The sequence below is a fragment of the Variovorax sp. P4_B11 genome (assembly GCF_056402355.1).
Map to the genome: position 1 here is coordinate 1 of NZ_JBFUHO010000038.1, position 56,020 is coordinate 56,020.

Consider the following 56,020-nt stretch of genomic DNA (forward strand, 5'->3'; position numbering starts at 1 on the left):
CCTGATGGCCGAACGCCTGATCGCCGACAAGCCAGTCGGCGGTAAAAAAAACTTCATCGAACGCCAAGTGCCTGCGTTTCCCGCGAATTACATCCCCCGCGGCAGTCCTGCGCGCGCAGCGCCACGTGGACCATTCGATCACGACACTGCGACTCAGCCTGAGCTATCTACTCATCGCTCGCCTCGGGCAGTGCCCTTGCTGCGGCAAGGCAAGCGCAAAGCTACTCTTGTGACACAGTAAGACTAGTGGTGAGGGCGCCGCGTAAATGCGTCCCTGATGCTCGCCGACAATCTTCCCGCATACGGCGACACGTGCGCAAGCATCATTGTGGTTGTCGGTATTCGGGCGCAGGCTACGGGCATAGACCTCATCGAACCATCGCCCGAGACGCGGTGCATCGGCGCCGGATGGGGCGTCCATGAAGTTGACGACCGCGTGCGTACCATCGATGCGGGCCAGCACCTGCAGCGTGCTCCCCCTGGTCATGACGTTGCGCGCCAACTCCACGAGCTGCGCAAAGACCTCCTGCATCCTCGGTCGATTGAGAAGCACGGGCAGTGAATTGGCTGGAAGCTCCAACTCCAGCGCCATGCCGGCGGCCTGAAGGCGCGCATCCAGGGACTCCGACTCCTGACGCAAGAACTCACGGATGTCGATGATGTGACCGAGAGGGAGTGGGGCGTCAACGGCGGAGTGGATGGAAACGCGCTTCCAGGCGCCGGAAGTTGCGGTTCGATCCTTCAAGAGGTGCAATACCAGCGCAGCGAGAAGGGACGCAATGGAGATCACAAAGGTTGTGACGATGACCACGAAGAGTGCCTCAATGCCTGTGAAGCCGATTTCGAATGAATTCATATGGAGACGGGGAGACGGGGAGACTGGGGAAGCCAGGCGCCAGACTTTGCGCACATTGCTGCGAGACGCGTTTGGCAATCGCCTGAACTGCAGTCTCGAAGTGCTGAGGCATTTCGTCGATTCTGTCGATCAAGGCGCTGAAATCGGGAAAGCGGTGATCTCGGTCGGCCGGGATACTGCAATCGGTGTCTCCACTGGAGTCGGCACCATAGTAAATGTGGTTGCTTGTCAACCAACTGGAAGCGTTCGGATGGGCCAGGAGACAGGCTTGGATGTTCATTCGCGGCGCATAGTCGCTCGACCAGCCCGATGAAGCCATGCCTACGCCGGTGAATGTGACATGCAGAACCGCGTTTGGAGCAGGCAGCGCCTTGCAGTCAACCGTGTCGAGGCCGCTCGGTGCGGATTTCATACTCTCGATCGACGAGATCCAAAATCCCGTTGCCTTCAGTTCGCCGTCAAGTGCAGTCGTCATTTTCGGACCCAGAGAATCGCGAAGGCAGCGCATCTTCTGACTGGCCGCGCTCCACTTCCTGCGATCGTTCATTGAGAGGTAGCCAAGCGTCGGCATGAACGGCTCTGTAAAGGCTCTGTCCTCGGTGTGGAACTCGACGGGTGACGCAACTGGCACCAACGAGATTCTGTGGATCTCTGGGTTCATGGCCGCTTGAGTGGGATCGACCCGTTCAGAACGCACGAGCCTCAATTGACGCGTCATGAAGCTTGAAAACGACTGAAATCCCGTTCTCATTTCGCTATCCTGGCGTGCCGTGTTGCGGACTGACTCATCGCTTGCCATCGACGGATTGGACGACACACTCAGGTGCGACCTTGTCCAGTGTCAATGCCAGTTGTTCGACCAGACGGTCGCTGTAAGTCTTGTTGGGATGAACGAAATCCAGCAGGTCTGAAGGGCCGCCGAATTGAACACCCCCCCAGTCGGCGAACGCGACGTCTAGTTCGGTGGCGTAGTTCTTGACCGCGGCGTCGTATGAGTCTCGCCGTGAAATGTCCTCAGCCTTCAAGACGCCACCGATGGATTGACGAGAAAATCCTGTCAGCACAGGCACCCGGCCTTCTGAGCGAACTCGCTCGATCATCGCTCCGTATGTGTTCAGAATTCGCTGCACGGATGCCCCCCGCCAAGCGTCGATCACGCCGTTCTCGATCACCACAAAGCGTGCGGTGCGCGGGGATGCGGCGAATTCTGGATACAGCATGGCGAGCATGGTGCCGGCCGCCGAGTGGTCGGCCACCACCTGCAAGCCGGGCCGCAGACGTTGCAGTGTCATGGAAGGCGTTTCGGCTGTTCCGTTCCCGGCCATGATCGAATCGCCATAGACTTCGACGGTGCAACCAAAGACCGGTTCAATCGCGCCCTCCTGCTTGGCTTCGGGCGCGGACTTCAACGCTTCTGAAGCGTATGCTTTGCTGCCATCCCAGGCTTCTCCGCCTCCGCCGCATGCAGTCAGCAAGGCAGCGGCAAGCACGCAAGCAGCGATGCGGCAAGTTCGGTACTTCATCTGAAGAAAAATCAAACTTTCGATCCAAGAAGAAATGCAACGCCAAGTCCGCAAACTGCGTATGTGACGTCGTGGATTGAGACGCGACCACTCCGTTTGCGAATGGAATCCAATTCATAGAAGAGCAATCACCCTCGCGCCAACTGGAGGGGCACGCCAAGATTCCTTGCCTGCGATCGTGCGAGAACACGGGCGGTGTTCACGCACGGACGTTGCAAAGTACTTCGCGTTTCCAATGACACTCGGGGAACGCGAATGGACGTTTCGGCGCGTGTCGTCAATTTTCCAGGGCAACGCGGTCCGGGCAACGTGAGGCCATTCGGAAACGAACCCAAGAAATTTCCGAAATACCCCTGGACACGATTGGCGCAACAAGCCCGCGTGAGCGTGCAAGCAAGTGATCGCGCCTGTCGCTCACAACAGAAGCTGCCGCTGATTGGAGGTCTGCGGATCTGCCATCAACCAGCGTCGTCGCCTTTTGGGCCTCGCTGGGGGTGACGTCTCCCCCATTTCCGGTCAGTTTTGAACTGGAGTTGGGCGGTTTTCGGCTTGTTGATCTGACCTCTTTTTGACGAACTCACTGGGGGTCAGGTGGCCCAGTGATCCGTGTGGGCGGTGATGGTTGTAGTCATGCTGCCAAGCCTTCAACTTTTCCCGCGCATCTTGTGCGGTCGCATTTCGGTGCGTGTTTGGTCAGACATGCGCACACCGAATCCGGACCGAAGTCAGACGATTCATCCACGACTTCGCAAGAGGCACGGCCTACGCTTCTGGCATCGGCTCCACCCGCGCGAATCCGGCGCCGTAACCCTTCCACCTTCCACGTCATTCAGGACAAAAGATATGAGAAACACATTCACAGGCGCGCTGGCGGCACTCGTCCTCGTGACAGGCGCAGCAAGCGCCCAGGCGCAGGTTGCAGGCTCCACGCTGCTCAGCGTCGGCGTCATGGAAGTGCGCGAAATCGCCAACGGATTGAGCGCCAAGAAGCAGATCCTCGGCCAAGAGGTCGTCAACGAGAACGGCGAAACCGTGGGCCGCATCACCGACGTCATCGTCGCGCCGAACGCGTCCGTCTCCTACGCCATCGTGGGCGCCGGCGGTTTCCTGGGCGTGCGCAGGCACGACGTAGCGATCCCGGTGGGGCTGTTCAACGTTTCAGAGGACCGCCCGGTGCTGCGTGGCGCCACGCGCGAGGCGATCAAGGCCATGCCGGCCTTCGAGTACACGCGCTGACGACGGCGCCGCCGCTCAAGATTGGAGGCTTCACCATGCGTCGGGAACTCTCTTCTTCCTTCGGCGGGGCTGCCGCAGCCCTGTCGCAAGCCGAGCCGGCATTCTTCGTCCTGCTGTTCCGGCCCCTGTTCCAAAGTGGTCAGGCGTTCGCGTTCGCCTGCGACCCGGACGGGCGCGTGGACATGGATGGCATGAGCGAGCGAACGCGCAACAACTACCTGTACGCGCGAGCGATGATCGGTCGCGAGCTGGACCTTCCGAGCGTGCACGCGCACGTCGAGCGGGACGGGATCACGTGTAGCGGCCCCGGCCCCACCTAGAGTCCGGCGCGGATTGCCTCGAGCTCCCTGCGGCAGGCCTCGCCGAAAACCTTCAGCGGGTCGGGGTCCTCCGAATGCGCAATGCGGCCCACGTCTTTCGTCGTCAGATTGGCGGCGAAGTACTGGTCCGCGATGCGCCGCAACAGGCGCTCGGCCTCGGCGAGCACCTCGGCCGAGGCGGTGAGCCGGATGCGATTGAGCAGCGCGTACGCCGGCAGGAGCGTCTCCGGCTGCTCGAGCGAATGCGTCAACGCATCCACAAGGAGCTTGCCGCACTCGGCGATGAATTCACCGTAGAGGGCTTCGTGCTTGCGAATCTCCATCCCGATCAGTTCGCGCCGGCCGTGCGTCTTCTGGGTGATCCACGCGATCGCGATCGTGGCCGAGCTGCCGGCCACCGACCCCAGCACGCCTGCGAGGGCACCGACGCTGATGTCCATCATGGGGTCGCCCGTGACCGCTGCTCAAGCACGCCGCCAGTCCGCCGCGAGGTCTGGGAAACGCTTGCGCAGGCGCTCGACCACGTACGATTCGATCGCGGCGGTCGGGATCTGGCCCCGGACCTCGGCCGATTTCTCGCGCACCGCGAAGTGCAGGACCAGCATGTCGTGCAGCTTGCCGAACGCGATCGGATTGTCGGTCCCGCATACCGACGCATCGCGCTTCAGGACGCGCTCGATCACGCCCGACTGGAGCAGCTTGGCCCGGCACAGCAGCGCCATCCGCGCGATTTCGCGATCGATGTCCTCGAGATTCGCAGCGACGCGATAGTCATCCAGCCTCATGTTCATGGTCTTGCCTCCGTCAAAAGGGGGTTGCGTCCGCCGATGTGAGAAACGCCTTCGCGCAGCACGTCGAGGGCGTGGAAAGCCGCGACCCATTCCTCGTTGGTGGGCTCCACCGCCACGCGCACCCGGCCGCGCCCGCTGGAGATCGTGGCTGCGTGGGCGCGGTTGGCGCCCTCCTCCAGCTCCACCCCCAACCAGTGAAGCCCCCGGCAGATGCGCTCGCGCAGCACCGCGCTGTGCTCGCCGACGCCGGCGGTGAACGCGAGCAGGTCGAGCCCGCCGAGCACCGCTGTCAGGGCGCCGATCTCGCGCACGATGCGCCGAACGTAGAGGTCCAGCGCCATTCGCGCCCGGGGATTCGTGTCCTCGGCCGCCAGCAGGACCTGCGGGCTCGGCGAAAGCCCCGAGACACCGAGCAGTCCGGACTCGCGGTACAGCAGTTGTTCGAGCTCGTGCACACCCATCTTGTCGACTTGAAGCAGGTGCAGCAGCACGCCGGGGTCCATCGCCCCGCAGCGCGTGCCCATCATCAATCCATCCAGCGCGGAAAAGCCCATGGTGGTGGCGACGCTGCTCAGCCCCTCCATCGCGCAGAGGCTGGCGCCGCTGCCGAGATGCGCCACGATCGTGCGCCCGCGCGCCGCGGGTCCATGGCGTTCGGCCAGGGCGATGGCCAGGTACTCGTAGGACAGGCCGTGGAAGCCGTAGCGGCGCACCCCGCGTTCCCACAAGGCATGGGGCAGCGGCAGCATCTGCTCCACTTGCGGCAGCGTCCGGTGGAAGGCCGTGTCGAAGCAGGCCACCTGCGGCAGATGTGGCGCCTCGCCCAGCAGCACCTCGATCGCCTCCAGGGCATAGGGCTGATGCAGTGGCGCGAGGGGGATGAAGCTACGCAGTTCTTCCAGCACCACGCGGTCCAGGCGCACCGGGGCCGTGTACTTGCTGCCGCCGTGGACGACCCGGTGAACCACGGCGGCCGGCGGGCGGCCACCCGTGCGCCGTTCGATGCAGGCACGGACGTGCTGCAGGGCGGCGTGGTAGGGCCGCTGGGGGTCGAGCTCCAGGGGCACGGACGCGCCGTCTGCGTCGATCAGGTGCGCCTGCGTGCCGCCGATGCCTTCGACTCGGCCGGCCCAGAGCGGGCGTCGCGGCAGCGGCGTGGCGCCGGTGTCGAAAAGAGCGAACTTGATGCTCGAAGAGCCGCAGTTCAGGACCAGGATGGGATCGCCCGTCAACGCGGCGCCGGGCATCGGTTCGAGAGCTTCCCGGACGAGACGGCCGGCGGCGCCTTCCCGCGCAGCGGGCTGCAGCATGGCGGCGCTCACGGCTGCGGCTCCAGGTTGGCTGCGGCAGCGGCGGGCGCCACCGCCCGGGCGGCCGCCGACTGGGGAGGCTGCCGCGCGACGCCCGCACCTTGCGCAGCACCGCGCGCGGCGACGAGGGCCACGGCGCAGGATGCGATGCGGGACTCGCGCGGGTCGGCCCGACTGGTGAGCACAATCGGGACGCGCGCGCCGAGCACGATGCCGGCGCTGGCCGCGCCGCCGAATTGCTCCAGCTGCTTGGCGAGCATGTTGCCGCTTTCCAGATCCGGGACGACCAGGATGTCGGCGGCGCCCGCGACCTCGGACACGATGCCCTTGACGCGCGCGGCGGCAGCCGACACGGCGTTGTCGAAGGCCAAAGGCCCGTCCACCATAGCGCCCTCGATCTGGCCCCGGTCGGCCATCTTGCACAGCGCCGCGGCGTCCAGTGTGGCGGGCATGTTGGGATTGACCGTCTCGACGGCGGCGAGGACGGCGACGCGCGGCCGTGCGACCCCGAAGGCATGCGCGAGGTCCACCGCGTTGCGCACGATGTCGAGCTTGTCCAGAAGCGTCGGCGCGATGTTGATCGCGGCGTCCGTGATGATGAACGGGCGCGGGTAGGCGGGCGTCTGCATGACAAAGCAATGGCTCATGCGGCGACCGGTGCGCAGCTTGCTGGCCACCACGGCGGACATCAGAACGTCGGTGTGCAGGCTGCCCTTCATGAGAGCGTCCACCTGGCCATCGAGCGCCATCTCGACGGCGCGCGCGGCCGCGACATGGCTGTCCGCGACGTCCTCGACGGGCAGGTCCCCGATCTCAAGGCCGGCCTGTCGGGCAACGGCCTCCAGGCGCTCGCGCGGCGCGACCAGCACCGGGTCGATGAGGCCGGCGCCATGGGCATCGAGCGCGGCGGAGAGGCTCACCGCATCGCAGGGGTACACCACCGCCATTCGGAGCCGCCCCAACGGCCGCACGCGCTCGATCAGCCGCGTCAGTTCATCTTCGTGCGATGACGCAATGCCCACCTGCGGCAGGCTGCCGCGCGGGCGCTCGAAGCGTTCCGTCGGCGCGCTCACCGTCGCGACGCCGGTGATCACCTGCTGGCCGTGCTGGTTGACGCAAGCGCAGTCGAGGACCACGCTGTGGTTCGTCTCGTCTCGCGCGCTGATCGTCACCGTGACGGACAGGGTGTCGCCCACCCGCACCGGAGCCCGAAATTCGAGCGTCTGGGCGCGGTAGACCGTTCCCGGCCCGGGCAGACAGGTGCCTATCAGCGTCGAGATCAGGGATGCACCCCACATACCGTGGGCGATGACGCCCTGGTACGGCGTAGAGGCGGCGAACTCGGCGTCGGTGTGCTGCGGGTTGATGTCGCCCGTGATCGCCGCATACAGCTGGATGTCGGCAGCACTCAACGTGTGCTCGATGGTGGCGCGATCGCCCACGGCGATTTCGTCAAAGGTTCGGTTGCGCAGCATCGTCAGTTCATGGGAATGGGAAGTAGAGGACACGATTCTTTCGCCTTGGGGTCGTTGGTCATGCAAGGATGTGGAAGCCGCCGTCCACGTAATGGACGTCGCCGGTGATCGCCTGAGCCGCACCGCTCACGAGGAACGCGCACAGCGAACCCACGTCGTCGATCTCGACCTCGCGCGGCAGGGGCGCCCGGCAGCGTGCGTCTTCGATCAGGTCGTCGAAGCCGGGGATGCCGGAGGCCGCGCGCGTGCGGATCGGCCCCGGCGACACCGCGTTGACGCGGATGCCGCGCGGGCCCATCTCGGTGGCGAGGTAGCGGACCGAAGCTTCGAGCGCGGCCTTCACCGGCCCCATCACGCCATAGTGCGGCACGACTTCGGCCGCACCCAGGTAGCTCATGGTCAGCAGCGCGCCTCCCTCGTGCATCAGCGGTTCGGCCAGGCGCGCCATCCGCACGAACGAGTGGCACGAGATGTCCATCGCGCGGGCGAAGCCCTCGGGGGAGCTGTCGGCCACCCGCCCGTGCAAGTCGGCGGAGGGGGCGAAGGCGATCGAGTGCAGCACGAAGTCGAGGCGCCCCCAGCGCTGCCGGACGGCATCGAAGACGGCTTCCATCGCACCCGCTTGCTCCACGTCCAGCGGCATGGAAATGGCGGCGGAGAGTTCCTGCGCCAGCGGCTCGACGTGCGGGCGGGCCTTGTCGTTCAGCCAGGTCACGGCGAGTTCGGCGCCGCATGCGCGGAACACGCGCGCGCAGCCGTAGGCAATGCTGTGCTCGTTGGCGATGCCAACCACGAGGCCCTTGCGGCCGGCGAGCAGCGATTGGGATTGGACGTCCATGTCAGGCTCTCCTGGCTGCCGCGGTCCGGCGCCGCACACGCGTCGACGGTGCAGAAGGCGTCGCGGGCGCGGCGATCGCCGGCACGACCGGGACCAGCAGGCTGCGGATGCGCGCGAGCATCGACGTCTGCTCGGCCGAAGGCACGATACGCTGTACCCGCCGGTCCGCCAGCACGCGCTCCAGCAGCGTCAGCAGGCGCTTGCGGTCCTGCGGGCGCGCCAGCAAGACGGGCAGCGTGGCCAGCGCCTGCTGTGGTTCGTAGCGGGCGATGATTTCCTGCTCGCCGCCGATGCGGCGTATTTCCTCGAGCGGCAGCTGGGGCAGCAGGTCGCCGTAGTCCTCGATCAGTTCGTGGGCGAGGTGCAGCCGCGACAGCGGCAGCGGCGTGTCCTCATGCGCCATCAGGAAAGTGACACGCGCCAGCGCCTCGGCATACCCGCCCTGGTCGATGGCGGCGAGCGCCTGCTTCACGAAGGGCAGATCGCGCGGGTTCAACGGCTGCGCCTGCGGCTCGTCGCCGAAGCCCTGATCGCCGCCGTAAAGGGCAAACATGTTGCCGTAGACCTGGAAGAAGGCAGCTTCCCCCATCGCGTCGCGCAGGGCGCGCCAGCCGTCGAGCGAGGCACTGATGAGTTCCGAACTGGTCGACTCGAGCTGCCGCAGGGGATGGTCCGGCGCGACCGCCTGGCGCGCGGCCTTCACCTGCTGTGCCGCCGGCGCCAGCCACCAGGTGAACGGGTTCAGGTCGGACAGCGCCCAGCGCTGGAAGCGCAGCGGGTGGAACGCGCGCCCCAGGGCCGCACCGGCCTCGCTGGACAGCGCCTGTGCCACCGGGCGGCCGAACAGCTCGTAGGCGCGCTGGTTGAATTCCGAGACAGCCTTCATGGCATGGAACGGCTTCTCGTCCTCGCGGCGGTAGTGGTTCAGTCGCGCAACGACGTCTTCGAGCCGGATTTCGACGAAGCTCACGTCATAGAGGGTCTTGCCGGCGTCATCCGTCTGCTCCGCGATCTCCATCCCGTACAGGCCCGGCGGCAACGTCTCGATGGACTGCAGGGCCGACACGATCTGGGCGTGCTCCTTCTTTGCCACCCGCCCGGACACGAAGATGCCCAGGTGGCCGATGTCCTGGTGCATCAGGCCGACGATCACCTGGCCGCGCGCCTTGATCTCCTCGGTGCTGCCGTACACGTCGGCGACCCAGTTGAAGGCCTGCTGCGGCGGCGTGATGTTGTCGCCCAGCGAGGCGAACAGCACGATCGGCACCTTGACGTCGCGCAGGTCGAATCCCATGCCGGCGCCGGAGTGCTCGCCCGCCCAGAGCCTGTTGCCGACGAACAGGTTTTGCGTGATCCACTCGATCTCCTCGCGGTTCAGCAGGAAGTAGCCGCCCCACCAGCGTTCGAACTCGAGAAAGCGCTCGGGCTCCGTGTCCGCGTTGGCGAAGACGTGGTAGTACTTGTCCCAGAAGGTGTTGGCCGGGTTCAGGTTCTCGAAGTTCTGCACCAGCCAGGCGCCGTCGAACTTTCCCGCGCCGAGGTCGGAGGTGAGCGAGGCGAGCCAGGTGCCGCCGAGCAGCCCGCCCGCATAGCGCATCGGGTTGTCGCCCGCGCCTTCGCTCCAGGCGCCGCCCCAGTAGGACATCGGTGCGCCCACGACGACGAGCGGGCCGGTGTCGTCGGGATTGGCCGCGGCCAGCATCATCGCGGCCCAGCCGCCCTGGCAGTTGCCGACGATCGCGGGCTTCGGCGCATCGGAATGGAGCGCGTGCACGCACCGCACGAACTCGCGTTCGGCGTTGCACACGTCCACCAGCGTCTGGCCGGGCTCGGGATCGCGGAAGAAGATGACGAAGTACACCGGGTGGCCGGCGGCCAGGGCGACGCCCACTTCCGAGTCCTCCTTGAAGCCGCCGATGCCAGGACCGTGGCCGCCCCGCGGATCGATGATCAGGTAGGGACGGCGGCGCGCATCCACCTTCACGCCATCCGGCGGCACGATGCGCAGCAGCGCGTAATTGACCGGACGCTCCATCGTGCGCCCGTCCATGACCATCTCGTGCGCGAAGTGCAGCATCGGCGGCAGGCCTTGCCGCTCGTGCTCGATGAAGTTGTTGCCGCGCTGGCGCAGCCCGTCCCAGAGCAGCACCGCGCGCTGGGCGAAGTCGACGCCGTATTGCGCGGCGTCCACCCCGGCCTGCCAGGGCAGCAGCGGTTTCTTCACCAAGGCCGCCAGCTGCCGATCGCCTGCTTGCCGCACGCGTTCGGCCAAGTGCTTCGCGGCCACCGTGGTCCGGTGTTCGAACGCCTTGGCCACCTCTTTGGAGATTTCCCGGCTCTGGGCAAGCTGTGTCGTCGGATTCTTCATAGGATCGTTCCTTCGTTGGAGGTCAGTTCGTTTTGGGAGTCGATGTGGAAGACCCGGCGGGTCTTCGTCGGTGAGAAGGAGGCGCCGCGCCATGGCCGTGACCGTCAGGAAGCCAGCGCCACATGGCTCGGGCCCGGCGTCGGGTCGGTGCTGCCGGCCGGCGCGCGGCGGACCTTGAACCACGCCGCGTACAGGGCGGGCACGAAGAAGATGGTCAGCACCGTGGCGATGGTCAGGCCGCCCATGATCGCGAGAGCCATCGGGCCCCAGAACACGCTGCGCGTGAGCGGGAGCATCGCGAGCACGGTGGCGGCGGCGGTCAGCACCACCGGGCGCGTCCGGTGCAGGGCGGCATCGACGATGGCATTCCAGGCGTCGCGGCCTTCCTCCATCTCGATGCGCACCTGGTCGATCAGGATCACCGAGTTGCGCATGATCATGCCGCCGAGCGCGATGATGCCCAGGATCGCCACGAAGCCGAGCGGGGCGCGGAACGCCAGCAGGGCTGCGACCACGCCGATCAGGCCGAGCGGGGCGGTGAGGAACACCATCGCCATCTTCGAGAAGTCCTGCAGCTGGAGCATGAGGATCAGCAGGATGGTGAGCACCATCACCGGCGCCACGGCGGCGAGAGCCTTGTTGGCCTTTTCGCTTTCTTCCACGGCGCCGCCGGTGTCGACGCGGTAGCCGGCGGGCAGCTTCGCCTCGATGTCCTTGAGCAGCGGCTCGATTTCCTTCGTCACGGACACGGGCTGCTCGCCGTCCTTGACGTCGGCACGCACGGTAATGGCCATGTCGCGGTTGCGCCGCCACAGCACGGGCTCTTCGAGCTCGTACTTCACCTTCGCCACTTCGGACAGCGGCACGACGGTGCCGGCGCGCGTGTAGATGTTCACGTCCTTCAGCGTGTCCAGGTCCAGGCGCTCCTTCGGCACGGCACGCGCGACGATGTCCACCAGGTTCTCGTGCTCGCGCAGCTGCGACAGGGTCGCGCCGTTCATCACGCTCTGGGTGACGAGATTCACGTCGGAGGGCGTAAGACCCAGCGCACGGGCCTTGTCCTGGTCGAGGTCGACCTTGAGCGTGCGGACCGGGTCGTTCCAGTCGAACTGCACATCACGCAGCTTCGGGCTCGAGGACATGACCTGTTCGACCTGGCGGGCGATCTCTCGCACCTTCTGCGTGTCGGGGCCGACCACGCGGAACTGCACCGGATAGCCCACCGAAGGACCCATCTCGAGGCGGGTGACGCGCACCCAGGCCTGCGGGAAGTCCTTGTCGGCCGTGGCCATCAGCCGCAAACGCACACGTTCGCGCGCTTGCATGTCCTTCGTCATCACGATGAACTGGGCGTAGCCGGGGTTGGGCAGCTCGGGCGACAGCGCGAGGTAGAAGCGCGGCGCGCCCGCGCCTGTGTAGGCGGTGAAAAAGCGCACTTCCTCGTCCTTCTTCAGCACCGCTTCCATGCGCTTGACCTGTTCGGTCGCTGCCTGGAACGACGAGCCTTCCTTCAAGCGCAGGTCGAGGATCAGTTCGGGGCGCTCGCTGTTCGGGAAGAACTGCTGCGGGACGAACTTCATGCCGGCCAGCGCGAGCACCAGGGCGCCCCCCGTCACGGCGATGATCAGCCAGCGCTTGTCCAGCGCGAAGTCGATCCAGCCGCGCAGCTTGCGGTAGAAGGGCGTGTCGTAGGGGTCGCCGTGGTGGTTCTTGCCGAAGTCCTTCGGCAGCATCTTCACCGCGAGGTAGGGCACGATCATGCCCGAGCAGAGCCACGAGAACACCACGGCAATGCCCACGATCCAGAAGATGCCGCCCGCATATTCGGCGGTGGTGGAGTGCGCGAAGCCGATCGGCATGAAGCCCGCGACCGTGATGAGGGCGCCCGAAAGGCGGGGCATGGCGGTCGCGGAATAGGAGAAGGCGGCCGCCTTCGCGCGGTCCCACCCTCCTTCCATCTTCACCACCATCATCTCGATCGCGATGATCGCGTCGTCCACCAGCAGACCGAGCGCGATGATGAGCGAGCCGAGCGATATGCGCTCCAGGTTCCAGCCCATCGCGAGCATCACCATGGCGACCACGCCGAGCACCAGCGGCACCGAGATGGCGACGATGAGGCCGGTGCGGAAGCCCAGGCTCAGCAGGCTCACCGCCATCACGATCACGAGCGCTTCCATCAGCGAGCGCTCGAATTCCCACACGGAATCCTTCACGGTGGTGGGCTGGTCGGCGACGCGCTCCAGCTCCACGCCGTGCGGCAGTTCGGCTTGCACCTTCGCGACCGCGTCTTCCACGGCCTTGCCGAGCTCGACGACGTTGCCGTCGTCGGTCATCACGATGCCGACCATCAGCACGTCCTGGCCGTTGTGGCGGATGGTGTAGGTCGGCGGGTCCTGGAAGCCGCGCGTCACTGTCGCGATGTCGCCGAGCTTGATCGTCCGGCCTCCCGCGGAGACCGGCACGCTGCGGATGTCATCCAGATTCGTGAACTGGCCGCTCACGCGCACGAACACGCGGTCGTCCTTCGTGTCGATGGAGCCGCCGGGCATCATGGCGTTCTGGCTCTTCAGGCTCTCGGCGATCGCGAGCGGCGTGATGCCGAGCGTGGCCAGGCGCTGGTTGGAGAACTCCACGTACACCTTCTGGTCCTGCTTGCCCAGGAGGTCGACCTTTTTCACGTAGGGCGCCTTGAGCAGGCGGCGCTTGATGTCCTCGGAGATGTCCGACAGCTCCGCGTGCCCGATGCCGTCACCCTTGACGGCGTAGAGCAGGGAGTAGACGTCGCCGAACTCGTCGTTGAAGATCGGGCCAACGACGCCGTCGGGCAGTTCGAGCTTGAGGTCGGAGAACTTCTTGCGCGCCTGGTACCAGGCTTCCTGCTGGTCCTTGTGCGAGGTGCCGCCCTTCACGGTGATCGTCATGCCGCCGTAGCCCTGGCGCGCAAAGGTGACGACCTTCTCGAAGTGGTCGAGCTGCTCGAACTTCTTCTCGATGCGGTTCAGCAGTTCGTCCTGGATCTGCTGTGCGCTCGCGCCGGGCCAGATCACGGTCGCCGTCATCGACGGCACGGAGAACTTGGGGTCCTCAAGCTGGCCGAGCTTCGAGAAGCTGAAGACGCCCGCGATCGAGACCACGATGATCAGGAAGAGCACCACGGCGCGATGCCCGAGCGCCCATTCGGTGAGGTTGAAGCTTTTCATCGGGCGGCCTGCTGCGTCGTGTCGAGCTGCGTGAGCTTGGCTTCAGCCAGCGCCGCGCCGGGCAGCGCGACCTTCAATCCGGGCGCCATCTTCTGCACCCCCGCGGTGACGACCTGCTCGCCGGCCGGCGGGCCGGACACCAGCACCTCGTCGTTGCGGTAGCCGTGCACCGTCACGCGCAAGAGTTCGACGCTGCCCACCGCCTCCTTGGCGGCGTGCTTGACCACCCACACCGCAGGCTGGCCGCTGACTTGCGTGAGCGCGCTGGCCGGGAGGGACGCCAGCGGCGTCTCCGACATCGCCCGGTCGGTCACCAGCGTGGCCGTCGCGCCCAGCGGCAGGGGCCGAGCGCCAGCCGGCTTCAACCGGGCGCGATAGGTGCGTGTCTGCGCGGCGGCCTGCGGCGACATCTCGCGCAGCGAGACCTCGAAGAAGTCGGCCGGTGCGCTCGCCAGCGAGGCCTTGAAGCGCGCCGCCTTGAACGTCGCCAGCTGGTCCTCGGGCACGTCGATGACGATTTCCGGCGTGCCGGGGTCGGCGATCGCGACCATCGGCAGTCCTTCGGCGACCACCTGGCCCGCTTCGAAGCGCACCGCGGTGACCACCCCGCTGCGCGAGGCGCGCAGCGTGGTGTACTTCAGGCGGTTGCGCGCGAGCTCGAGCTGGCGCGCCTGCGCCTCTTGGGCCGCCTGCGCCGTCTCCGAGCCGCTGTGGGCATGCTCGTCGTCGGCCACGCTGACCGAGCCGTCGGCCTTCAGCGAACCCAGGCGCTTGCGATCCGATTCGGCCTGGCGGGCCTGCGTGACGGCAGCCGACCATTGCTGCCGCGCGGCCTCCTCGGCCAGTCGGTAGTCGCTGTCGTCCAGCACCGCGAGGATGTCGCCTTCGTGCACGAACTGGCCGACATCGACCTTGCGCTGGGCGACCTTTCCGCCCACGCGGAAGGCCTGGTCGACTTCGTAGCGGGATTGCACGGTGCCTGCGTAGCGGTTGGCTTCGCGGGCGGCGTCGTAGCGAATGTCGGAGATGCGCACCGGCCGAGGCGCCTCGATGGGCGGCTTGTCCGGGCTGCATGCGGAGAGCATCGCGGCGATCGGCAAAGCGATGACCGCGGCAAGAGAGTTCTTCAAGACAGTACCTCGTTGAAGGCGACGGGTTTCAGGAATGCGACGCCTGGGTGGCGCCGGCGGCGGAGGAGGTGGTTTGCGCTGCGGGCTGGGCAGCAGGCTCGAACACCTGCCAGCCCCCGCCCAGCGCCTTGTAGAGCTGCACGCTGTCGAGCAGCAGCTGGGTGTCGCTGTCGTTGGCGCTCAGCCGCACCGCCAGGCGCGAGCGCTGCGCATCCAGCAACGGCAGCAGGTCGATCTGGCCGCGGTCGTAGAGCGACTGGGCGCGGGCGAGGGCCGCTTCCGCGGAAGCGGCGGCGCTCTGCAGCGACTTCGAACGCTGCTGCTCCGAGGAGCTGGCGACCAGGGCGTTCTCGACGTCCTCCAGCGCGCGCACCATGCCGTCCTCGGCGCGCAGCAGCGCTTCGCGCTGGCCGCTCTCGGCGATGTCGTTGATGGCCTGCGTTCGGCCGGCGTTGAAGATCGGCATCGCGAGCAGGGCCGCCACGTTGGTGTAGCGGGCGGAGCCCAGGCCGATGCCGTTCAGCGCCATGTTCTGGCGGCCGAACGACGCGTCGAGAAACAGCCGCGGAAACCATTCGGCGGCGGCCTGCTGGCGGCGCGCGTTGGCCGCATCCAGTTGCGCCAACAGGGCGAGCACGTCCGGGCGGCGTTGCAGCAGCGCGGCTGGTTGTCCCGGCTGGGGCTTGGGTACGACCACGTCGCCGCGCCAGGGCTCGACGCGGGCTGCATCGAAGGCCTGCTCGCCGATCAGCACCGCAATGCGATGTCGCGAAACCGCCGCGATGGTCTCCAGCGGCGGGATCTCTGCGCGCGCCGTTTCCGCCTCGGTCTGCGCGCGCTCCACGTCGAACGGTGTCGCCAGGCCGGCGCTTTGGCGCGCCTTCACAAGGCGCAGGGTCTCGTCCCTGGCAGCCGTGATCGCGCGCAGGGTGTCGAGCTGGCGCATCGCGCCCACGAGCTTGAAGTAGTTGCTGGCGACGTCGGTCATGACCAGCAGGCGCACGCCGCGCATGCCGTCTTCCACCGCCAGCGCTTCCGCCGCGGCCGCGGCCGCGCCCGCGCGCAGGCGGCCACTCAAGTCGATCTCCCACGAGACGTCGAGGCCAGCGCTGCCGCTCTTGGTGTCGGGCTGCAACTTCTTCACGGCGTCGCCGTAGCCGCTGCTGCGATCGCTCCCCGAGCCGACGGCGCTGACGCTGGGCATCAGGAAGGACCGGCTGACCGTCACGCCGGAACGCGCCGCTCGCAGGCGCTCGGCGGCGATCTTGACGTCGCGGTTCTCGCGCGCGGCGCGGCGCACCAGGTCGGTCAATACCGGGTCGTGGAAACTTTCCCACCAGGCGGCCTCGGGCTCGACTTCGGAGGGCGCGCTCGCGGCGAACTTGGCCGGCACGTCGACCGTCGGATGGGCGGCCGGCGTGGAACAGCCGGTGAACATCAGGGTGGTCGATGCGGCCAGCGCCGCCACGACGAAGAGACCGGCCAGCTGATCGGCCCGCTTGGGGGGCTTCTGCCTGGCCTGGTGGGACGGCGAAAGTGCGGAGGGAGATGACATCGGAGTGGACTCGTCTTGGATTCGAGGGGGTTAGCGTAGGGCGCGATGCGCACGAAGTCGTCAGCGTTGCGTCGACGTTCGGTCGCCATGCGGGCGGTCACCGCACGGCCGAGCGCGTTCATGCGGCCGGGTCGTCCTCCGGGCGCTCGGCGGCCCCGGCCGCCAGGTCGCTGGCAATGGATTGCAGCAACTCGTGGGCGGTCGCAAATTCGTGCTGGCGCCCGGTGACAAGGTTTTCGAGGCGGCCCGCGAACGCCGCGGGGGTGGCGTCGCTGCGCAGCTTCAACACGTAGGCCCGGCGGTTCGGGTACTTGGATTCAGGGTTCAACACCATGGCAGCTTGGGGATGGGAGAAGTTCGGCATCAGCGTAGGCCCATCCCCGGGTCGAGTCGTCAGCGAAAGGTCGACGAACGGTCGAGACTGCGCTCGCATGCAGATGCGACGGAAAGCCGACCTGTCGCTGACGACTCCGCCGGCTGGCGTCTCTAGCATCACCGCCCATAACTACCGCCCGCCCCCGCGCGGCCCCGGCACATGAATCTCAAGCTCACACCCGGGCGGCTGCTTGCCGCCGCCATCGTCGTCCTGTCCGTCTGGATCGTGCACGACTTCATCGAGGCCCTGCTGGCGGCCTGCGTGACCGCGATCGCGAGCTGGCCGCTCTATGCCGCCTTCAGGGAGCGCTTGCCGAACCGCATCGGCAAGAGCGCAGGCGCTGCGATATTCACCAGCGCGATCACGGTGTTTGTGCTGGCACCGATGCTGTTCGCCTGCTGGGCGCTGCTGAGCGAGGCGCACGCTTCGCTGCTGGGCCTCGCGGCCGCCGACAGCCACGGGCTCGGCGTGCCCGGATGGCTGGCGGACGCCCCTGTCGTGGGGCCCTGGCTGGCCGCACGCTGGCAAAGCCAGCTCGTCCATCCGGATGCGCTGCGGGTGCTGACGCAACGCGCCGACCCCTCCGCACTTCTCGGATGGGCGCAGGCGCTCGGACAGTTCACGGCCCGGCATGCGCTGATCGTCGCGTTCGCGATCCTGCAACTGGCTTTCCTCTACCAGGAAGGCGCGTCGCTGACGCGCGAGCTGACCCGCGGGCTGCGTGAGGCCGTCGGCGACCGCGCCGAACGGTATGTGGAGATCGCCACGCGGGCGGTGCGCGCCTCGGTGAACAGCATGGTGGCCGTGGCCTTGTTCGACGGCCTCGCGACCGCACTGGCATACGGGATCGCCGGTGCACCGCGCGCGCTGCTCTGGGCCGCGATCACGGGTTCGCTGGCCGCCGTGCCGTTCCTGGGCTACGGGGCAGTGGCCGCGATGGCGGTGCAACTGGCGCTGCAGGGAGCGCCCACGACGGCACTGTTGTCGCTGCTGCTGGGCTGCGCGGTCCTGCTGTGCGGCGACAAGCTGGTGCGGCCCATGGTGGCGCGAAGCGGGATGCAGCTGCCGTTCGTCTGGGTGTTGATGGGCTGCATCGGCGGCTTCGGCGTGCTCGGCCTGGCCGGGCTGGTGATCGGCCCGGTGGTGCTCACGCTGGCCCGGGAGCTTGGGAGCAGCGGGTGCGCGAGCCCAGATGCTGACGCGCTGGCGGCGGGCCCGGCGTCAGGCCGGCTTCAAGGCCTGCAGGATTGAACGCGCACGCCGCACCGGCACGGTGTCGCCGGCTTCGGGCAGCTGGTCGACGAGCGCGGCGAGGGCGCTGCGCTCCGCGGCCGTCGCCTCGTGGTGCTCGCACAGGTCGGCGAGCGCGAGCAGTTCGAGCCAGGGCGCCTCCTGTGCCCGCGCCTCCTCGATCGCGCGTCGGACCAAGGCGGCACCGGCGTCGGCCCGGTCTTGCGCACGGGCGATGGTCGCCTCCAGCAGCCACAGTTGCGGCAGGTACACGCGCTCGGCCAGTTCGTCCGCGACCTGCAGGGCTTCCCGGAGCTGGGCTTGCGCCGCATCCCGATCGCCGGCCAGCAGCAGGGCCTGCGCCGCATAGCCCAACACCTCGCTGGCGCCGGAGCGCATGCCGAGCCGGGCGTTCTCTTCGCAGGCCTCGCGGATCCGGCGATGGCCCTCGAGCGGCGCACCGTTCAAGGCCTCTGCCCAACCTCGGTACCAGCGGCACGCCGTCCGGCCCTGCGCCAGGGAGAACTCGTCGACCAGCGCCTGCATTTCGTCGGCCAGGGCCGCAACCCGTTCGGCGTTGCCCAGGCGCACCTCGAGCAGCGCCTCGTGCCAGGTGGCGACAAGCTGTGTCATGGGCTGTCGCAGCGCGCGCGCGCGGACGTGCGAGCGTTGCACATGCGTCCGGGCCTGCTCGACCAGGCCACGGTGCACAAACTCGATGGCCAGCATCCCAAGCAGCGTCACCTGCGGATCGGCGACAAAGATCTCCCGGGCCGCGAGGTCGAGCGGCTCGGCGATGGCGAGCCCGCGCTCGATCCAATCGAGCGCCGCCTGCGGCCGGCCCTGCAGCTGATGCACCTCGCCATGCACGATGCACGCGGCCAGCATCAGCACCGGATCGTTCGATCCGGACGCGAGCGCCTCGGCGCGCTGCGCCACCACCAGCGCCTGCGCATATTCGCCGCGCAGGCTCAGCACGTAGCCGAAGCCGTGCAGCAGCCGCCCGCGCATCGCGTGCTCGGGCAGGCCCTGCAGCAGCGCGTACGCGCGTTCGAAGGCGTTTCTCGTGTCGCTGCCGACGCCGAGCGATTGAAAGGCCGCTACGCCGTGCAGCGTCGCGACCACGATCTCAAGCGCGTTGCGCTCTTCCCCCTCCGGTGCCTGCTGGAGCAGGGCCGAGGCGCGCTCGGTGAGGCTGGTGCACGAGGCCGGGCTGAAGTGCAGCAGCGCAGCTTCCGCCGCCTCGGCGTAGTAGCGCAGTGCGGTCATCGGCTGCCGCCCGCGGTCGAAGTGCATGGCCAATTCGGTTGCGGCCACCGGCACGCCGGCCGAACGCTCCCCTTCGAGGGCCGCGCCGACCTTGCGGTGCAGGTGCGTGCGGGCCGAGGACGCCGTGCGGTCGTACAGCACCTGGCGGAACAGCGCATGCCGGAACGCGTAGGGCAGCTCGGCCGTCTCGTCGCCCTCGGCTGCGCGCGGCGCGGTGAGCCACACGTGCTCGCGCACCAGCTCCTCGCAGGCATGGGCCACCGATGCGACATCGCGCTCCAGGGCCAGCGCCAGCGTGTCGACGCGGAACTCGACCCCGCAGACGGCCGCCGCCGAGAGCAGGGCACGCGGCTCGCTGCCCAGCTTGGCGATGTAGTGGTCGATGATGGCCGCCAGGTTTTCCGGCACAGCCATCGCCGCGAGTTGCGCCTCCACCGCCGCGTCGTCCGCCGGGCGCTCCATCACCTCGGCGATGACCGACGAGACGAACAGCGGCACGCCGTCCGTGTGCTCGTGCAGCGCACGCACGAATGCCTCGTCGCGCGCGAGCGAGGCCGAGCGTTGCGCGATGTAGTCGGCGACCTCGGTCTCCGAGAACGGATCGAGCACCACCTCCTGGCACAACCGGTGCTGACGCAGCTCGTGCCGCAGCGGGTTGAGCGGATGGTCCTGTGCGATCACCTCGGCCAGCCGGAAGCTCGACAACCACATCAGGCGCGCGCGCCCGCGGCGCCGCGCGACGTAGTCGATCAGCTGGATGGTCGCCCGGTCGCTCCATTGCAGGTCTTCCGTCACCAGCAACAGCGGGCGCTGCTCGGTGTAGCGGTCGAGCAGCTCGGCCATCTCGCGCAGCATGCGGTCCGGGCCCACGCCGGCCAACTCGCGCCGCAGCGCGTCGCGTTCTTCCGCGGTGCTCAGCCACGGCAACTGAAGCAGCCAGGTCGGCGCCACGCTGCGCAGCAGTGCCGGCAGCGTGCGGTCGCCGCGGCACAGCTCGGCCAGCGCCTCCAGCACCGGCAGGTACGGCTCGCCGGTGCCATAGTGCTCCACGCACTGGCCGCGTGCGCAGGCGATGCCGCCGAGACTGGCCACGAAGTGTTCGATCAGCGTGGTCTTGCCGATGCCCGGTTCGCCGGCGACCCAGACCACCGCGCGCTGCCCGCCGCAGGCCTGATTCCACGCCTGCTGCAGCCGGGCGATCGCGTCCGCGCGGCCGATGAACGAGGACGACGGCTGTGGGCCCGCCGCCGCCACCGCGGTCGCGACGATTGGCGGTGCCGGGCGCGCGGCGGCCGGCACCGCGATGAAGCGATAGCCGCGCCGCGACACGGTCTCGATGAAGCGCGGCTCGCGCGGGTTGTCGCCGAGCACCGTGCGCAGGTCGCTGATGGCAGTCTTGAGCACCGATTCGCTGACGAACTGGTGGCCCCACACCGCATCGAGGAGCGCGTCCTTCGTCAGCAGCGCACCCGGCTGGCGCGCCAGCGCGCACAGCAGGTTGAAGGGCGTGGGCGCAAGCGCGACGGCCTTTCCGTTGCGCAGCAGGCAGGCGTTCGCTTCGTCGAGATCGAACGCGTCGAAGCTGATCCGAACGGGATTCGAGATGGACACCGGGTGAGCCACGTGCGTCGTGCGAGAGGGCGGGAACGAATTATCGATGGGCCGGTGACTCAAGTCACGTCGTTGCCCGAGGCCAGCGAGTCTCAAGCGACCTTTCGACGCCCGACCACGTGCCGGGTCGTCTTCACAACGTCTGGCGCCGGGATCTCCGAGGTCTCGGTGAGCAAACGCGCCGAATGAACCTCGACCGGCTTCAACGGGCTGTTGGCGATGCGCTGGGCGCTCTTTGCATCCAGGCCCAGTCCGCGCAGCGCGGCGGCGGCGCTCTGTTCGGCGAAGTCGCTCTCGCAACCCGGCTCGAGCATGCGATGCGTCGCGCCAAGGACGGCACCCGTCACGATGTTCAGGGCCAATGCGATCGGCATGGGCGTGAACCGGCCCTGCCGGATGCCCTCGATCAGGTCCCGCTGCACGAACTCGAGCACGATGTTCGGGCCTCGTGCATCTGGCCATCCGAGGCGGACCAGGAATGCGGCGGCCAGCGGGTGGTCGATGGCGAGCCTGGACACCAGGCGAATGCCACTCGACACGCGCTCAGCCGGATCGGCGTAGCTGCGCACCACGGGCTCGGCCATTCCGATCAGCTCATTGGCGATCTCGATGGCGAGCTCGCGCACCAGCGCGTCGGGCGACGGGAAGTACTTGTAGAACGTGCCCCGCGACACCTCGGCGGCCGAGATCACATCGTCGATCGACGTCGCCGCCGGACCCTTTTCCGCGACGAGCCTCATCGCGCTGGCGAGCAGGCGGGCACGCATGCGTTCGCGGCGCTCGGCTGCGACTCGCTGGCGGTGGTCTTGCGTTTGCATGGATGGATTGTGCCCAGAGCTTGACTAAGTATAAACGACAGTATTGTCATGATGACATATTTGTTATTATGAAGATTCACTTGTCGGCACCACCTCCACTCGATCGAAGGATTCCACGATGCTCGGACCCTCCCGGCCCCTTCAGCTCACGCTCATGCTCGCCGTCGCGGCCTTTCACACCGCAGCGCCGGCAGTCAATGGCGCGCTGCTCGGCGGCAATGGGATCAAGAACGCATCGATGGGCGGCGCCTCGATCGCGCTGCCGCTCGACGCCGTGGCCGCAGCGAACAATCCGGCCGGCATCGCCTTCGTACCGTCTTCGACGACGCTCGACCTGCAGGTGTTCAGCGGGCACTCTTCCGCGGACTATGTCCTGCCGGGCAACCACCTCGAGAACCACCAGACCCAGATGGCCCCCGAAGGCGGCTTCATCTGGCATTCGACTCCCGAGGTCACTCTCGGGATCAGCATGTCGGGCGCCGGCGCGGGCTCCGACTACGGTCAGCCCGCGCTGCCGGTGCCCGGTGCGGGAACGGCAAAGACAACGCTTCGCGTCGCCGAGTTCATTCCCGCCATGGCCTGGAAGCCCACGCCTGACCTGGCACTCGGCCTGGGCCTCACGCTGGCCTGGCAGCAATTCGATGCCGATGGCGTGATCGTGCCCGCCCCTGTGCCCGGCGGCTTGTTGCCGCTTCCCGGTCACGGCGATCAGACGGCGACTGGCGTTGGCCTTCGAGGCGGCTTGCTGTGGAAGCCGACGGCGGACTGGTCGCTCGGCATGAACCTGAAGTCCCGCGCCCGCATGGGCCGGCTCGACGGCTACGACCGCGACCTGCTGGCCTACAGCGATGGACGCCTCGACGTGCCTGGTCAGTACGGCGTCGGCGCTGCATGGCAGCCCATCGAACGGCTCACCCTGGCCGCCGACTGGCTGCGCATCCTGTGGGGCGAGATCAAGGCAATGCAGGACCCGAACGGGTTCACCTGGCGCAACCAGCCTGTTGTGCGCCTTGGCGCAGCGTGGGCACTCGACGAGCTCTGGACCCTGCGGGCCGGCTACAGCCGCAACCGCGGCCAGATCGACCCTTCGCGCGCGGTGCAGAACCTGCTCGTGCCGTCGATCAACGAGAAGGCCTACACCGCGGGCCTGAGTTGGCGCGTCGACCCGCACTCGGAACTGAACCTCGGCTACGAGTTGAATCCGCGCACCACGCTGACCGGCACTGGCGCCAGCGCCGGCACTTCGATGACGAGCAAGGTCCAGATGTTCCTGCTCGGCTACCAATACACGTTCTGAAGGGAGACCCACCCGTGAGTAGCATCACCGCCGTACTTCGGCAGCCCGATTCGACACCCGAAGGCCGACTGCCCGCCGATGTCCAACGACTGCCCCGGCCGCCCGCCCTCGGGCGCGCCATCCAACTGGCCTTCCTGCGCTGGGAAAAGCGCCGGCTGGCGCCGACCGAACGCTTCTGGCGCGACTTCGGCTTTCATATCGTCAGTTCCACACCGCAGCGTCTTGTGGCCCGGGGTGCGGGGACCGCGCCCTGCATTGCGATCGCGCAAGCCGGCCGGCAGGATCGTTTCATCGGCCCCGCGTTCCTCATGGCGGCCGACACGGATCTGCACCGCTACGTGGAGCAGATGGGGGCGCGCTGGCTGCCGCTCGAGCGCCTGCCCTCGGGCGGCCGCGGCGTGGAGCTGTTCGACCCCAGCGGCCGCAGCGTCTGGCTGCTGCAGGATCAGCGGCGTGTCGAGCCGCTGCCGCTGCGCGAAGCCGTCACGCCGAGCACGAACACGGCACAAGACACGCCCCGAGTGAATCGCACGGTGCGCACGCCCATCGAACCGGCGCGCGTGGTGCGGCTGGGCCACGTGGTCCTGCAGACGGTGGACTTCGCACGCATGGCCGAGTGGTACCTGCGCGTGCTTGGGGCTATTCCCACCGACGTGCAGTACCTCGCCGACGGCAGTCCCAGTCTCGCCTTCTGCCGCCTCGACCTTGGCAATCAGCCGGCCGATCACCACACGCTGGTGATCGTCGGCGGCATCGAGGAGAAGCTCGAGCACAGCGCCTACGAGGTTCTGGACCTGGATGCGCTGGGACAGGGCCAGCAGGTGCTGAGCGCCCAGGGCCACCGGCACATGTGGGGCATCGGCCGCCACCTGCTCGGCAGCCAGCTCTTCGACTACTGGTTCGATCCCGACGGCTTCGAGTACGAGCACTACACGGATGGCGACGTCTTCACCGCGGACTTCGAGACTGCCTACTCGCCGCTCGAATTCGGCGGCATCTGGGCCTGGGGCGCCGACGCGCCCGCCTCGATGAAGCCGAGGAAGAACCTGCGAACCCTTCTGCACGTGCTGAAGCTCGTGCGTCGCAAGGCCATCACGCCGCAGCGACTGAACCTCATGAGCGCGGCGCTCGATGCGCCCGCGCGCCCCTGGCTCTAACTCTCCTCCAACCATCCCCATGTCACGCACGATCATTCGTTACGCCGAAGGCGGCACGCCCCGCTGGGGCGTTCAATTCGGGCGCCTCATCGCCCCCCTGCAAGCCGATGTGCCCAGCACCGGCGAGCTGCTCTCCGACCACTGGGAGTTGCTGTGGGCCACCGAGGCGGCACAGGCCGTGGTGCCGCTCGAGCGCGTCCGGCTTCTGTCGCCGGTGACCCGTCAACAGCAGTTCATCTGCCAGGGTGTCAACTATCGCAGCCACATCGCCGAATCAGGCCTGCGCATCGAAGACTTCCCCTTCAACACGATCTTCACCAAGGCACCATCCAGCATCACGGCGGCCGATGCGCCGGTGGTCCGCCCCGCGCATGTGCAGTTGCTCGACTACGAGATCGAGCTCGGCCTGGTGTTGCGCAGGCCGGTGCCGGCCGGCACCCAGATCGACCCCGACGACCTGCCGCAGTGGCTGGCGGGGGTGACGATCGTCAATGACCTTTCGGCACGTGACGTTCAGTTGCCGCAGGGCCAGTTCTACAAGGGCAAGAGCTATCGAGGCTTCGGGCCGGTCGGACCCGGACTGGTGCTGCTGACGCCGCAGGAATGGGCGCGCTGGCCCGAGCTGCACATGCGCCTGGCGGTCAACGGCCAGACGCGGCAGGACGCCTATTGCGCCGAGATGATCCACGGCCCCGCGGCCACGCTCACCGAACTTGCGGCGCTGCAGGACCTGCTCCCCGGCGACCTGATCGCCACCGGCACGCCGGCGGGCTGCGCCGCGCGCGCGCCCGGCAAGGCCGCGATGTTCATCGCCAGGCACCTGCTCAGCGACGCCGGCAAGTGGCGGATGTTCATCCGCAAGGGGCGCGCCAACCCTGCCTACCTGCGCCCGGGCGACCAGATCAGCGCGTCGATCCGCACCGACGACGGCGCCATCGACCTCGGCGAACAGACCACCGCCATCGCCGCGCCATGAACGCACCATCCTCCCATCACACGGTGCCGCGGCTCGACACCGACATCCTGCTGGTCGGCCTCGGCCCGGTCGGCGCGGCGCTGGCCAATCTGCTCGGCCGCTACGGCGTGCGCGTGCTGGCCATCGACAAGGCGAGCGCCATCTTCGAGAAGCCGCGCGCGATCGCGCTCGACAACGAGGCGCTGCGCATACTTCAACTGGCCGGCGTGCGCGACGGCGAGTTCGAAACCGTCGCGATTCCGCAGGTGCAGTACCTCTCTCCGCTGTTCGGCCGCTTCGCCCGCATCAACAGCGCCGGCATCATCGATGGACACCCCGCGCTCGTCACCTTCTACCAGCCGGAGCTCGAGCGCGTGCTGCGCGAAAAGCTCGCGCAATACCCCGGCATCGAGGTCCGGCTGGGCAGCGAGCTCGCGGCCTTCGTGGACGATGGCCGGTTCATCCAGGCGCGGCTGGAGGACGCGGTCGGCAATGAGACCCATGTGCGTGCGCGCTATCTCGTCGGTTGCGACGGCGCGAATTCACTGGTGCGGCGCTCCCTGGGTCTGGACTTCGAAGGCCGCAGCTTCCACCAGGACTGGCTGATCGTCGATGCGCTCGACGTGCCGGACCCGATCGACCATGTCGAGTTCACCTGCGACCCACGGCGCCCGACGCCGCGCATGGTCGCTCCCGGCGGACGGCAGCGCTGGGAGTTCATGCTCCGCCCCGGCGAACGGCCGGAAGAGATGGAGCGGCCGGAGTCGGTGCGGCGCTTGCTCGCGCCTTGGTGCGACAGCCAGCACATCCGGATCGAACGCACGGCGGTCTATCGCTTCCATGCGCGCGAGGCGAAGCGCTTCTCCAAGGGGCGCTGCTTCCTCGCCGGCGACGCCGCGCACGTCACGCCGCCCTTCGCCGGCCAGGGCCTGGTCGCCGGGCTGCGCGACGCGGCCAATCTGGCCTGGAAGCTCGCCTGGGTCGTGCAGGGACGTGCGAACGAGGGCGTACTCGACAGCTACGACACCGAGCGACGGCCCCACGCCAGGAAGATCATCCACCTGGCGCGCATGCTCGGTGCCATCGTGATGCCGCAGAGCCGCGCCGCGGCGTTCGCCGTGCACGGGCTGATGAGCCTCATGCGCCTGCTGCCGGCTGGCCGCGCGCTGTTCGAGGACTTGAAGGTCAAGCCGCAGAACACCTTCGACCGGGGCCTGTTCTGGCGCGTGCGCGGCAGCGAGCGGCTGCGTGCCGGGGCCATGCTGGCGCAAGGCTGGGTTCGGCCAGCCATCGGCGGCGGGCCGGTCCTCAGCGACGACGCGCTGGGACTGCAATGGGCGCTGATCGGCTTTGGCGTGGACCTGTCGGGCAGGCTGCCGGCTGAACTGCTGCAGCGCTGGCAAGCGGCGGGCGGACGGGTGTGGCAGTGGTGCCAGCGATCGCAGGCCCAGGATCTCGCGCCGCCGGCGCAGCGGCTGGAGGCGCTGGACGAGGCCCTGCTGCCACGCCGGGTTCCACTCGGCTGGGTCGCGATCGTCAGGCCCGACCGTTGCGTGCTGGCCGAAGGGCCGGCATCCGAGGGCGAAGCGATGCTGCGGCGAGCGCTCGAGCTCGTCGCGCCGTCCGCGTCGTCTGCTGCGGCGACATCGCAGGCTCCGGCCTACGACATGCAGGGAGCCCAACATGCGGCGTGAACTGGTGTGCACCGAGACCGCTACGCCACCGCGCCTGGCCGCGCGCAGCGTCGAGCTGCCCCACCCGCGCGCTGGCGAGGTGCTGGTGCGAGTACAGGCCACCTCGGTGAACCCCATCGACGTCAAGCGCGCGGCAGGCTACGGCCGTCGCCTGCTGGGGCTCAAGGGCGCGGCGCGCTTTCCGCTCGTGCTCGGCAACGACGTCGCGGGCGTCGTCGAAGCCCTCGGCGCTGGTGTGACCCGTTTCGCGCGCGGGCAACGCGTCTTCGGTCAGCTCGGCACCGGCCGGGCGGGCGGCGCGCATGCATCACACGTCGTCGTGCCGCAGGACCTCTTGCTGCGCGCCCCTAAAGACGCGGATCCGGCCGCGCTCGCGGTGCTGCCCTATTCGTTCACCACGATGTGGCTCGCCCTGCGCTCGACCGGAATCACCCCATCAAGCGCGCAGCGGGCCCGCGTGCTGATCCACGGCGCCAACGGTGGCCTGGGGCGGTTGGCCATGCAGGTGCTTCGCCCCTGGGGCAGTGAGATCACTGCGATCTGTGCGAGAGGCCAACGTCAGGCCGCCCTGGACCTCGGTGCCAAGGTGGCCGTCGAGCACGGCCCGTCTTGCATCGAGTCACTGCACTCGGATTTCGACGTGGTGCTGAACTTCGCGAACTGGGACGACGATGCTCTGCTGGCGTCGCGCCTCGGCCCGCGGGCCATGGGCCATGCGACCACGGTGCACCCGTTACTCGCGAACTTCGACCGCCTGGGATGGGTGGGTGGGGCGTGGGCCAGTCGCCGCGACTGGAACCAGGTCCGCGCCATCGTCGCTTCGCGCACGCCAAAGGCCAGCTATGCCTGGACCATCTTCAAGCCCGACCGGGAGGCCCTCGAGGCGCTCGCCGAGGGCGTTAGAGCCCGAAGGTTCGCGCTGCCGATCGGCATCGCCGTGCCCTTCGACAACGCCATCGCCGCGTTCGACCACGTGTCGGCAGGCCTTCCCGGCCGAGCGGTTCTCCTGCCGTGACGCCAATGTCTATTTGGTGAAAAGCATGAACGGAATCGCCTCCATCGCAGACCTGCTCGCTCTCGAAAGCGAGCACGACGGCCTCCTGCCGAACAGCACCTACGAGATGATCGGCGCCGCAGCGCGCGCCCACCCCGACGCGCCGGCGCTATCGTTCTTCCCGCGCGTCGAAGATCATGCGCGGCCAGAAGTCTGGAACTACGAGACACTGTTCGCTCGCATCACGGCCACGGCCAACTTCCTCCACGCGCTGGGCGTCGGTGCCGACGATGTGGTCGCCTTCGCGTTGCCCAATCTGCCGCAGACCCATCTCGCGGTCTGGGGCGGCCAGGCGGCCGGCATTGCGTTCGCCATCAATCCCATGCTGGAGCCCGCGGCCATCGTCGAGCTGCTCGCCGCTGGCCAAGCGAAGGTGCTGATCACGCTGGCACCCGTTGCCGGCATGGACCTGTGGTCGAGGCTGCAGCCGCTGCTCGGCCGTGTCAGCAGCCTCGAACACGTCGTGCTGGTCGACCTGGCCGGTCAGGTCCCCGAGCTCGCGGGCGTGGCTCCGAGCGAGACAGGGGGTCGCTTCAGCGTGCACGACTTCGCGCAAGGGCTGCGCTCACAGCGGGCAGACCGCCTCGTCAGCGGGCGTGTGATCCGCCCCGGCGACCGGTCGTCCTATTTCTGCACCGGCGGCACCACCGGCGCGCCCAAGATCGCGATGCGCACGCACGGGAACGAGGTCGCCAACGCGTGGAGCATCGGCCAGTTCCTCGGCGATGGCATCTCGGCGGGGAAAACCCTTTTCTGTGGCCTGCCCCTGTTCCATGTCAATGGTGTCCTGGTCACTGGCTTGCTGCCCTTCTCACGCGGCGCACACGTGATCATCGGCACACCCTCGGGCTATCGCGGCGATGGTGTCATCAAGCACTTCTGGGCGTTGGTCGAGCACCACCGGATCAACTTCTTCAGTGGCGTTCCGACGGTCTATGCGGCGCTGATGCAGCAGCCGACGCAGGGCCACGACCTCAGTTCGCTGGAATACGGGCTCTGCGGGGCCGCACCGATGCCGGTGGAACTGATGCGCTCCTTCCAAGCGTTGACGGGGCTGAAGATCCTGGAGGGATACGGGCTGACCGAGGGGACCTGCGTCAGCACCTGCAATCCTCCGCTGGGAGAGCGGCGCGCCGGGTCGATCGGCCTGCGCCTGCCCTTGCAGGCCATGAAAGCCGTCATGCTGGACGACGCAGGGGCCTACGTGCGCGACTGCGCGATCGGCGAGGCAGGCGTGCTCGCGATCAGCGGTCCCAATGTGTTTGCCGGCTATCGCGACCCCGATCAGGACAAAGGGCTCTGGCTGGATTTGGACGACGGCCGGCGCTGGATGAACACCGGCGACCTCGGCCGGCAGGACGCGGATGGCTACTTCTACCTGACCGGCCGAAAGAAGGAACTCATCATCCGGGGCGGCCACAACATCGACCCCGCGAGCATCGAAGAACCGCTGCACCGGCATCCGGCCGTGCAACTCGCCGCCGCGGTCGGTCGCCCCGACTTGCATGCGGGCGAACTGCCGGTCGCCTATGTGCAGCTCAGGCCCGGCCTTCGCGCGACCGAGGACGAGCTGCTGTCCTTCGCCAGGGACCAGATCACCGAACGCGCAGCGATGCCGAAGGCGATCAGGTTGGTGGCGGCCATGCCCCTGACCGGCGTCGGCAAGATCTTCAAGCCCGAGCTCAGGCAGCGCGAGATCGCGGATGCGCTGCGCACGGCGCTGCACGATGCGGGCGCCCCGCCCTCTCGGCTCGAGGTCAGCAACGACCCGCGTTTCGGGATTCAGGTCGAAGTCACGGTGGCGGGCAGCGCCAGCGCCGGCATCGCCCGCGAGGTCCTGGGCCAGTTCCCGTTCCGCTTCGGCGTGTCGTGGGCAGGCTGCGATCCCGTTGCACCAGAGCCCGCATCTCACCCGAGACGACCGCCGCATCCTGCGTGCGGGTGACCGTCCATTGATCGAAGCCGAGGTGCCGGTACGCGATCTGGCGCGCGGCCAGCTTCGCCAGCATCTCGACGGCGTCGCTCATCGGCCTACTCGTCGCGGATGCCGTTGCGCAGCACGCCGATGGCGTCGACCTCGATCTCGCACATGTCGCCCGGCTTCATGAAGACCTGCGGCGTGCGCTTGTTGCCCACGCCACCGGGCGTGCCGGTGACGATGACGTCGCCAGCCTCCAGCGGGATGAAAGCGGAGATGTAGGCGATCTGGCGCGGGATGCTGTGTACCATCATGTCGGTGGTGGCGCGCTGCAGCTCCTGGCCATTGAGGCGCGTGACCAGCGTCATCTTCTGGTCGGGCGCGATCTCGTCCGAAGTGACCATCCACGGGCCGAACGCACCGGTCTTCCAGAAGTTCTTGCCCGGGCCCCACTGCGAGGTGTGGACCTGCCAGTCGCGCACGCTGCCGTCGTTGTAGCAGCTATAGCCGGCGATGTGCGACCAGGAGTCGGCCTCGGAGATGTGGCGGCCGCCCTTTCCGATAACGATCGCGATCTCGCCCTCGTAGTCCAGGCGCTCGGACACGCGAGGACGCACGATGTCGTCCCCATGCGCCAGCTGCGAATCCGCCACGCGCAGGAAGATCACAGGCTTCTCCGTCGCTTCCCTGCCCGTCTCGCGAATGTGATCGCCGTAGTTCAGACCGATGCAGAAGATCTTGCCCGGGTTGGGGATGACCGGCTGCAGCTTGACTTCGGCCAGCGGCAGCGTGGCCTGGGCCGCGGCGACCCTGGCGGCAGCTTGCGAGAAGAGGTCCGCTGCGATGAACGCTTTCAAGTCCGGCGCACGCGTGCCGAAGACTTCACGCAGGTCGACCACGCGGTCGCCGACCACGGCGCCGTAGCTGTCTTGCCCATTGAACTGATAGCTGATGAGTTTCATGATGATTCTTTGGATGGATGAAGGGGTTGGATGGATCTAGGCCAGCCGACCTCCGATGCGCGCGGCGGCCTCGTTGATCAGATGGACCAGCTTTTCAAGGTCGACAATCGCCAGGCGAGAGGTATCGAACACCAGTGAGATGGCGGCCCATGCGCCGCCGTCGGTCTTGAGAATGGGCGCCGCCACGGCCGCCAGCTGTGGCTCCAGTTCGCCGTTGGACACGTAGTACCCCGCCTTGCGGATGGCCGCGTAGTGCCGCCGGAACTCGGGCCACTCGGCCGGCAGGCCGCAGCGCACTATTTCTTCGTGCCGCGTCTCGAAGACCTTCTTCAGCGCCGCCGAGGCGAAGGTGGACAGCAGGACCTTCGGCGCACCGCCGAGGAAGAGCGGGCGTGGACGGCCCCTGCCGTAGGCAAGCGCCGCCGGCGTGCCGCCCATCTCCCGATGGGTGTCCAGCACCTGCATCCCGAACAGGCCCGTGACCACGCAGTCGAAGCCCGTGGCGTCGACCAGCTCCCGCAAGATGGGTAGGCCGGCCCTGAGCACCGGATCGGCCCGCCGGATGTAGTGGTCCAACAGGATAATGCGCGGACCCAGGGCGTAGTGCGAGTCTTCCACGCGTTGCAGCAGCCCCGCCTGCAGCAGCAGCCGCACGTAGCGGTAGCTGGTGGGCAGCGAAACGTCCAGCGCCATGGCGATGTCTTCCGCCGTTTGCGTCAGATGGATGTCGTCGAAGAGGTCGAGCACCCCTAGCATGCGCTCCAGGCTCGACGTGGAAGAAGTTTCGGACAAAGCAGTCCCCCGTTGAATTGCTCATGGCGCGACGGGGAGGTATTGCGAAATGCGATCCAGATCAGCCCCAGACCGTGCCACGCCGACGATATATCGGTCCGGACGGAGTATCACGGCACTCGCGTCGTGTGAGCGCAACCATTCCCGCAGGCTCGAATCGGGCTTGTCAATCACGATGGCGCCACTGCGCTGCCAGCGCGAGGCGGTTGCGGGCGACGCCGCTGAAAGCACCTGGTGGCTCCCAATGACGGCGCCACGACGTCCCAAGAGCTCGTCGAGCAAGCGCCCATCCTCCAGTTGCGGCTGCGGGAAAGGCCGCCCTGCCAGCTCGGGCTCCGTGGGGTCGAATGCCCCGGTCCCCAGAAGCTGAGGCGGAAGCTCGAAAATTTCAGGACGGCCCGCCTGAAACTTCGCATCCCGTTCTGCGGCGAGAGAGGGGTCCGTCGTCTGAATGATGTTGCCCAAGCGCACAGCCAATTCGATGAGCGCGCGCACATGGGGCTTGCGCTCGGACTCGTAGGTGTGGAGCAGGGCATCCGATGCGCAACCCGCCAGCATTGCATCCAGCTTCCAGGCCAGGTTCCAAGCGTCGCGGATGCCTGCGCACATGCCCTGTCCGAGGAATGGCGGCGTTTGATGGCAGGCGTCGCCGGCCAGGAACAGGCGCCGGTCACGCCATCCTTCGGCGATCACGGACTGGAATGTATAGATAGCCGCCCGCTCCAGGCTCGCCTGCTCGGGCCGCACCCACGGAGCCACCATTTTCCAGAGGTTCTCCGGCTGCACGAGCGCCTCTCGGTCGTCTTCCGGAAGCACCATGATTTCCCAGCGCCGGCGCTCGCCCACAACGTTGCAGTAGGTCATCGGCCTGCTCGGATCGCAGTGCTGAACGGTGTAGGCCGGCAGATCCACCGGTTGCTCCAGCACCGCGTCGAAGACCAGCCAGGGTTGGCGCAGGCCTAGGTCGACCATGGGGCTGCCGATGGTCTGGCGAACGAGGGACCGGGCGCCATCACAACCCACGACGTAACGGGCTCGCGCAGTGTGTGTCTCCCCACCCGGCACAGACTGACAGGTCAAGGTTGCGAGCTCGTCATCCTGCTTCACGCCGATCAGTTCGTGGCGTCGCTTGATTTGCACCCGGGGAAACCGCGCCAGCCCCTCCCGCAGAACGGCCTCCAGCTGCGGCTGGTGGAAGTAGTAGTTGTTGGCGCATCCGTGTGGGCCCAGGGCCGCCGTGCCGCCACGGATGAGCATCGTCTCGCCCACACCGTTGACGAAGTGCATGCCCTGCGTCCCGGGCCGCGAGATCGCCAGCACCTCCTCGCGCAGCCCGGCCGCCTGGAAGATGCGAAGCACTTCGCCATCGCAGTGGATCGCGCGCGGCAGCGGGAAGATGCCCGCCTCCTTCTCCACCACCAGGACCGAATGGCCAGCGGCGCCGAGCAGGTTGGCCAGCGTGGCGCCGGTGGGACCGAGGCCGACGACGGCGACGTCATAGACAGGCGCGTGCTCAGGCATTCTGGTCTTCCTGCATGCGGCGCGCGACTTCGACCTGCCACTGCGCCCGGCTCATGAACTTGGGAAACCGCTTGGCAATCGCCTCTGCCTGGGCCAGGATGGCCTCGTCCGATTGATTCAGGTCGATCGTTTCGCGCAGCGGCTGGTCGCAGTACCACGGCGTGTCCATGAACAGTTCCAACCGGTTGCCCTCGGGATCGCGACAGTAGACCGAGACCGCGTTGCCATGCGTGACTGGGTGCATGTCGCTCGCCCCCTCGGCCAGCAGCCGATCGTGGAAGCGGCGCAGCGCCGCCAGATCGGGCACCCGGAAGGCGATCTGGTTGACCACGTTGAATGCCATGTTGGCCGGACGGCCGGTCGCCAGCACGAGCTGGTGGTGCTCATTGGGGTCGCGGCTGAGAAAAACCAGCTGCACGGCGCCCAGATCGCCCGCATCCGTCTGGGTGAAGCGCAGCGCCTGCTTGTAGAAGCGGGCCATGCGCGGCAAGTCCGTCACATACAGCCCGATGTGGCTGAACTGCAGGTCCGAAGCGGAAGATGATTGCATCAATTTGTCTCCTGTCGATAATTAACCGGAACATAAGTCCGACTACATGAGTGAAATGTACTTTCATTATCACAATTTGACAATACGCTATGTTTTCTTATGATTCGACCCCGTGCGATTGGCACAAGTTCGCAAAAACGGAGACATTCATGACGTTCATCAAGAGGCTTGCCTCACATTCCGCTACGCTGGCCATGGCCGTTGGACTGGGCGTGGGGACAGGCGGCGCGGCCGCGCAGGCCGACTACCCCACCAAACCGATACGCATCATTGCCCCCTTCCCCGCGGGCAGCGGGCCGGATGCCAACGCTCGCGAACTGGCCGCCGAACTGACCAAGATCCTGGGCCAATCCGTTTACGTGGAAAACCGCCCTGGAGCCTCGAACATCATCGGAACGGATGTCGCGGCCAAGGCGCCAAGCGACGGCTATTCGCTGTACATCGGCACCACCAGTTCGCTCTCCGTGATACCCCACCTGTACAGCAAACTTCCCTTCAACGCCGAGCGCGACTTCGCCCCCATCAGCCTTCTGGGCGTGCTCAACACAGGCCTGATCGCCACGCCCAGCGTCCAAGCCAAGGACGCGCGGGAACTGATCGCCCAGTTGAAGGCCAAGCCGGACTCCGTCTCGGTGGCCACACAGGGCATCGGCAGCTACTCCCACCTGTCGGCCGTATGGTTCAACAGCGCGGCGGACGTGAAGTCCAACCTCATCCCGTACAACAGCAACAGCCCTTATGCCGACCTGCTAGCCGGCCAGATCCAATTGATGTTCGACGGCCTGCCAGCGGCGGCAACCAACGTTCAGGCCGGCAAGCTCAGGCTGCTCGCCATCACAGGCAAGGCGCGCCATCCCAGCTTCCCGAACGTACCGACCTTCGCCGAACAAGGCCTGCCCGACTACACGCCCATCGCCTGGCAGGGGCTTCTTGCCCCGGCCGGCACGTCCCCGGCCATCCTCGAGAAGCTGAGCGCTGCCATGGGCAAGGTCTGTCAGTCCCAGGACCTGGCCAAAAAGTGGCGGGACTACGGCGGTGAACTGCGCTGCAACACGCCGGCCGAATTCACCGCGTTCATCAACTCCGACCGTGCCATGTGGGGCAAGGTGATCCGCGCTGCCGGCGTCAAGCTGGACTGAGCAAGCGCCATGACGTCGATCACTGCTGTCCGAGACAGGCGAATTCCGCGGCTCGCGTGCTGATCTGACGCGGGGTACGGACGGTGTGTGCGGAATTCGGTGCGGCTGCCAACTTGACGAAGAAGGAACGACTCGAGGGTCGCAGGGCGCCTTCTGCAGAGACAGCTAAAATCCCCCGACATGCCCCGCTGGCTCCTTCCCGCTGTCCTCGCGTTCGTGCTCTGCTGCCTCGGCTTCACGGCCGCCGCCCAGGGTCACTCGGTCGCGCGCCAGCACGGTTGCGACGCCACGGCGCAGGCGCAGCACGGCGTGGCTTCGCATGCCGTCGATGCCGGGACGCCCGGCGAAAGCGGCGAAGAAACGCCCGGCAATGACGAACAGCGCCATGATTGCAGCGAGATCCTGATCGGCATCCCGGGACCCTTCGTCCCGCTGGCGATGTCGACGTTCGCCGCGCCACCGCCGCCGGCGCTCAGGGCCTCGCCCTTCCTCGAGCAGCCGAAGCGGCCGCCCCGCGCCTAGGCCTTCACGCCCAAGGCCCGCTGCCCGCGGGGGACCGCTGTTCCCTCGCCTGCCAGCACCCCGCAGCACGACGTTTCGCACGTCGGCCTGCAACCCCCTCGGCGGCGCCAGTCCGCCCCAACACAGAAAGAACCATCGATGCGTCTCACCACCAAAGGCCGCTTCGCAGTCACCGCCATGATCGACGTGGCACTGAACGGCCGCAACGGCCCGGTCAACCTGTCTTCCATCCACCAGCGCCAGCGAATCTCGCTGTCCTACCTGGAGCAGCTCTTCGGCAAGCTGCGGCGCCAGGGGCTGGTCGAATCGACCCGCGGGCCGGGCGGCGGCTATTCGCTCGGGCGCAGCGCGGACGAGATCAACGTGGCCGACATCATCCTGTCGATCGACGACGAGGCCGAGCCCAGGACCCGCCCGCAGCGCCCCGATGCGCCGGGCGCGCTGCACCGCTGCACCACCGACGCGCTGTGGGAATCGGTGAACCGCCGCGCGGTCGAGTTCCTGCAATCGATCACGCTGCAGAGCCTGGTCGACGAACAGATCCGCAAGGGCGTCGTGGCGGCACGCAAGATCGGCGTGCCGGTGGTCCCGGGGCGCGTGAAGCCGCCACCGGTCAATGCGCCGAACTCGGTGTTCGCGATGGGCGCCTTGCTGGCAAAACGCTGAGTCTTCCGCCGCCGGACTCGAGCCTGGGATCAGGTTCCGGCGGCGAATTTCGCCAGCGCGATCAGGCCGACGACCAGCAGCAAGACCAGCACCAGCGCGATCGCGATGGTCGGCAGCGCGCCGGCCTGGTCGACCCGCTCGTCGGCGTCGGCCCGGCGGCCGCCCAGGCCGACGAAGCCCCAGAGAACGGCGCGCAGATAACGAAGAAATTTGGACATCGCCCACTGTGGCGCATGGCCGCGCCTGGGTAAAGAACCAGTTCTCGCCGATTCGACCATCGCAGATGGCGAGCCGCATTTACGCTTTCTTTACGCCGCCCCGTCGACTCTGTTCCCCGTCTTTACGCGCGCCTCTGCACACTCGATTCCTGATTTGAAAGCAGGAGAGATCGATGGACATCGTGTGGATTGCCGCCCTGGCGGCGATATGGGTCGTGATGGCGGGAATGGTGGTCGGGCTCTTCAAGCTCGAAGCGCCCAAGGGAGAGCGTTCGTGATCAGCCTCGAAGTGCTCTACGGATTCGGCGGCCTGCTCGCCGTCCTCCTGTTCGCCTATCTCGTGTTCGCGCTGATCTGCGCCGAGGAGTTCTGACATGAACGCCTCCGCCTGGGGCCTGCTGGCCCTCTACCTCGTCGCGCTGGGCCTGCTGGCCTGGCCGCTCGGCCGCTACCTGGCGCTGCTGTGCAGCGGCGCGCCGCCGCGCTGGATGCAGCGCGCCGAAGCGCCGCTCTACAAGCTCGCCGGCACTTCGCCGGACAGCGCGATGCACTGGCGAAGCTACGCGCTCGCGCTGCTGGCCTTCAATGCCATCGGCGCGCTGGCCGTCTACGGCCTGCAGCGGCTGCAATCCGTGCTGCCGCTCAATCCCGCGGGCATGGCGGCCGTCGCGCCGGACTCGGCCTTCAACACCGCCGTGAGCTTCGTCTCCAACACCAACTGGCAGGGCTATGCCGGCGAGTCGACCATGAGCTACCTCACGCAAATGCTCGGGCTCACGGTGCAGAACTTCTTCTCGGCCGCCACCGGGATCGCGGTGGCCTTCGCGCTGGCCCGCGGCTTCGCGGCGCGCAGCACGGACGGCAAGGGCCTGGTGGGCAACTTCTGGGTCGACCTGACGCGCATCACCCTGTGGCTGCTGCTGCCGATCTCCTTCGTGATGGCCGTGTTCTTCGTCGGCCAGGGCGTGATCCAGAACTTCGATGCCTACCAGACCGTGGCCACGGTGGAAGCGACGGCCTACCAGAATCCCAAGCTGGATGCGGCGGGCCAGCCGGTCAAGGATGCCCAGGGCAATCCGGTGACGGAAGACGCGAGCACCGCCACGCAGACGCTGGCCATGGGCCCGGTCGCCTCGCAGGAGGCGATCAAGATGCTCGGCACCAACGGCGGCGGCTTCTTCAACGCCAATTCGGCGCATCCCTACGAGAACCCCACGGCGCTGGCCAACCTGGTGCAGATGCTGGCCATCTTCCTGATCCCGGCGGCGCTGTGCTTCGCCTTCGGGCGCGTGGTCGGCGACCTGCGCCAGGGCTGGGCGGTGCTGGCGGCGATGACGGTGCTGTTCGTCGCGGCGGTGATCGTGGTCATTCCCGCCGAGCAGGCCGGCAATCCCCTGGTGGGCGCGCTGGGTGTCGACCAGGCCGCCAGCGCGCTGCAGGCCGGCGGCAACATGGAAGGCAAGGAAGTGCGCTTCGGCATCACGGCCTCGGGGCTGTTCGCCGCCATCACCACGGCGGCGTCGTGCGGGGCGGTCAATGGCATGCACGACTCGTTCACGCCGCTGGGCGGCATGGTGCCGCTGGTCTTGATGCAGCTCGGCGAGGTGGTCTTCGGCGGCGTCGGCACCGGCCTCTACGGCATGCTGATCTTCGCGATCCTCGCGGTCTTCATTGCCGGCCTGATGATCGGCCGGACGCCCGAGTACCTGGGCAAGAAGATCGAGGTGCACGAGATGAAGCTGACCTCGATCGCGATCCTGGTCACGCCGATCCTGGTGCTGGCGGGCACGGCCATCGCCGTGATCGCGGACGCGGGCAAGGCCGGCATCGCCAATCCGGGCGCGCACGGCTTCTCGGAGATCCTCTATGCGTTCACCTCGGCCGGCAACAACAACGGCAGCGCCTTCGCCGGCCTGTCGGCCAACACGCCCTTCTACAACGCCTGGCTCGCCATCGCGATGTGGTTCGGCCGCTTCGGCGTGATCGTGCCGGTGCTCGCCATTGCGGGCGCGCTGGCCGCCAAGAAGCGCGTTCCGGTCACCGCGGGCACGATGCCCACGCACGGCCCGTTGTTCGTGACGCTGCTGATCGGCACCGTGCTGCTGGTCGGCCTGCTCAACTATGTGCCTGCGCTGGCGCTCGGGCCCGTCGTCGAGCACCTGATGCTGTGGAAATGAGAGTGCAAACCATGAAGAAGAATCCTTCTCCGATCTCCCTGGGCGAGCCTGCCGAGTTGGCGGCCGTGGTGGAGGCCAAGGCCTTTGCCAGGAAGAAAAAACACCTCTCGCTGTTCGATGCCGCGCTGGTCAAGCCGGCACTGTGGGGCGCCTTCGCCAAACTGAGCCCGCGCGTGCAGTGGCGCAATCCGGTGATGTTCATCGTCTACATCGGCAGCATCCTCACGACCATGCTCTGGGTGCACTCGCTGAGCTTCCCGGGCGAGACCGGCATGTCGGCCACCTTCGTGCTCGCGGTCTCGATCTGGCTGTGGTTCACGGTGCTGTTCGCGAACTTCGCTGAAGCGCTGGCCGAAGGCCGCAGCAAGGCGCAGGCTGCTTCCCTGCGCGGACTGCGCAAGGACACCTGGGCCAAGAAGCTGACCCAGCCCTTCCATGGCGCGACCTTTTTGCCGGAGCAGGCACCGAACCTGCGCCGCGGGGACGTGGTGCTGGTCGAGGCGCACGACGTGATCCCGCTCGACGGCGAGGTGATCGAAGGCGTGGCCTCGGTCGACGAGAGCGCGATCACCGGCGAATCGGCGCCGGTGGTGCGCGAGTCGGGCGGCGACTTCTCGGCCGTCACCGGCGGCACGCGGGTGCTGTCGGACTGGCTGGTGGTGCGCATCACGGTCAACCCGGGCGAATCCTTCCTCGACCGCATGATCGGCATGGTCGAGGCCGCCAAGCGCCAGAAGACGCCGAACGAGATCGCGCTGACGATCCTGCTGGTGGCGCTGACGCTGGTGTTCCTGGTCGTCACGGCGACGCTGCTGCCGTACTCGGTGTTCAGCGTCGGCGCGGCGGGTGCGGGCTCGGTGGTGTCGCTGACGGCGCTGGTCGCGCTGCTGGTGTGCCTGATCCCGACCACCATCGGCGGCCTGCTCTCCGCCGTCGGCGTGGCCGGCATGAGCCGCATGATGCAGGCCAACGTGATTGCGACCTCGGGCCGCGCGGTCGAGGCCGCGGGCGACGTCGACGTGCTGCTGCTCGACAAGACCGGCACCATCACGCACGGCAACCGCCAGGCCAGCGCCTTCTTCGCGGCGCCGGGTGTCGCGCAGGAGCGCCTCGCGCGAGCCGCGCTGCTGGCCTCGCTGCCCGACGAGACGCCCGAGGGCCGCAGCATCGTCGAGCTGGCGCGCCGCGCCGGCACCGATGACAAGGGCGTCGAGGGCGCGCACTTCGTGCCCTTCACGGCGCAGACCCGCATGAGCGGCGTCAACCTGCCGGCGGCGCCCCACAGCCTCGACGCCGCGCCGATCGTGCTGCGCAAGGGCGCGGTCGACGCGGTGCGGCGCCATGTGGAAGCGCTCGGCGGAGCGGTGCCCGACGCGCTGGTGCAGGCCGCCGACGCCGTGGCGCGCCGCGGCAGCACGCCGCTGGCGGTGGCCGAAGGCGCCCGCGTGCTCGGCATCGTCGAGCTCAAGGACATCGTCAAGACCGACATCAAGGAGCGCTTCGCCGAGCTGCGCCGCATGGGCATCAAGACGGTGATGATCACCGGCGACAACAAGCTGACGGCGGCGGCCATCGCGGCCGAGGCCGGCGTCGACGATTTCCTGGCCGAGGCCACGCCCGAGGACAAGCTGGCGCTGATCCGCCAGTACCAGGCCGAGGGCCGGCTGGTCGCCATGACCGGCGACGGCACCAACGACGCGCCGGCGCTGGCGCAGGCCGACGTGGCGGTGGCGATGGGCAGCGGCACGCAGGCCGCGAAGGAGGCCGGCAACATGGTCGACCTCGACTCCAACCCGACCAAGCTGCTCGAGGTGGTCGAGACCGGCAAGGCGCTGCTGATGACCCGCGGCTCGCTCACCACCTTCTCGATCGCCAACGACGTGGCGAAGTACTTCGCGATCATTCCGGCGATCTTCGTCACGACCTACCCGCAACTGTGCGCGCTCAACGTGATGCGGCTTGCGAGCCCGTCCTCGGCGATTCTCTCGGCGGTGATCTTCAATGCGCTGGTGATCGTGTTCCTGATCCCGCTGGCCCTGAAGGGGGTGCGCTACCGGCCGGTCGGCGCGGCCGCGCTGCTGCGGCGCAATCTCGCCATCTACGGGCTCGGCGGGCTCGTGGTTCCCTTCATCGGCATCAAGCTCATCGACTGGCTGCTGGTCGCGGTCGGTCTGGTCTGAAAGCATCCTCATGACAAACATCCTTCGTCCCGTGCTCGTGCTCTTCGTGCTGCTGAGCGCCCTCACGGGCATCGTCTATCCGCTGGCGGTGACCGGCGTCGCGCAGGCGGTCTTTCCGGGGCAGGCGGCGGGCAGCCTGGTCGTGCGCGGCGGCGTGCCGGTCGGCTCGACATTGATCGGCCAGAACTTCAGCGACCCGAAGCACTTCTGGGGCCGCCCGTCGGCCACGGCACCGATGGCCTACAACGCGGCCGCCTCGGGCGGCGCCAACCAGGGGCCGCTGAATCCGGCGCTGGCCGAGGCGGTCAAGGGCCGCGTCGAGGCGCTGCGCGCGGCCGATCCGGGCAACCCGGCGGCGGTGCCGGTCGACCTGGTCACGGCTTCGGCCAGCGGGCTCGATCCGCACATCAGCCCGGCCGCGGCGCGCTACCAGGTGGCACGCGTGGCGCGCATTCGCCAGCTGCCGCTGGAAGCCGTCGAACGGTTGATCGACGCCCACACCGAGGCGCCGCTGTGGGGCCTGCTGGGCGAGCCGCGCGTGAACGTGCTGGCGCTCAACCTGGCGCTCGATGCCGCGAAATGAGGACCAGGCGCCGCGCAGCGCCACGCGCATCGCAACGCGCATCGCAGGGCGCCGAAAGACCGGCCGATGAGATAACCTCCAGCGCCGCGCACTTTTCATGATCGACGACACCCGCCCCGACCCCGACGCCCTCCTCGCCCAGCTGCGCTCCGAGGACGAACGCGCGCGCCGGGGCAAGCTGCGCATCTACTTCGGCGCCAGTGCGGGTGTCGGCAAGACCTGGGCCATGCTGAGCGCGGCGCAGCGCGAGCATGCCGCGGGCCGCGACGTGGTGCTGGGGGTGGTGGAGACCCACGGCCGCAGCGAGACGGCGGCCCTGCTTGCCGGCCTCGAGACGCTGCCGCCGCGAGACGTCCCGTACCGTGGCCGCACGCTGAAGGAATTCGACCTCGATGCCGCGCTGGCCCGCAAGCCGGCGGTGCTGCTGGTCGACGAACTGGCGCACTCCAACGCGCCGGGCTCGCGCCATGCCAAGCGCTGGCAGGATGTGCAGGAGCTGCTGGCCGCCGGCATCGAGGTCTGGTCGGCGCTCAACGTGCAGCATCTCGAGAGCCTCAACGGCACGGTGGGCGCGATCACCGGCGTTCGGGTGCACGAGACCGTGCCCGACACGGTGCTCGACGAGGCCGACGAGGTGGTGCTGGTCGATGTCACGTCCGACGAGCTGATGGCGCGGCTGGCGGCCGGCAAGGTCTACCTGCCGCAGCAGGCCGAGCGGGCGGCGCAGAACTTCTTCCGCAAGGGCAACCTGATCGCACTGCGCGAGATCGCGCTGCGGCGCACCGCCGAACACGTGGAGGACGACGTGCGCGGCTGGCGGGTCGAGCAGTCCGGACCACAGGGCGATGCGGGGCCGCCGGCCTGGAACACCTCGGGCGCCCTGCTGGCCTGTGTCGGCCCGCACGAAGGCGCGGGGCAGACGGTGCGCACGGCGGCACGGCTGGCCGGCCAGCTCAATGTGCGCTGGCACGCCGCCTACGTCGAGACGCCAAGGCTGCAGCGGCTGGCCGCCGGGCAGCGCGACCGCATCCTCGCGGTGCTCAAGCTGGCCGAGCAGCTGGGGGCGCAGACCGCGGTGCTGACCGGCGTCGACGTCGCCGAGGCCCTGGCGGCCCAGGCGCAGCAGCTCAACTGCGCCACGCTGGTGGTCGGCCGGGCCGAGCCGGCCCGGGGCTGGGCCCGCTGGTGGCCGTCGCCCCCGCTGGTGCGCGAACTGGCGCGCCGTGCACCGACGATCGACATCGTCGAGGTCGCGCGCGCCGACAGCTCGCGCCGCCTGGCCAATCTCCGCACCGCGCCCGCGCGAGGCGACGGCGAGTCGTCCGACAAGGCCGACACGCCGCCGGCACGCTGGCCCGGCTACGCCTGGGCGGCGGCGGTCGCCTGCGCCCTCACCCTGCTGGCGACGCCGCTGGCTGGCATGCTGGAGCTGACCAACATCGTGATGCTGTTCCTGCTCGGCGGGGTGGGTGTGGCGATGCGCTTCGGCCGCGGGCCGGCCGCCTTCTCGGCCCTGCTCAACGTGGCGGCCTTCGACTTCTTCTTCGTCCCGCCGCGGCTCTCGCTGGCGGTCAGCGACGTGCAGTACCTCGTCACCTTCGCCGTCATGCTCGGCGTCGGCTTGCTGGTGGGGCAGCTCACCGCGGGGCTGCGCTTCGCGGCGGGCGTGTCGAGCAGCCGCGAGCGCCGCGCCCGCTCGCTGTTCGAACTGACGCGCGAGCTGTCGGCGGCACTCGAGAGCTCACAGGTGGTGGCGCTGGGCGCGGCGGCGGTGCAGGGCCATTTCGGCGGCAAGGCCGTGGTGCTGGTGACCGACGCCAGCGACCGGCTGGTGATGCCCCGGGCGGCGCCGCCGGGCTTCGATCCGAGCGTGGCCGACTGGAGCTTTCGCCATGCGCAGCCGGCCGGGCTCGGGACCGCCACGCTGGCCGCGCAACCCTGGCACTACGTGCCGCTCCAGGCGCCGATGCGCGTGCGCGGCGTGCTGGCGCTGGAACCCGCGCATGCGCGCTGGCTGCTGATCCCCGAGCAGGCGCAGCAGCTGGACACGCTGGCCCGGCAGATCGCCATCGCGCTGGAGCGGGTGCACTATGTCGAGGTGGCGCAGCAGGCGGTGGTCGAGATGGAATCTGAACGCCTTCGCAATGCGCTGCTGGGCGCCATCTCGCACGATGTCCGCACGCCGCTGACGGCCCTGATCGCGCTCGCCGAATCGCTGCAGACGCTGCCCGAGGGCGGCGGCGCGCAACGTGCCGCGGCGCGCGCGATCGTCGCCCAGGCGCACCAGCTGCACGCCCTGGTCAGCAACCTGCTGGACATGGCGCGGCTCGAGAGCGGCATTGCCGGCGGCGCGGTGAGCCTTCGCCGCGACTGGCAATCGGTGGAGGAAGTGGTCGGCTCGGCCATCCGGGCGGCGCGCCCGGCGCTCGGCGACATGGCGGTGCAGACCGCGCTGCCGGCCGACCTGCCCCTGGTGGAGTTCGACGCGGTGCTGATCGAACGCGTGCTGGTCAACCTGCTCGAGAATGCCGCCAAGTACGGCGCCGCGCCGATCGAGGTCGGCGCGCAGGCCGAGGAGCGCTCGCTGGTGCTGCGGATCCGGGACCACGGACCGGGCCTGCCGGGCGGCTTGCAGGGGCGCGAACAGACCTTGTTCGACAAGTTCACGCGCGGCCAGGCCGAGTCGGCGACGCCGGGGGTCGGTCTCGGGCTGGCGATCTGCAAGGCGGTGGTCGACGCCCATGGCGGCGAGATCGCGGCGGCCAATGCGCCGGGCGGCGGGGCAGAATTCACGGTGACGCTGCCGCGGCGCCCACCGCCGGAGTCCGTCGAATCGATCGAACCCAGCCCCTGAACCCGCCATGCCCGCACCCGTCGCCATCGTGATCGAAGACGAGCCGCAGATCCGCCGCTTCGTGCGCGGTGCGCTCGAAGCCGAGGGCTGGCAGGTGCACGAGGCCGGCACGCTGCGCGATGGGCTCGCGGCGGCGGGCACCCGCCAGCCGGACCTGCTGGTGCTCGACCTCGGACTGCCCGATGGTGATGGCGTGTCGCTGATCCGGGACGTGCGCGGCTGGTCGGCGGTGCCGATCATCGTGCTGTCGGCGCGCATCGACGAAGCCGACAAGATCGCCGCGCTGGACGCCGGTGCCGACGACTACCTGACCAAGCCCTTCGGCACCGGCGAGTTGCTGGCCCGGGTGCGCGCCAACCTGCGCCGGCCGCGCAGCGCTGCGGGCGGCGGCGAAGAAGCCGAGGCGGTGTTCCGCTTCGGCGAAATCGAGATCGACCGCAGTGCGCGCCTGGTGCGCCGCGCCGGCGAGGAAGTGCACCTGACGCCGACCGAGTACCGGCTGCTGTCGGTGCTGGTGGCCAATGCCGGCAGGGTGCTGACCCAGCGCCAGTTGCTGCGCGAGGTCTGGGGGCCGTCGCACGGCGAGCAGAGCCACTACCTGCGCATCTACATGGGGCACCTGCGGCAGAAACTCGAGCGCGATCCGGCGCAGCCGCGGCACCTGATCACCGAAATCGCGGTGGGATACCGGCTGGTGGTTTGAGGAGGGGAGAAGTGGCGTTGGGCGCAGGGGTCGCATCACCCGGGTCCGTCGCCTCTTCCTTGACGCGGATCAATCGGGCCGTCCAGGCGGGTTCGATACTCGCCGATACGCAATCGACCCTGGTCGGAGGTCAATCCATGACTCAGCAAGCACAGCCTGCACGAGCGCTGGCGCAAGACGCGGAAGTGCGCGGCTGGCGCGCTGCCTTTCCGCCGGCGCAGTGGCTCCCGTCCTATCGATCCAGATGGCTGGCCAACGACGCGATCGCCGGCGTCACCCTGGCCGCCTACGGCATCCCGGTGTCGCTGGCCTATGCATCGCTGGCCGGCCTGCCGCCGCAGTTCGGCATCTACTGCTACCTCGTCGGCGGCCTGTTCTACGCGCTGTTCGGCTCGTCGCGCCAACTGGCGATCGGCCCGACCTCCGCGATCTCGATGCTGGTCGGCGTCACGGTGGCCGGCATGGCGCAAGGCGATCCGGAGCGCTGGGCCGGCATCGCCGCGCTGACCGCGTTGCTGATCGCAGCCATGTGCGTGGTGGCGTGGCTGCTGCGCCTGAGCTCGCTGGTCAGCTTCATCAGCGAGACCATCCTGCTCGGCTTCAAGGCCGGCGCGGCATTCACGATCGCGCTGACCCAGCTGCCCAAGCTGTTCGGGGTCAAGGGCGGCGGCGACGGCTTCTTCGAACGCCTCCTGATCCTCGGCGGCCAGATCCCCGAGACCCATCTCGCGGTGCTCGGCTTCGGCCTGGTCGCGCTGGTCCTGCTGCTGCTGGCGGAGAAGTACCTGCCGGGCCGGCCGGCGGCGCTGTTCGTCGTGGTGGCCTCCATCCTGGTGCTCACGTTTACCCCGCTCGGCGAACTCGGCTTCAGTATCGTCGGTGCGCTGCCCCAGGGCCTGCCGGACTTCAAGCTGCCCACCGTGCGGGTGCGCGATGTCGAAGGCGTGGTTCCGCTGGCCTTCGCCTGCCTGCTGCTGTCCTATGTGGAGAGCGTCTCGGCCGCGCGCGCCCTGGCCGAAGCGCATCGCTACGAGATCGACCCGCGCCAGGAATTCCTCGGTCTCGGGGCGGCCAACCTCGGCGCCGCGCTGTTCCAGGCCTACCCGGTGGCCGGCGGGCTCTCGCAATCCTCGGTGAACGACAAGGCCGGCGCCAAGACGCCGCTGGCCCTGGTGTTCGCCTCGGCCACGATCGGCCTCTGCCTGATGTTCCTGACCGACGGGCTGAAGAACCTGCCCAACGTCGTGCTCGCCGCCATCGTGCTCGTGGCCGTCAAGGGGCTGGTCGACATCGGCGGGATGAAACGGCTGTGGCGGGTCAGCCGCTACGAGTTCGTGGTGTCGATGATCGCCTTCGTCGCCGTGCTCCTGCTCGGCATCCTCCATGGCGTGATCGTCGCGGTGCTGGCGTCGCTGGCGCTGCTGATCCGTCGTGTCGCGCATCCGCATGTGGCCACCCTCGGCCGCATACCGGGCACCCGGAGGTTCTCCGACATGGAGCGCAATCCCGACAACACGCCGGTGCCGGGCGCGCTGGTCTTCCGCGTCGACGCGGCCCTGCTCTACTTCAACGTCGACCAGGTGTACGAGGCCGTGCGGGCGATGCTGCGCGCCGCCCCGGCTCCGCTGAAGCTGGTGGTCTGCGACCTCTCGACCTCGCCCCAGGTCGACCTGGCCGGCGCGAAGATGCTGACCAAGCTGCACGAGGAGCTTGCCGCGGCAGGCATCCGGATGCGGATGGTCGCCGCGCACGCCGCGGTGCGCGACATCCTGCGCGCCGAAGGGCTCGAAGCAAGCCTGGGCTACTTCGGGCGCCGGATCTCGGTGGCCGACGTCATCGACGAGTTCGAGGGCCGCAAGGCGCCGGACGCCACGGAGACACCGTTGGCGCCAGCCTGAACCGCGCCCTAGCGGTAGATGACCGCTCGCCGATAGCCCCGGCGCGCGGCACCGGCAAAGGACAGCGGCGTCAGGGGCATGCCGATGACATCGATGAACACCGAGACTTCTGCACCCTTCGCGGGCATGTTGCCCTGCAGCACCCTGACCGTGTAGGACAGCGCGTTGCCCTTCAGAACCGGGGACTGCAACACCGCCACCGCCTGCCGCAGCGACTTGCCATCGAGCAGGGAAATGTCGGCATTGGGCGGATCGGAAAGAAAGCTCTGCTTGCCTTCGCTCCAGAATGGAACGAAGGCGGCTGTCCTCATGTTGCCGGCGATGCGTTCGGGACGGTCGGAGAAGAACACGGTGATCGGGCTCACTCCCTGCAGCGTCAGTTTGCCGGTCGTCCTGTCGTAGGTCATGCTGTTCGCCGTCTGCACGAACAGGAAGTCGGCCTGCTTCGCAGGCGCCTCGGCGGTCTGCGCCCACGCGGGCCCGAGGGCGGACCCCGAAGCGAGCAAGCTCGCGGAGCTAACGAAGGCGCGTCGGTTCGTCATGAGCTTCCCCGGTAGGCTGGTGTCGTGGCCGGCGCATCCGCCGCCGCCGGCCGCTCAATGCGGCCCCGGCTGCACGCGATTCAATGGCTTGCCATCCACCGCGGTCGCTTGCGCATTCTCCAGCTTCTGGATGTCTGCCGGCGACAGTGTCGGCCGGTCGACCTTGATCGTCAACTTGTTGAGCTTCGCGGTCAGTGGGAACGGCGGCTTGTAGTCGGCATCGTTGACGCCGGTCAGCGTGTCGGAGCCGATGTCGAAGCTCTCGTCCCACTGCAGGATCATCGGCAGCGTGTGGTCCATGGTGATCGTCTGCACCGCCTGGCCGTCGACCTTCAGCGTGCCGGTGCCGGGCCGGCCCAGGCCGCTCATGTTGTTGAACGCCAGCGTCCCGACGCCTAGGCCGTCGTACTTGAAGTCGAACGCCACGAGGTGCTTGCCGGGCGCCAGGACTTCGGGGCCTTCCCACTTCACCCGCTTCAGGTCGACCAGGTTCCACAGGAACACCGGCTTGCCCTTCAGCAGGTAGAAGCCATAGCCGGCGAAGCGCCCGCCGGAGGTCAGGATCATGCCTTCGGCCCCGCCCTGCGGCACCTCGAGGTCGGCGCTGATCGTGTAGGAGGCGTTCAGCAGCATCGGCGAATCACCCTGCGGCAGGCCGACCATCGGCCGCGTGTAGACGAACTCGGTGCGGCCCGCGGTGATGTTCGGCCGCGGCGCCACGATGCGCGCCGCCACCGACGCATCCATCGGGAAGACCTGGTGCCTCTTCGCCTCGGCGACGAACATCTGCTTCAGCTCCTTCACCTTCTGCGGATTGCCGGCCGCGAGGTTGGCGGTCTGGCTGAAGTCGCTGCTCAGGTTGTACAGCTCCAGCACCTGGTTGTTCAGCGGGTCCGGATTCGCCGCTCCGAAAGCCTCCCAGGGGGCGCGATTGACCTGGGTGCTGAGGAACCAGCCGTCGTGGTAGAGCGCCCACTGGCCCATCATCTCGAAGTACTGGGTCCGGTGCCTCGACGGCGCCTTGGCGTTGCCCGCATCGAAGGTGTAGGCGAAGCTGGTGCCTTCGATCGGCGCCTGCTTGATGCCGTCCACCATCTGCGGCGCGCGGATGCCGGCGGCCTCGAGGATCGTCGGCACCACGTCGATGACATGCACGAACTGCTCGCGCAGCGCCCCCTTGTCCTTGATGCGCGCGGGCCACGACACCACCATGTTCTGGTTGACGCCGCCGAGCTGCGAGGCGTTCTGCTTGAACCACGAGAACGGCGTATCGAAGGCCCACGACCACCCGGCCGACATGTGGTTGTAGGTCTGCTCGGTGCCCCAGACCTCGTAGAACTTCATCTGCACATCGACCGGCAGCTCGTTCAGGCCATTGAAGAACGCGACCTCGTTGGGCGTTCCCAGCGGCCCGCCCTCGGCGCTGGTGCCGTTGTCGCCGTTGATGTAGATGACCAGCGTGTTGTCGAGCTTCCCCTGGTCCTGGAAGGCCTGGATCACGCGCCCGATCTCGTGGTCGTTGTAGGCCGCGTAGGCGGCGAAGACCTCGACCTGCTTGATGAACAGCTTCTTCTCGTCCGCCGAGAGGGAGTCCCATTCCTTGAGCTTGTCCTTCGGCCACGGCGCCAACTTGGCGTCCTTGGGAACCACGCCGAGCTTCTTCTGGTTCTCGAAGATGCGCTCGCGCAGTCTTTCGTAGCCGTCGTCGAACAGGTGCATCGCGCTGATCTTGTCCACCCACTCCTTGGTCGGATGGTGCGGCGCATGCGTGGCGCCTGGGGCGTACTTGATGAACATCGGCTTGTCCGGCTGGATCTGGTGCATCCGCGACATGTAGTCGATGGCGTCGTCGGCCATCCCGGTCACGAGGTTCCAGCCCGGCTTGCCCTCGAACGGATAGATCTGGGTCGTGTTGCGGAACAGGTTCGGCTGCCACTGATTGGCGTCGCCGCCGATGAAGCCGTAGAAGTACTCGAAACCCATCCCGCCGGGCCATTGGTCGAAGGGCCCGGCCTGGCTGGCCGCGAAGGCCGGAACGTTGTGGTCCTTGCCGAACCACGAGGTGGCGTAGCCGTTGTCGAGCAGCATGCGCCCGATGGTGGCCTTGTCCTTGGCGATGATGCTGTTGTAGCCCGGGAAGCCCGTGGACTGCTCGGAGATCACGCCGAAGCCGGCCGAGTGATGGTTGCGTCCGGTGATCAGCGCAGCGCGCGTGGGCGAGCACAGCGCGGTCGAGAACATCCGGTTGTAGCGCAGGCCCTCGCTGGCGATGCGGTCCATCGTCGGCGTCGGGATGACGCCGCCGAAGGTGCTGGGCACGCCGAAGCCGGCATCGTCGGTGATGATCAGCAGGATGTTCGGCGCGCCCGTGGGCGGCACGATACGCGGCGCCCACCATGGCTTGGACTGCAGCGCGTCGTTCTTGATCACGCCGCCGAACTTCGGGTCGGGCGGCGGCAGCTGGCTGCCGTCGATGCTCATGCTGGCGCTCGGCGATCCCGGCGTGCCGGTGACCTTTTGCGCCGAGACCGGGGTTGCGCCCAGGATCGCGACCGAGAGCGCCATGGCCGCAACCGCGCAGGCAGAAATGGCGGCCGGGCGGGTCCGCTCGATGTCGGCCGACGGCAGTGCGGTGCCCACTGAGTTCCTGGTCCGTGACATGGTGATCCTTTCAACGAATGCGCGAGTGTTCGCCCCGCCATTGCGACATGGAATATGACCAAGGTGCTATGCCTCACGCGAATGCGCGGCGCAGCGCCTGGAGCAGGTCTTCCTTGCTGACAAGGTCACCGACCGCGGCGGATCTTAGGACCGCTGCCGGTGCCGGCAAATTGACCATGCTCAAGCCGTCGGGGGCCCGGACCTGGCCCGGGCGGACAGCGCTTGCGAATGGTGAGCATCGAACAACTGATGCTCATCCTGGGCGGGCGTTGTCATCCCGAACTTGAACATCCTGTAGGCACCCCGGGGCCTGTCAGAACAGTTCCGGACGCCATCCTTGATGACATGGGCTTTGGTCAACGATGGACCGCGGAGGGGCGCCGCAGGACGAAAGGCGTCTCGCGCGGGTTCCCGATGGGGTATTTATCTTGTCGCGCGCCTGGATCACACTCCGTGTTGGCGGGCGCAAAGCGCCCATTTCCCATCCACCAGCCATAGAGGCCAGCCATGAATGACACGAGATTCCGGTTTGGGCGCGGACGGCGTTCGCTCGCCTCTGCGGTGTTGCCTGTTGCGGCCGCGCTGGTCTGCATGGTCGCCCCAACCGCGCGCGCCGAGGGCCTGTTGACGCCGTTCTCGACCGCTCCGGGTCCGCAGGCGCCCGCGCCGTGGCGCTTCGCGACCTTGCCCAACAAGGCGCCGACGAAGTTCGAGATCACGCAGCTCGATGGCCAGAAGGTGCTGAAGGTCGATGCCGACCAGTCCTACGGCAACCTGGTCCATGCCACGCGGGTTCAGCTCAACGAAGAGGCCACGCTGGCCTGGCGCTGGAAGGTCGAGCAATTCGTGGCCGGCGCCGATCTGCACACCAAGAGCGGCGACGACGGCGCAGCCAAGCTCTGTGTCTACTTCGACTTCCCGGCCAACCGACTGTCGTTGGGCGAGCGCACCAAGCTCGCAGTGGGGAGCACCACGACCGGCGAATCGGTGCCCACCCAAACCCTCTGCTACGTCTGGGACGTGAAGGAAAGCAAGGGCAGCGAATTCGACAACGCCTTCACCAAGCGCATACGCATGGACGTGATCGAATCAGGCGCGACTGACAAGGCCGGCGGCTGGCTGACCGAGCGCCGCAACCTGCTGCCCGACTACAAGCGAGCCTTCGGCGCCGAGGCCGGCGATACGTTGCCGGACGTGGTGGGGGTCGCGATCCAAGCCGACGCGGACAACACCAAGTCTCGCGGGATCTCCTATTTTTCCGACATCGACCTGCGCGGCGCACCCGCTGTAAAACCCGCGCAATAGCGGCCATGGGTCCCGACCGGCTGTCGTTCGTGCCCTGATGGACGGCTGCTCGTCGCAGGCGGGCTCGATGACAGTCGCCAGCTCGAAGCTGTTCGACGCTTCGCTGAATGGCACGCAGGCAGCCGCAAGCACGGGCCGCTGAGCTATGTGCAGTCGCTGGATGCCCCGGGGAAAGCCAAGTCAGTACTTGATGTCCCGCTTGTCCTGGCGACCCTGTTGCTTGGTGTCGCGCTTGTCCTGTCGGCACGCGGGGTTGCTCTGCTGGTTGTCCGCCCTGCAGTCGACCTTGGTCGAGCGCGAGTCCTGCTTGGCATCCTGATTCACTGCCCTGCCTTGTTGGCGCTGCTGCGCCTGATCGGTTGCCAGAGCAGCGCCCCCCGATAGGGCAGTAATGCCGGCTGCGGCGAGCACTTCGACTGTCCGGCTCCAGAATCCGTTTCTCGAATCGATCATTTGTATGCTCCTGTTTGCTTCGCCGGAGGCCTCTGTCTGCGAATCCTGCTCGAAGGTCGAAGCGACGATGTCAGGCACTGCAAGCGCAAAGCCAAGCCCAAAAGTGAACTTCTGCCACCGGAAGTTCATGATGGCACGAATGACCGCTCACGGGAACCTCATGGCGATCGCCAGGGCGGTGGTGGAGTCGGTTGCCGGATTTGTCACTGTCCACGACATGCGGCCTTCCGCCTGGCAGGTCGAGGCATAGTTGGGGCCGACCTAGCGCAGGACGGCAGCTTCTGATCCTCTCGGTCTGGAAGGTCTGGCAGCACCGGTAGCCCCGACTGCGCGCGTCACCACTGTCCGAAACAGATACAAATGCGTACCTTGAAATGCTCAGCTGTGCATTTGGCGGCCTAGACTACCAAGTAGTCCGAGCCACGACGTCATCGCGCTGTCGGGTGGCGAATGGTGTCGTACGAAATCGACGGTCCCTTGTGCGATTTTTTATGGAGCCACTACCATGAAACTTGCCTTAGCCGCATTGGTCATTGCAGTCTCCGGGTGCGCCAGCAAGCCACCGCCCCCCCCAGCACCCGTCAGTCCCGTAGGCCAAAGCCAGCTTGCCCCCAAGGCGGCCACTCTGTGCATCATGCAGAAATGGGCGACGAATTCCGGCCAGCCGGTCTATGCGCAATACGTGTTCGCGAACGACACGGCATTCGATGTCTTCGTTCCAGGCCAGCAGCCGCCCAGCGGCTCGGCCGCCCTCGTACGACCGGCCGCCAGTGGACCCGGTTCAACGGTGAGTTTCCGCGGCGTCGAATCCAGCATGACCGGCATCACCGGCCAGTGCCAGTAGACCTGAGCGCCGCCACGCCCAACTCCACCGGCGAGGTTTCCAAGGACCAGAGCTTCGGCCACACGCAGATGCGCTACCGGATCATCAAGTATCTGGATAAGACGCAGGCCGCGCTTGGCCAGGCCCGTGACGTCAGCCGTACCGACGGATAGTCCGGGATTTCGCGGAGCAGCTGTTTTCGTCTCGCCGTCCCTGAAATGGCTGCCAGCGGAAGGCGGCGGACACCGGTCCCGGGTCAACCGGGGATAGAGGGGACCTCGATGAAGACGAAGATTCACGCCTTGATGGCCTCTTTCGTTGTCGCGTCCGTCGCCCTGATGGGCGCCATGGGCAGCGCAAGAGCAGCTGACGAGTGGTTCGTGCTCGGCGAGCAGACGATCAAGTCCACCGATCCAAGCGCGGCGATCAAGAGCGCAGGGAGTCGATGGGACAAGGACGTCAAGCAGGTGAAGCTCTCTGTCGAGGGCGCCGACGTGCAGATCACAACGCTCGTCCTCAACTGGGACAATCGCAGAGACGACACGTTGAAGGATGTCGGGATCCTGAAGTCAGGGGGACAGACCGCTCCGGCAGATGCTCCGGGGCGCAAGGGGCGCCTCACGTCGGTGACGGTCCAGTACAAGATCCTTGGCAATGCACCGACGGCCACCCTCAAGGTCTGGGGATTGGACTGAGCGGGCCGTGACCATCGACCAGAGCACCCGCCCAAGCTCCCACCGGTGTGGACCGGCGCGCCGTGGTCGGCCTCCGGGCGCCAGTCGTCATGTCCAAGGGTTCACCTGACGACGAAGGGAGCGTCCCATACCTGCACGTCCACCAACTCCCACTCCTGATTGGCAGCGTTGGGTGCGCTGAATCTGGCAATACAGTCCCAGGCCTGTAAGCTGGCACCTTGTTCGGGCAGGCCGGGAAGGTGACCGTTCGCCGCATCCAGGCATCGCCGCCCGCGATCGTGATAGTTCTCCAGGACCATGCGGCGTCCAACGCCGCACTGAATTCGGGTGGGGCATTCTGCCGCCGTCATGACCACGGCCCGCACCCTCCACATCTGAGAAGCGTCTCCACTGCACGTATCCTGGACTATCGCTGCACCGGATCGAAAGCCGTTGGTCTTCAGGCATTTGCCTGAGTGCTTCGCCCGTAGCAGGAACCACTGCTCTTGCAATGGCTCCGGATTGCCGGGACGAGGTAGCCATTGGACGCTGAACTGCTGGCTCGGGCCACCGTCGTTCGGCCAAAGGACAACCGGAGCACCATCGTCGGTCCGGTGCGCAAGGACATCGGCCATCATGCGGGTGCCCGAATTGACGATGTAGAAGTATGGGACGTCGGCAGAAGCCGCCTGAGGCAATGCGGCGAGCGCGGCCATGGCCCACAGGGTCAATGAGACAACGCGTCGAGTCTTGGAACTGCGAAACGCACCACGATCAGCATTCATTGCAACCTCCGTCGCGACGCGGGCTGAATCGATGCCCCAACCACTGCGACACCGCCTGCTCCGCTGGTTCCGGAACGGCGAGACTGAACCAATTGCCTCCGAGCGTCAATAACCGGGTACGGGCGATGGCTCGGGCGCCGTGTCCAGCGCGACCGGCACGCGTCGAGCGCGCGGTACTGCAGGTATCCGGCAGATCCGCTGAATTGACAATCGTCAACGTGGCGGCCGTGGAGCGGCGGAAAATTCTCGGCTTGGCTCGGAGTCCATTCATCCCCAAGGAGTACAGATGAAACTCGGAAGACTCGTACTACCCGTGCTGGCCCTGATGCTGACCGCCCCAGTCGTTGACGCACAAACTGCCCCGGCGGCCACGGCCACGGCCCCGCCGCCCGCCGCCAATCCCGTCGATCCGGCTTCGATCCAGGCGCTCAAGGACATGGGCGCCTTCTTGCAGACGCTTGATCGCTTCCGGGCATCGACTCAGCTGACGGGCGAGCGCGTTCTGAGCGACGGCCAGAAACTGATGCACACGGCATCGGCAACGGTCGATGCGGAGCGTCCGAACAGGCTGCGCGCCCGCATGTGGAGCGTTCGCTCCGAGCGCGAGATCTTCTATGACGGCAAGACGGTCGCGCTCTACGTTCCCGCGCAGAAGTACTACTCGACCGTCGAGTTCTCCGAGCCCAACAGCGTCCTCGTAGGCAAGCTGGAAGAGCGGTACGGCGTCGAGATCCCGATGTCCGACCTGTTCACGTGGGGCACCCCGGCAGCGCCGGTCGACAAGATCGAATCGGCGATGAATGCCGGGCAGGACTTCATCGGGAACAGCCTCTGCGACCACTACGCCTTTCGCCAGGGAAGTTTCGATTGGCAGATCTGGATCACGACGGGCAGCAAGCCCTTGCCTCGCAAGCTCGTGATCACCAACCGCGGCGACGAGGAGCGACCGCAATCGATCACCCTCATGGAATGGAATCTGACGCCGGCCTTCAACGAAGCGACGTTCAGGTTCACCCCCCCCAAGGGGGCGACCCGTATCGAAATTGTTCCGGTGAAAGCCAAGTAGGGGAGCGCCACCATGAATGGATCACTCAGCAAGATGCTCGCGGCGCCTCTGGCCGTTCTGGTCTTGGTCAGCTTCGCGTGGACCCCTGTGGCCGAGGCCGCGGGCGATCGCGGCGGCGGGGGCGGCGGGGGCCGCGGGGGTGGCGGTGGCGGTGGAGGCGCTCGCGCGAATGCCGCGGGAGGTGGTGGCGGCGCTCGCGCTGGGGGCGGCGGTGGTGCTGCGGCTGCCGGTGGAGGCAGGCAGGCCGCGCAGGTCAACAACAGCAGGGCCGACGCGCGGACCAATGACGTCCGCAGTTCCAGCGCGAACAATGTCAACAGCAACCGCAATACCAACGTCAACGCCAGCCGGAACACCAACGTCAACGCCAACCGGAATGTCAACGTCAATGTCAGCGGCAACAACAATTGCTGCGGCGGATGGGACAACGACTACCATCCGGTCGCGGGCGCGGTGGCCGTCGGCGCCGCGGTGGCCGTGACTTCGGCCGTGGTGGGTTCGATGGTGAATTCCGTGCCGGCCAACTGTGTGCCGGTCAACTACGGCGGCATGGTGTACCAGCAATGCGGCAGCCAGTGGTACCAGCCGCAGGGAGCGCAATACGTGGTGGTCAATCCACCCTACTGACCTGCTCGCTTGGCGACCGGCGTCTTCAACTCGGTGGGGCGCCTTGTGCCTTGGCCATCACGGCCTGGCGAACCAGGCCGATGTGCTCGCGCAGCGTGTAGGCTTCGCTGGCATAGCTCAATGGGGCGCGGATCCGGGCGGCAGCCTGCTCGATCCGTCCCAGGTCGCCCAGCCATTGCTCGACGGGCAAGGCGCCGGTGCGTGTCCTGACATCGCGTTCGAGCAGCGCCAACTCTCCGTACCAGCGGTAGATGCGCGACCGCGCGCGCCAGCGGAACAGCCGTGGCAGAAGATTGGTCAAGGGAATGATCACGAACAGCACGGGCACCAGCAGC

General features: G+C 67.6%; 50 protein-coding genes and 2 pseudogenes (1 of these 52 cut by a window edge). 26 read left to right on the forward strand and 26 right to left on the reverse strand.

What is annotated here, in order from left to right; genetic code table 11:
• Positions 1-241 (forward strand): annotated as a pseudogene (locus AC1DYD_RS27165) (IS701 family transposase); the annotation flags it as partial.
• Here AC1DYD_RS27165 and AC1DYD_RS27170 read toward each other — a convergent pair.
• From AC1DYD_RS27170 to AC1DYD_RS27185, 4 genes and pseudogenes are all read right to left on the reverse strand, one after another.
• Positions 164-856, reverse strand: a complete 693-nt coding sequence (locus tag AC1DYD_RS27170) for a hypothetical protein (RefSeq protein ID WP_478175923.1) — start codon at positions 854-856, stop codon at positions 164-166. The pseudogene AC1DYD_RS27165 and the gene AC1DYD_RS27170 sit on opposite strands and share 78 nt — an antisense overlap.
• A complete protein-coding gene (locus tag AC1DYD_RS27175; protein WP_478175864.1) occupies positions 822-1,607 on the reverse strand; it encodes a hypothetical protein in 786 nt (261 codons plus the stop codon). Before AC1DYD_RS27175 ends, AC1DYD_RS27170 begins: the two co-directional genes overlap by 35 nt.
• Before the next feature lie 34 nt (positions 1,608-1,641).
• Entirely contained in the window at positions 1,642-2,394 is a 753-nt protein-coding gene (locus tag AC1DYD_RS27180; RefSeq protein ID WP_478175865.1) for an SGNH/GDSL hydrolase family protein, read from the reverse strand.
• A 501-nt stretch (positions 2,395-2,895) separates the two neighbouring features.
• Positions 2,896-3,057, reverse strand: a pseudogene (locus AC1DYD_RS27185) (integrase core domain-containing protein); the annotation flags it as partial.
• A gap of 165 nt (positions 3,058-3,222) precedes the next feature.
• On the opposite strand from AC1DYD_RS27185, the gene AC1DYD_RS27190 reads away from it, so the two are divergent.
• A complete protein-coding gene (locus AC1DYD_RS27190; protein WP_478175866.1) occupies positions 3,223-3,615 on the forward strand; it encodes a PRC-barrel domain-containing protein in 393 nt (130 codons plus the stop codon).
• 35 nt (positions 3,616-3,650) lie between these two features.
• A complete protein-coding gene (locus tag AC1DYD_RS27195) occupies positions 3,651-3,935 on the forward strand; it encodes a hypothetical protein (protein WP_478175867.1) in 285 nt (94 codons plus the stop codon).
• Here AC1DYD_RS27195 and AC1DYD_RS27200 read toward each other — a convergent pair.
• The 10 genes from AC1DYD_RS27200 to AC1DYD_RS27245 all read right to left on the reverse strand — a co-directional run bounded on the left by AC1DYD_RS27200 (position 3,932) and on the right by AC1DYD_RS27245 (position 16,969).
• On the reverse strand, positions 3,932-4,378 hold the full coding sequence (locus tag AC1DYD_RS27200; RefSeq protein WP_478175868.1) for a hypothetical protein: 447 nt from the start codon (positions 4,376-4,378) through the stop codon (positions 3,932-3,934). The two genes, AC1DYD_RS27195 and AC1DYD_RS27200, sit on opposite strands and share 4 nt — an antisense overlap.
• A gap of 21 nt (positions 4,379-4,399) precedes the next feature.
• Positions 4,400-4,726 (reverse strand): hypothetical protein, encoded by a 327-nt coding sequence (locus AC1DYD_RS27205; RefSeq protein ID WP_478085539.1) that lies wholly within the window; start codon positions 4,724-4,726, stop codon positions 4,400-4,402.
• Complete coding sequence (locus AC1DYD_RS27210) at positions 4,723-5,973, reverse strand: acetate/propionate family kinase (RefSeq protein WP_478175920.1); 1,251 nt, start codon at positions 5,971-5,973, stop codon at positions 4,723-4,725. The genes AC1DYD_RS27205 and AC1DYD_RS27210 overlap by 4 nt, the downstream gene beginning before the upstream one ends.
• A 71-nt stretch (positions 5,974-6,044) precedes the next feature.
• Positions 6,045-7,511, reverse strand: coding sequence for a bifunctional enoyl-CoA hydratase/phosphate acetyltransferase (locus AC1DYD_RS27215; RefSeq protein WP_478175921.1), 1,467 nt, complete (start codon positions 7,509-7,511; stop codon positions 6,045-6,047).
• A 58-nt stretch (positions 7,512-7,569) separates the two neighbouring features.
• A complete protein-coding gene (gene fabI / locus AC1DYD_RS27220; RefSeq protein ID WP_478175869.1) occupies positions 7,570-8,349 on the reverse strand; it encodes an enoyl-ACP reductase FabI in 780 nt (259 codons plus the stop codon).
• A gap of 1 nt (position 8,350) precedes the next feature.
• A complete protein-coding gene (locus AC1DYD_RS27225) occupies positions 8,351-10,717 on the reverse strand; it encodes a DUF3141 domain-containing protein (RefSeq protein ID WP_478175870.1) in 2,367 nt (788 codons plus the stop codon).
• A 104-nt stretch (positions 10,718-10,821) separates the two neighbouring features.
• Positions 10,822-13,920 carry an efflux RND transporter permease subunit gene (locus tag AC1DYD_RS27230; RefSeq protein ID WP_478175871.1) on the reverse strand — a complete coding sequence of 1,033 codons (3,099 nt, stop codon included), beginning with the start codon at positions 13,918-13,920 and terminating at the stop codon, positions 10,822-10,824.
• Positions 13,917-15,050 carry an efflux RND transporter periplasmic adaptor subunit gene (locus tag AC1DYD_RS27235; RefSeq protein WP_478175872.1) on the reverse strand — a complete coding sequence of 378 codons (1,134 nt, stop codon included), beginning with the start codon at positions 15,048-15,050 and terminating at the stop codon, positions 13,917-13,919. The genes AC1DYD_RS27230 and AC1DYD_RS27235 overlap by 4 nt, the downstream gene beginning before the upstream one ends.
• A gap of 28 nt (positions 15,051-15,078) precedes the next feature.
• The gene (locus AC1DYD_RS27240) at positions 15,079-16,605 is read right to left on the reverse strand and encodes an efflux transporter outer membrane subunit (protein ID WP_478175873.1); all 1,527 of its coding nucleotides are present in this window, start codon (positions 16,603-16,605) and stop codon (positions 15,079-15,081) included.
• 118 nt (positions 16,606-16,723) lie between these two features.
• Positions 16,724-16,969, reverse strand: a complete 246-nt coding sequence (locus AC1DYD_RS27245; RefSeq protein ID WP_478175874.1) for a hypothetical protein — start codon at positions 16,967-16,969, stop codon at positions 16,724-16,726.
• Positions 16,970-17,140: 171 nt separating this feature from the next.
• On the opposite strand from AC1DYD_RS27245, the gene AC1DYD_RS27250 reads away from it, so the two are divergent.
• Complete coding sequence (locus AC1DYD_RS27250; RefSeq protein WP_478175875.1) at positions 17,141-18,232, forward strand: AI-2E family transporter; 1,092 nt, start codon at positions 17,141-17,143, stop codon at positions 18,230-18,232.
• Here AC1DYD_RS27250 and AC1DYD_RS27255 read toward each other — a convergent pair.
• Positions 18,203-21,091 carry an ATP-binding protein gene (locus tag AC1DYD_RS27255; protein ID WP_478175876.1) on the reverse strand — a complete coding sequence of 963 codons (2,889 nt, stop codon included), beginning with the start codon at positions 21,089-21,091 and terminating at the stop codon, positions 18,203-18,205. The two genes, AC1DYD_RS27250 and AC1DYD_RS27255, sit on opposite strands and share 30 nt — an antisense overlap.
• Positions 21,092-21,183: 92 nt before the next feature.
• Entirely contained in the window at positions 21,184-21,909 is a 726-nt protein-coding gene (locus AC1DYD_RS27260) for a TetR/AcrR family transcriptional regulator (RefSeq protein ID WP_478175877.1), read from the reverse strand.
• Positions 21,910-22,027: 118 nt separating this feature from the next.
• On the opposite strand from AC1DYD_RS27260, the gene AC1DYD_RS27265 reads away from it, so the two are divergent.
• The 6 genes from AC1DYD_RS27265 to AC1DYD_RS27290 are packed head-to-tail and all read left to right on the forward strand — an operon-like array spanning position 22,028 to position 30,011.
• Positions 22,028-23,206 (forward strand): OmpP1/FadL family transporter, encoded by a 1,179-nt coding sequence (locus AC1DYD_RS27265; protein WP_478175878.1) that lies wholly within the window; start codon positions 22,028-22,030, stop codon positions 23,204-23,206.
• 14 nt (positions 23,207-23,220) lie between these two features.
• Positions 23,221-24,363: a VOC family protein gene (locus tag AC1DYD_RS27270; protein WP_478175879.1), complete on the forward strand. Its 1,143-nt coding sequence runs from the start codon at positions 23,221-23,223 to the stop codon at positions 24,361-24,363.
• A 19-nt stretch (positions 24,364-24,382) separates the two neighbouring features.
• A complete protein-coding gene (locus AC1DYD_RS27275; RefSeq protein ID WP_478175880.1) occupies positions 24,383-25,339 on the forward strand; it encodes a fumarylacetoacetate hydrolase family protein in 957 nt (318 codons plus the stop codon).
• Entirely contained in the window at positions 25,336-27,012 is a 1,677-nt protein-coding gene (locus AC1DYD_RS27280) for a bifunctional 3-(3-hydroxy-phenyl)propionate/3-hydroxycinnamic acid hydroxylase (RefSeq protein ID WP_478175881.1), read from the forward strand. The genes AC1DYD_RS27275 and AC1DYD_RS27280 overlap by 4 nt, the downstream gene beginning before the upstream one ends.
• Positions 27,002-28,027, forward strand: a complete 1,026-nt coding sequence (locus tag AC1DYD_RS27285) for an alcohol dehydrogenase catalytic domain-containing protein (protein ID WP_478175882.1) — start codon at positions 27,002-27,004, stop codon at positions 28,025-28,027. Before AC1DYD_RS27280 ends, AC1DYD_RS27285 begins: the two co-directional genes overlap by 11 nt.
• 25 nt (positions 28,028-28,052) lie before the next feature.
• Positions 28,053-30,011, forward strand: coding sequence for an acyl-CoA synthetase (locus AC1DYD_RS27290; RefSeq protein WP_478175883.1), 1,959 nt, complete (start codon positions 28,053-28,055; stop codon positions 30,009-30,011).
• A gap of 86 nt (positions 30,012-30,097) precedes the next feature.
• Here the strand turns inward: AC1DYD_RS27290 and AC1DYD_RS27295 are convergent, their stop codons facing one another.
• Genes AC1DYD_RS27295 through AC1DYD_RS27310 form a run of 4 tightly spaced genes read right to left on the reverse strand, consistent with a single transcriptional unit; the run spans position 30,098 to position 33,809 of the window.
• Entirely contained in the window at positions 30,098-30,946 is an 849-nt protein-coding gene (locus tag AC1DYD_RS27295; RefSeq protein WP_478175884.1) for a fumarylacetoacetate hydrolase family protein, read from the reverse strand.
• Between the two features lie 36 nt (positions 30,947-30,982).
• On the reverse strand, positions 30,983-31,702 hold the full coding sequence (locus AC1DYD_RS27300; RefSeq protein WP_478175885.1) for an IclR family transcriptional regulator: 720 nt from the start codon (positions 31,700-31,702) through the stop codon (positions 30,983-30,985).
• Positions 31,703-31,759: 57 nt separating this feature from the next.
• The gene (gene mhpA, locus AC1DYD_RS27305) at positions 31,760-33,259 is read right to left on the reverse strand and encodes a bifunctional 3-(3-hydroxy-phenyl)propionate/3-hydroxycinnamic acid hydroxylase MhpA (protein ID WP_478175886.1); all 1,500 of its coding nucleotides are present in this window, start codon (positions 33,257-33,259) and stop codon (positions 31,760-31,762) included.
• Positions 33,252-33,809, reverse strand: coding sequence for a VOC family protein (locus AC1DYD_RS27310; RefSeq protein WP_478175887.1), 558 nt, complete (start codon positions 33,807-33,809; stop codon positions 33,252-33,254). The genes mhpA and AC1DYD_RS27310 overlap by 8 nt, the downstream gene beginning before the upstream one ends.
• A gap of 149 nt (positions 33,810-33,958) precedes the next feature.
• Here AC1DYD_RS27310 and AC1DYD_RS27315 point away from each other — a divergent pair, with 149 nt between their 5' ends.
• The 3 genes from AC1DYD_RS27315 to AC1DYD_RS27325 all read left to right on the forward strand — a co-directional run bounded on the left by AC1DYD_RS27315 (position 33,959) and on the right by AC1DYD_RS27325 (position 36,136).
• Positions 33,959-34,948 carry a Bug family tripartite tricarboxylate transporter substrate binding protein gene (locus AC1DYD_RS27315; RefSeq protein ID WP_478175888.1) on the forward strand — a complete coding sequence of 330 codons (990 nt, stop codon included), beginning with the start codon at positions 33,959-33,961 and terminating at the stop codon, positions 34,946-34,948.
• A 180-nt stretch (positions 34,949-35,128) separates the two neighbouring features.
• Positions 35,129-35,470: a hypothetical protein gene (locus AC1DYD_RS27320; RefSeq protein ID WP_478175889.1), complete on the forward strand. Its 342-nt coding sequence runs from the start codon at positions 35,129-35,131 to the stop codon at positions 35,468-35,470.
• Between the two features lie 138 nt (positions 35,471-35,608).
• Positions 35,609-36,136, forward strand: coding sequence for an Rrf2 family transcriptional regulator (locus tag AC1DYD_RS27325; RefSeq protein WP_478175890.1), 528 nt, complete (start codon positions 35,609-35,611; stop codon positions 36,134-36,136).
• A gap of 29 nt (positions 36,137-36,165) precedes the next feature.
• On the opposite strand, the gene AC1DYD_RS27330 is transcribed toward AC1DYD_RS27325, so the two are convergent.
• On the reverse strand, positions 36,166-36,354 hold the full coding sequence (locus AC1DYD_RS27330; RefSeq protein ID WP_478175891.1) for a DUF2970 domain-containing protein: 189 nt from the start codon (positions 36,352-36,354) through the stop codon (positions 36,166-36,168).
• A 274-nt stretch (positions 36,355-36,628) separates the two neighbouring features.
• Between AC1DYD_RS27330 and kdpF the strand changes: the two genes are divergently transcribed.
• The 7 genes from kdpF (at position 36,629) to AC1DYD_RS27365 (ending at position 46,749) form a co-directional block, all read left to right on the forward strand.
• Positions 36,629-36,727, forward strand: coding sequence for a K(+)-transporting ATPase subunit F (kdpF, locus tag AC1DYD_RS27335; protein WP_478111400.1), 99 nt, complete (start codon positions 36,629-36,631; stop codon positions 36,725-36,727).
• A 1-nt stretch (position 36,728) separates the two neighbouring features.
• Positions 36,729-38,531: a potassium-transporting ATPase subunit KdpA gene (gene kdpA, locus AC1DYD_RS27340; protein ID WP_478175892.1), complete on the forward strand. Its 1,803-nt coding sequence runs from the start codon at positions 36,729-36,731 to the stop codon at positions 38,529-38,531.
• Between the two features lie 11 nt (positions 38,532-38,542).
• The gene (gene kdpB, locus AC1DYD_RS27345) at positions 38,543-40,711 is read left to right on the forward strand and encodes a potassium-transporting ATPase subunit KdpB (protein ID WP_478175893.1); all 2,169 of its coding nucleotides are present in this window, start codon (positions 38,543-38,545) and stop codon (positions 40,709-40,711) included.
• Positions 40,712-40,721: 10 nt separating this feature from the next.
• Positions 40,722-41,294 carry a potassium-transporting ATPase subunit KdpC gene (kdpC, locus tag AC1DYD_RS27350; RefSeq protein ID WP_478175894.1) on the forward strand — a complete coding sequence of 191 codons (573 nt, stop codon included), beginning with the start codon at positions 40,722-40,724 and terminating at the stop codon, positions 41,292-41,294.
• 97 nt (positions 41,295-41,391) lie between these two features.
• The gene (locus AC1DYD_RS27355; RefSeq protein WP_478175895.1) at positions 41,392-44,148 is read left to right on the forward strand and encodes a DUF4118 domain-containing protein; all 2,757 of its coding nucleotides are present in this window, start codon (positions 41,392-41,394) and stop codon (positions 44,146-44,148) included.
• Between the two features lie 7 nt (positions 44,149-44,155).
• A complete protein-coding gene (gene kdpE, locus AC1DYD_RS27360; RefSeq protein ID WP_478175896.1) occupies positions 44,156-44,851 on the forward strand; it encodes a two-component system response regulator KdpE in 696 nt (231 codons plus the stop codon).
• Between the two features lie 137 nt (positions 44,852-44,988).
• Positions 44,989-46,749 (forward strand): SulP family inorganic anion transporter, encoded by a 1,761-nt coding sequence (locus tag AC1DYD_RS27365; RefSeq protein ID WP_478175897.1) that lies wholly within the window; start codon positions 44,989-44,991, stop codon positions 46,747-46,749.
• A gap of 8 nt (positions 46,750-46,757) precedes the next feature.
• On the opposite strand, the gene AC1DYD_RS27370 is transcribed toward AC1DYD_RS27365, so the two are convergent.
• Entirely contained in the window at positions 46,758-47,291 is a 534-nt protein-coding gene (locus AC1DYD_RS27370; RefSeq protein WP_478175898.1) for a hypothetical protein, read from the reverse strand.
• Between the two features lie 54 nt (positions 47,292-47,345).
• The gene (locus tag AC1DYD_RS27375) at positions 47,346-49,931 is read right to left on the reverse strand and encodes an arylsulfatase (protein WP_478175899.1); all 2,586 of its coding nucleotides are present in this window, start codon (positions 49,929-49,931) and stop codon (positions 47,346-47,348) included.
• A gap of 528 nt (positions 49,932-50,459) precedes the next feature.
• On the opposite strand from AC1DYD_RS27375, the gene AC1DYD_RS27380 reads away from it, so the two are divergent.
• Entirely contained in the window at positions 50,460-51,257 is a 798-nt protein-coding gene (locus AC1DYD_RS27380) for a DUF3047 domain-containing protein (RefSeq protein WP_478175900.1), read from the forward strand.
• Positions 51,258-51,437: 180 nt separating this feature from the next.
• On the opposite strand, the gene AC1DYD_RS27385 is transcribed toward AC1DYD_RS27380, so the two are convergent.
• Positions 51,438-51,839 carry a hypothetical protein gene (locus AC1DYD_RS27385; RefSeq protein WP_478175901.1) on the reverse strand — a complete coding sequence of 134 codons (402 nt, stop codon included), beginning with the start codon at positions 51,837-51,839 and terminating at the stop codon, positions 51,438-51,440.
• Positions 51,840-52,344: 505 nt separating this feature from the next.
• Here AC1DYD_RS27385 and AC1DYD_RS27390 point away from each other — a divergent pair.
• From AC1DYD_RS27390 to AC1DYD_RS27400, 3 genes are all read left to right on the forward strand, one after another.
• Positions 52,345-52,554 (forward strand): hypothetical protein, encoded by a 210-nt coding sequence (locus AC1DYD_RS27390; RefSeq protein ID WP_478175902.1) that lies wholly within the window; start codon positions 52,345-52,347, stop codon positions 52,552-52,554.
• The gene (locus AC1DYD_RS27395) at positions 52,545-52,706 is read left to right on the forward strand and encodes a hypothetical protein (RefSeq protein ID WP_478175903.1); all 162 of its coding nucleotides are present in this window, start codon (positions 52,545-52,547) and stop codon (positions 52,704-52,706) included. The genes AC1DYD_RS27390 and AC1DYD_RS27395 overlap by 10 nt, the downstream gene beginning before the upstream one ends.
• Before the next feature lie 108 nt (positions 52,707-52,814).
• The gene (locus AC1DYD_RS27400; protein ID WP_478175904.1) at positions 52,815-53,228 is read left to right on the forward strand and encodes a hypothetical protein; all 414 of its coding nucleotides are present in this window, start codon (positions 52,815-52,817) and stop codon (positions 53,226-53,228) included.
• Between the two features lie 101 nt (positions 53,229-53,329).
• Here AC1DYD_RS27400 and AC1DYD_RS27405 read toward each other — a convergent pair whose 3' ends face one another.
• Complete coding sequence (locus AC1DYD_RS27405) at positions 53,330-53,992, reverse strand: RICIN domain-containing protein (RefSeq protein ID WP_478175905.1); 663 nt, start codon at positions 53,990-53,992, stop codon at positions 53,330-53,332.
• A 313-nt stretch (positions 53,993-54,305) separates the two neighbouring features.
• Between AC1DYD_RS27405 and AC1DYD_RS27410 the strand changes: the two genes are divergently transcribed.
• A complete protein-coding gene (locus AC1DYD_RS27410; protein WP_478175906.1) occupies positions 54,306-55,058 on the forward strand; it encodes a DUF2092 domain-containing protein in 753 nt (250 codons plus the stop codon).
• Between the two features lie 12 nt (positions 55,059-55,070).
• A complete protein-coding gene (locus AC1DYD_RS27415; RefSeq protein ID WP_478175907.1) occupies positions 55,071-55,685 on the forward strand; it encodes a hypothetical protein in 615 nt (204 codons plus the stop codon).
• Between the two features lie 25 nt (positions 55,686-55,710).
• Here AC1DYD_RS27415 and AC1DYD_RS27420 read toward each other — a convergent pair whose 3' ends face one another.
• Positions 55,711-56,020: the 3' portion of a TAXI family TRAP transporter solute-binding subunit gene (locus AC1DYD_RS27420; protein WP_478175908.1), read on the reverse strand. It continues 950 nt past the right edge of the window; only the last 310 of its 1,260 coding nucleotides appear in the window; the start codon falls outside the window, past its right edge; it ends in the stop codon at positions 55,711-55,713.

What these genes read in the sequence shown, in the direction of transcription:
- AC1DYD_RS27415 (WP_478175907.1), top strand. Translation starts at nt 55,071, where the DNA reads ATGAATGGATCACTCAGCAAGATGCTCGCGGCGCCTCTGGCCGTTCTG.
- AC1DYD_RS27315 (WP_478175888.1), top strand. Translation starts at nt 33,959, where the DNA reads ATGACGTTCATCAAGAGGCTTGCCTCACATTCCGCTACGCTGGCCATG.
- AC1DYD_RS27330 (WP_478175891.1), bottom strand. Translation starts at nt 36,354, where the DNA reads ATGTCCAAATTTCTTCGTTATCTGCGCGCCGTTCTCTGGGGCTTCGTC.
- AC1DYD_RS27325 (WP_478175890.1), top strand. Translation starts at nt 35,609, where the DNA reads ATGCGTCTCACCACCAAAGGCCGCTTCGCAGTCACCGCCATGATCGAC.
- AC1DYD_RS27365 (WP_478175897.1), top strand. Translation starts at nt 44,989, where the DNA reads ATGACTCAGCAAGCACAGCCTGCACGAGCGCTGGCGCAAGACGCGGAA.
- kdpA (WP_478175892.1), top strand. Translation starts at nt 36,729, where the DNA reads ATGAACGCCTCCGCCTGGGGCCTGCTGGCCCTCTACCTCGTCGCGCTG.
- AC1DYD_RS27245 (WP_478175874.1), bottom strand. Translation starts at nt 16,969, where the DNA reads ATGCCGAACTTCTCCCATCCCCAAGCTGCCATGGTGTTGAACCCTGAA.
- AC1DYD_RS27355 (WP_478175895.1), top strand. Translation starts at nt 41,392, where the DNA reads ATGATCGACGACACCCGCCCCGACCCCGACGCCCTCCTCGCCCAGCTG.
- AC1DYD_RS27175 (WP_478175864.1), bottom strand. Translation starts at nt 1,607, where the DNA reads ATGAGAACGGGATTTCAGTCGTTTTCAAGCTTCATGACGCGTCAATTG.
- AC1DYD_RS27205 (WP_478085539.1), bottom strand. Translation starts at nt 4,726, where the DNA reads ATGAACATGAGGCTGGATGACTATCGCGTCGCTGCGAATCTCGAGGAC.
- AC1DYD_RS27280 (WP_478175881.1), top strand. Translation starts at nt 25,336, where the DNA reads ATGAACGCACCATCCTCCCATCACACGGTGCCGCGGCTCGACACCGAC.
- AC1DYD_RS27370 (WP_478175898.1), bottom strand. Translation starts at nt 47,291, where the DNA reads ATGACGAACCGACGCGCCTTCGTTAGCTCCGCGAGCTTGCTCGCTTCG.
- AC1DYD_RS27385 (WP_478175901.1), bottom strand. Translation starts at nt 51,839, where the DNA reads ATGAACTTCCGGTGGCAGAAGTTCACTTTTGGGCTTGGCTTTGCGCTT.
- AC1DYD_RS27380 (WP_478175900.1), top strand. Translation starts at nt 50,460, where the DNA reads ATGAATGACACGAGATTCCGGTTTGGGCGCGGACGGCGTTCGCTCGCC.
- AC1DYD_RS27190 (WP_478175866.1), top strand. Translation starts at nt 3,223, where the DNA reads ATGAGAAACACATTCACAGGCGCGCTGGCGGCACTCGTCCTCGTGACA.
- AC1DYD_RS27210 (WP_478175920.1), bottom strand. Translation starts at nt 5,973, where the DNA reads ATGCCCGGCGCCGCGTTGACGGGCGATCCCATCCTGGTCCTGAACTGC.
- AC1DYD_RS27230 (WP_478175871.1), bottom strand. Translation starts at nt 13,920, where the DNA reads ATGAAAAGCTTCAACCTCACCGAATGGGCGCTCGGGCATCGCGCCGTG.
- AC1DYD_RS27260 (WP_478175877.1), bottom strand. Translation starts at nt 21,909, where the DNA reads ATGCAAACGCAAGACCACCGCCAGCGAGTCGCAGCCGAGCGCCGCGAA.
- AC1DYD_RS27215 (WP_478175921.1), bottom strand. Translation starts at nt 7,511, where the DNA reads ATGCTGCGCAACCGAACCTTTGACGAAATCGCCGTGGGCGATCGCGCC.
- AC1DYD_RS27290 (WP_478175883.1), top strand. Translation starts at nt 28,053, where the DNA reads ATGAACGGAATCGCCTCCATCGCAGACCTGCTCGCTCTCGAAAGCGAG.
- AC1DYD_RS27300 (WP_478175885.1), bottom strand. Translation starts at nt 31,702, where the DNA reads ATGCTAGGGGTGCTCGACCTCTTCGACGACATCCATCTGACGCAAACG.
- kdpE (WP_478175896.1), top strand. Translation starts at nt 44,156, where the DNA reads ATGCCCGCACCCGTCGCCATCGTGATCGAAGACGAGCCGCAGATCCGC.
- AC1DYD_RS27170 (WP_478175923.1), bottom strand. Translation starts at nt 856, where the DNA reads ATGAATTCATTCGAAATCGGCTTCACAGGCATTGAGGCACTCTTCGTG.
- AC1DYD_RS27195 (WP_478175867.1), top strand. Translation starts at nt 3,651, where the DNA reads ATGCGTCGGGAACTCTCTTCTTCCTTCGGCGGGGCTGCCGCAGCCCTG.
- kdpC (WP_478175894.1), top strand. Translation starts at nt 40,722, where the DNA reads ATGACAAACATCCTTCGTCCCGTGCTCGTGCTCTTCGTGCTGCTGAGC.
- AC1DYD_RS27320 (WP_478175889.1), top strand. Translation starts at nt 35,129, where the DNA reads ATGCCCCGCTGGCTCCTTCCCGCTGTCCTCGCGTTCGTGCTCTGCTGC.
- AC1DYD_RS27285 (WP_478175882.1), top strand. Translation starts at nt 27,002, where the DNA reads ATGCGGCGTGAACTGGTGTGCACCGAGACCGCTACGCCACCGCGCCTG.
- AC1DYD_RS27240 (WP_478175873.1), bottom strand. Translation starts at nt 16,605, where the DNA reads ATGTCATCTCCCTCCGCACTTTCGCCGTCCCACCAGGCCAGGCAGAAG.
- kdpB (WP_478175893.1), top strand. Translation starts at nt 38,543, where the DNA reads ATGAAGAAGAATCCTTCTCCGATCTCCCTGGGCGAGCCTGCCGAGTTG.
- AC1DYD_RS27250 (WP_478175875.1), top strand. Translation starts at nt 17,141, where the DNA reads ATGAATCTCAAGCTCACACCCGGGCGGCTGCTTGCCGCCGCCATCGTC.
- AC1DYD_RS27310 (WP_478175887.1), bottom strand. Translation starts at nt 33,809, where the DNA reads ATGCAATCATCTTCCGCTTCGGACCTGCAGTTCAGCCACATCGGGCTG.
- AC1DYD_RS27400 (WP_478175904.1), top strand. Translation starts at nt 52,815, where the DNA reads ATGAAGACGAAGATTCACGCCTTGATGGCCTCTTTCGTTGTCGCGTCC.
- AC1DYD_RS27275 (WP_478175880.1), top strand. Translation starts at nt 24,383, where the DNA reads ATGTCACGCACGATCATTCGTTACGCCGAAGGCGGCACGCCCCGCTGG.
- AC1DYD_RS27295 (WP_478175884.1), bottom strand. Translation starts at nt 30,946, where the DNA reads ATGAAACTCATCAGCTATCAGTTCAATGGGCAAGACAGCTACGGCGCC.
- mhpA (WP_478175886.1), bottom strand. Translation starts at nt 33,259, where the DNA reads ATGCCTGAGCACGCGCCTGTCTATGACGTCGCCGTCGTCGGCCTCGGT.
- fabI (WP_478175869.1), bottom strand. Translation starts at nt 8,349, where the DNA reads ATGGACGTCCAATCCCAATCGCTGCTCGCCGGCCGCAAGGGCCTCGTG.
- AC1DYD_RS27265 (WP_478175878.1), top strand. Translation starts at nt 22,028, where the DNA reads ATGCTCGGACCCTCCCGGCCCCTTCAGCTCACGCTCATGCTCGCCGTC.
- AC1DYD_RS27390 (WP_478175902.1), top strand. Translation starts at nt 52,345, where the DNA reads ATGCAGAAATGGGCGACGAATTCCGGCCAGCCGGTCTATGCGCAATAC.
- AC1DYD_RS27200 (WP_478175868.1), bottom strand. Translation starts at nt 4,378, where the DNA reads ATGATGGACATCAGCGTCGGTGCCCTCGCAGGCGTGCTGGGGTCGGTG.
- AC1DYD_RS27405 (WP_478175905.1), bottom strand. Translation starts at nt 53,992, where the DNA reads ATGAATGCTGATCGTGGTGCGTTTCGCAGTTCCAAGACTCGACGCGTT.
- AC1DYD_RS27225 (WP_478175870.1), bottom strand. Translation starts at nt 10,717, where the DNA reads ATGAAGAATCCGACGACACAGCTTGCCCAGAGCCGGGAAATCTCCAAA.